Source organism: Streptomyces sp. NPDC048415, from assembly GCF_040651675.1.
Lineage (GTDB): Bacteria > Actinomycetota > Actinomycetes > Streptomycetales > Streptomycetaceae > Streptomyces.
The window spans coordinates 112,106-169,776 of record NZ_JBEZKJ010000007.1 but is presented as its reverse complement, the minus strand read 5'-3'; the positions used below and the strand labels follow the sequence as shown (position 1 = coordinate 169,776).

Sequence of the window (57,671 nt, the reverse complement as noted above, 5' to 3'; positions counted from 1 at the left end):
GCGTCGCCTGGTGTCCGGCCTGGAACAGGTGCTCTACGGGACCAGGAGGGGAGCCGCCGTGCCCGAGCTGGGCACAGGGACCAGCTACAGCTCGGGTACGGCGGCGGTGGACCGCTTGGTCAGCGCCACGAACGGGGCGGGGATGCAGGGGCTGGCCGCGCGTGCCCACCAGTGGCCCGGGCCCGCCCAGGCGCAGCCCGCGCCGATGCCGAGCCTTCCCGCCGCGCAACCCGCGGGGGTGTCGAACTTCCCCGCCCCGCAACCCGGCGGTGTGTCGAACTTCCCCGCCCCGCAGCCCGCGCCGATGCCGATGCCGAGCCTTCCCGCCGCCCAACCCGCGGGTGTGTCGAACTTCCCCGCCCCGCAGCCTGCGGCGGCGCAAGCCACGCAGGCACCGCGCCTGCCGGCCGCGCAGGTCCCGGCGGTGGCGAGCTTTCCGGCCGCGCAGGGGGGACAGGGCGGGCAGGTGCCCGGCCTTCCTGCCCCGCAGCCTGCGGGGGTGCCCGCCTTCCCCGGCGGGCAGCAGGTGGAGGTGTCCCACTTCCCCGGCGCGCAGCCTGCGGGAGTGTCCAGCTTCCCGACCCCGCAGCCCACCGCCTGGCCGGCCCCGGCGCAGGCGCAGCCGCCCGGCGCGATGCCGGCGCCCGCTCCCGCCATGCCCGGTATGGCACCGGCCCCGGCCGCCGGGCTGCAGCCCGCCGCCCAGACCGGCATGCCCGGGATGGCCGGGAGGCAAGGGATGTCCGCCTCGCAGGGCGCGCAGGGAGGGCTGACCGCTGCGCAGGTCCGGGGCCGGACGCAGCCGGAACCGGAGCCGCAGCCCCAGCAGGCGGCCACCGGCTGGCCCGCCGTGGGCGCGATGCTCTACAACCAGGCGGGCTAGGGCCGGTCCGGCGGATCAGGTAGGAGGAAAGCCACGGCACCTGATCAGCGCAGGTGAGCGGGGCCATGGGGCCCCCGCGCGAGCGTGTCCGAGCGTGGGGGAGCGTCCAGCCGCAAGGCGGAGGAGGGATGTCGACGCGATGGGGGTCCCCCGTGCGAGCGAAGCCGAGCGTGCGGGAGGGCGTGCCCGGCCCCGCGTCTCCGGCATGATCCGCCGGACAGGGCCCTAGTACGCGACGGGCCAACCCGTGCTCCAGTTCAGGAGGTTGATCCCGAGCTTCGGCGTCCCGCTGTCGTTGCCGTCGTAGTAGTGGTAGACGATCAGGTCGCCCTCCGTGTCGGCCATGATGGACTCGCCGCCGGGGCCGATGACCGACCCGTGGGACTCCAGCACCGGCGTGCCGCCGTTGTTGAGCAGGGCGACGCCACTCTGGTCGTAGTACGGGCCGGTGACGCTCGTGGCCCGGCCGGCCTTGACCTTGTACGTGGAGCTGGTGCCCTGGCAGCAGACGTCGTACGAGGCGAACAGGTAGTAGTAGCCGCCCCGTTTGACGATGTACGGCGCTTCGACGGCCTTCGTCCCGGTCGGCCGCGAGGCGATCGAGTACCGGGTGGTGTTGCTCGACAGCTGCTTCCCGGTCGACGGGTCGATCTGGATCATCTTGATGCCGGTCCACCAACTGCCGAAGGACAGCCACCACGTGCCGTCGTCGTCCACGAAGAGGTTCGGGTCGATGGCGTTGTAGTCGCTGGAGCTGGTGGAGGTGTAGACGATCCCGTAGTCGCTCCAGGAGCCCGGCAGTCCGGTCGTCGAACCGGCGAGTCCGATGGCCGACGTGTTGGACCCGAAGGTCGAAACGGCGTAGTACATCAGGTACTTGCCACCGTGGTACGAGATGTCGGGGGCCCACGCCTCGGTCGCGTACGTCGACCACCAGCCGGGTTTGGTGGTGAACGCGTCACTGCCGGCCGTGAAGGCGATCCGGTCCGTGGAGGTCTTGTAGCTCAGGCCGCCACCGGTGGCGTACAGCAGATACCGTCCTGCCGAGGTGCGGATCATCGTCGGGTCGTGCACGACGACCGAGCCGGTGACGGTGCCGGGGTTGGGGTAGGCGCTCGCGGTGCCGGGGACGAGCGCGAGCAGGATCGCGGCCGGGACGGCGAGGAGCGCGGTTCTGCGGGAGATGCGGCTCACGCGGACCCTCCTTCGGGGAGAGATGTTCGGTATTTTGAACACTGGCCAGGACTTCGAACGGGACCGTAGAATCGAAGCGCTTGCGCGTCAACGCTTCGCGCACACCCAACCCCCGTCACTTTCCGGTCATTTCGAGCCACTCGCGTCACATTCATGGAACAAGAACGCAATCGCCACGGCCCTGTGCACCGCCTTCCGTCCGGCTTACGATCGACGCGCTTCGTCTACGCGCGTCAAAGGTGTGGACCAGAGCTGGAACAGAGGGTGATGACCGTGCACCGCAGAGCCCGGATTCTGCTGACGATGACGGCCGCGCTCGGCCTTACGGCGGGGGTGAGCGGCTGCGGCGCGGAAACGCAGGCGGACGCGCACACCGTCACCCTGACCGTCGTCGCGACCAACTACGGCGACAGCGTCCACAAGAACTCGCTGGGCTACTGGGACCGGGTCGGACTCGCCTTCCAGACCTCCCACCCGGGCGTCCGTGTAGTCGCGAAGGTCTACCCCGCCGGCACCGTGGACGCGAAGGTCGCCGAGCTGGTGAAGCAGGGCAGGGCGCCCGACGTCGTACAGACCGACAGCTTCGCCGAGTACGCCGCCAAGGGCCTGCTCTACTCGGCGGACGAGCTGCTGTCGATCCCCGTGCAGGGCGCGTTCGTGCCGAGCCTCGCCGAGGCCGGGAAGGTGGAAGGCACCCAGTACGGGCTGCCGTTCACCGCGAGCACCCGGCTGCTCTACTACAACAAGGACCTTTTCCGTCAGGCCGGCCTCGAACCGCCCACCACCTGGCAGGAACTCCTCGTCGCCGCACGGGTGTTGAGGGCGCAGGGCGTGAAGTACCCGATCGCGCTGCCTCTCGGCCCCGAGGAGGCGGAGGCGGAGACGCTGGGCTGGCTGCTGGCCGGAGAGGGCGGCTACACCGACAGCACCGGCGGCTACGACTTCACCTCCGACGCCAATGTGTCGACGCTCAAGTGGCTCAAGTCCCGCCTCGTCGAAGCGGGGCTCACCGGCCCGGTCGCTCCGGCCGAGCTGAACCGCGACGCGGCGCTTGAGGCCTTCCTCAACGGTGAGGCGGGGATGGTCAACGCCCCGCTCTCCCTGATGCGCCAGATCGAGGACTCCTCGCTGAACGTGCCCTACGGCACCGTCCCGCTGCCGAGCCGCACCGGCAAGGAGGTCCCGACCATGGGCACCGCCGACTGGACCATCGCCTTCAAATCGGCCGGACACCGTGAACAGACCGGTCAGTTCCTCGACTTCCTGTACGGCGACAAGTACGTCACCGAGCAGGCCGCCGAATACCAGCTCCTGCCCGTCACCGCGCCTGTGAGCTCGGCCATGCGCGCCGACAAGCAGTACCGCACCCTGTGGAACGGCCTGGACGCACTCGGCAACATGGACCTCTACCCGCTCTCCGAGACAAGCTGGTCACGGGTGTCGGCGGCGATCAGGTCGAAGATCGGCACGGCGGTGGCCCCGGGCGGCGATCCGGGGAGGGTACTGGCCTCGATCGCGCAGACGGGGGGCTGACCGGACACGCACGGGCCGCTCGACCGCTTGACCAGGGCCGGCCACCCCGGCAGCTCGACCTCCGCACACAGGGTCTTGCCGGACGGTACGTCACCGGGCCCCGGCGGCAGTGGCCGGCTGAACATGCGTGGCCCACGGAGCCTTGTCCGGCAAGGAACTTGACGCCTCGTCATTTTGCATGACTGACAGCTGACCAACAGCATCCCCTCCTACGGTGCCGTGTCCATGACAGACACTTCAGAAGCCCCGATCGGGCGCCGCACCGTACTGATCGCCACGGGCGCCACGGCCGCAGCACTGGCCGTGGGCGCCGCAGCACCTGAAGCCCCCGCAGCCGACGCGGCGGATGCCGCCCCCGCCGCCGCGGCGGCCGTCTGCACCCTCACCAAGGAGATGACCGAAGGCCCCTACTACCTCGACGGACAACTCGTCCGCTCCGACGTCACGGAAGGCAAGGCGGGCGCCCCCCTCAAGCTCACGCTCACCGTCGTGGACGACGACACCTGCGCCCCGATCGGCAACGCCCTCGTGGAGATCTGGCACTCCGACGCGCTCGGCGAGTACTCGGGCTTCGTCGGCAACAACGGCCACAACGAGGCGGACGACGGCACGTTCCTGCGCGGCGGCGTCCTCACCGACTCGAGCGGCGTCGCGAACATCACGACGATCTACCCCGGCTGGTACAGAGGCCGCTGTGTGCACATCCACGTGAAGGTGCGCACCGGCGTCACCCTCACCTCCGACGGCTCCTTCACCGGCGGTCAGGAGCTCCACACCGGCCAGCTCTTCTTCAGCGAGACGGTGACGACGGCGATGGCCAAGGTCTCCCCGTACTCCACCAACACGGTCACCCGCACCACCCTCGCCCAGGACTCCGTCTACGACGACGCAGGCGCCGCCTCGGGCCTCCTCACCCTGACGGCCCTGGGCGGCTCGGCCGCGTCCGGCTACTCAGGCACGCTGACCCTGGGCATCGAACAGGGCTGACCCGCACACCTTCCCCCCACGGAAGAAGGGGCGGCCCGGCACGCCCCGGGCCGCCCCGCGCACGACCGATGAGTTCGTCGCGTCCGCCCGGTCTCACTAGTGTCGGCACAGCACCCCACCAGGACGGACGTGATGACCGTGAACCCCGCAGACCCGACTCAGACCCCCGAGGCCGCCTATGCGAAGGTCAACGGCCTGGAGATGTACTACGAGGTGCACGGCAGCGCTCCAGGGCCTCAGCGCCCGCTGGTGCTGCTGCACGGCGGGGTCCAGACCGTCGATCTGGCCTTCGGAGCGATCCTTCCGGCACTGGCCCGTACCCGGCACGTCGTGGCCCCGGAACTGCAGGGCCACGGTCACACCGCCGACATCGACCGCGACATCACCGTTGCGAACCTGGCCTCGGACGTGGTGGCGCTGCTGGACGAACTCGGCATCCCGCAGGCGGACTTCCTCGGCTTCAGCCTGGGCGGTCTGACCGCCCTGGAGGTCGCCGCACGTCACCCCGAGCGCGTCGGCCGCCTCGTACTGGCCTCCACCCAGTTCACCCAGGACGGCTACCACGACGAGGTCCGCACCCCCGACTTCACCTCGCCCCGTCTGCCCAGCCAGGCCGACTTCCAGCAGATGGCCGACGCCTACACGCGCACCGCCCCGCATCCGGAGCACTTCCAGGACTTCCTCACCAGGACCACGGCAGCGGCCCACGCCCCGCTCCCCTGGACCCCCGAGGACCTGCGCGCCCTGACAGCCCCCACCCTCCTCGTCATCGGCGACACGGACTTCGTCCGCGTCGAGCACGCCGCCGAGATGCACCGCCTCATCCCCGACGCGCGCCTGGCCGTCCTGCCCGCCACGACCCACATCGCCCTCATGCAGCGCACACCCTTCCTGCTGCCCATCCTGGAGGAGTTCCTCGGCATCCAGTAGCGGCCGGGTCACGCGCCGGGTGAGGAGGATTCGCCGACGGAGCCGGTCCTCCGGGGACGTGGACACAGCCGTTCCCCGGGCGGCGAGCCCCGTACCCCCGTACCGCCTAATCCCCTGCGCCAAGATCCTCATATACGTGGACAATGGCCGCACCCGCGCCGCTGTTCCGGGAGGACTTCGCATGGTGTTGAGCAGACGTACCTTCAGCGCACTCGCCGGTAGCGCAGCGCTCGGTCTCTCGCTGAGCGGCAGCGGGAACGGTGAAGCGAGCGCCGCCGGACGCGGGCACACCGCTCCCACCGGGCCGGCGCCCGGGCCGTCGGCGGCGGACGGCAAGGCGCACACCGTCGGCTTCGACCGTTACTCCATGCTGATCGACGGCAAGCGCCTCGTGCTCTGGTCCGGCGAGGTCCACCCCTTCCGGCTGCCGAGTCCGTCCCTATGGCGGGACGTCCTGCAGAAGCTGCGCTCGCACGGCTACAACACGATCAGCGTCTATGTGTCGTGGAACTACCACTCCCCCGCTCCCGGCACGTACGACTTCTCTGGCGTCCGCGACCTCGACCTGTTCCTGCGGACCGCCGCCGAGACCGGTCTGTACGTCATCCTGCGGCCCGGCCCGTACATCAACGCCGAGGTCGACGCGGGCGGCTTCCCCGGCTGGCTGACCGTCACCAAGGGCACGGCCCGCACCTCCGACCCCACCTACCTGAAGTACGTGGACGAGTGGCTGACCGCCGTCGACCGGATCGCCGCCCGGCACCTGTACACCAAGGGCAGCGGCACGATCGTCCTGTACCAGCTGGAGAACGAGTACGCGAACAATGTCAGCAGCCCCGTGGGCCGCGACTACATGACCCACTTGTACACGAAGGTCCGCTCGGACGGCATCGACGTACCGCTCTTCCACAACGACAAGGGCAGAAACGGCTATTGGGCGCCGGACACCTTCGACTCGGTCGGCGAGAGGGGGCGTTACCTGTACGCCTTCGACGGCTATCCCTCACCCGACACGGTTCCGCCCGACTGGGGCTACTTCGGCATCGGCGGTACGAAGGGCGGCTCGACCGCGAGCCCCCAGACCCCCGGATTCCTGGCCGAGTTCGGGGGCGGGTGGTTCGATCCGTGGGGCGGGGCGGAGTTCGACGGCAAGGGGTACGCGGAGTCGCGACGGACCCGGGACGCGGCGTACGAGCGGCGCTTCTACCTCACCAACCTCGCCAACGGCATCAAGGTCCACAACGTCTACATGACCTTCGGCGGCACCTCCTGGGGCTGGCTGCCCGCGCCGATCGTCTACACGTCGTACGACTACGGGGCCGCCCTCGACGAGGCCCGGCAGGCCACCGCCAAGCTGATCCCGATGCACCAGATCGGCCAACTGCTCCACTCGGCGCCCGACTTGGCGAAGCTGGACCGCGCCGAGGACGTCACGGTCGGCGACACCGCTGCCGCCCTCGGCGTCAAGGCGTACCACCTCGTCAACCCGGACACGAAGGCGCATGTCTACGTGCTGCGCAATGACAGCCCCAGTGAGATCGTCGCCTCCGTGCCGCTCGCCGGGACGACCCTCCCCGTGCCGCTCCCCGGCCTCGACGCCCGCCTGCTCGCCACCCACATCTGCCTCGGGCGGCGGACGTTGAGGTACTCCACGGCGCAGCCCATGCTGTGGCTCACCGCCGGGCGTCAGGACATCGCCGTGTTCACAGGGCGGCCGGGCGAGTCGACGCGGACCGCGCTGGAGTGCGCGAGCGAGCCGACGGTCACCGTGCTGGAGGGGAGCGTCGAACACGAGTACGCGGATGGGGCGCTGTGCGTACACGCCCAACTGCGCGGGCTCACTCGGGTATTGGTGGAAGGCGGCGGCACCTCGGCGCCCCTCCTGCTGCTGCTCGCCGACGACGAGACCTCCGGACGGCTGTGGCGGCACGACACCCCGTCGGGCCCGGTGCTGGTGCGCGGCCCGGCGCTGGTGCGCACAGCGGCCCTGCGCGGCACGACCGTCCATCTCACCGGGGACACGGTCGAGGCGGCGGATCTGGAGGTCTGGGGGCCGCGCGGGGCGACTGAAGTGGTGTGGAACCAGGGCACGTTGCAGTCGCGCGCCACGAAGTCCGGGAGCCTGCGGGCCGTGCAGCCGCTGCCCGGCGTATCCGGTGTCCAGCTCCCCGCGCTGACCAACTGGCGCCGTTCGGCCGAGAATCCGGAGTCCGCCGCCGACTACGACGACGCGAAGTGGAAGCCCGCCAACAAGAAGACCTCCCACAGCGTCACCCCCGTACCGGCCGGGCAGCCCGTGCTGTTCGCCGACGACTACGGCTTCCACTACGGGGATGTCTGGTACCGGGGGCGCTTCACGGACGGGGGCGGGGCGCAGTCCGTATCGCTGTCGTACATCTCGGGCGCGCAGGGGCTGCTCATGGCGTGGCTGGACGGAAAGCCGCTGGGGACGCACCGGATGCCGGTGCCGGACAAGAAGACGGTCCGGCAGGGGACGTGGGCCGCCACGGCCACCTTCCCCGTCAAGCCGGAGGCCGTCAGGGGCGGCGGCCCGCATGTCCTGTCCGTCCTCGTCCGGCGTATGCAGCACGACGAGGACGGAGCGGCGCGGGACACCCACAAGGTGGCCCGGGGACTGACGGCCGTGACCTTCGAGGGGGCTTCGCCCGCGCTGACTTGGAGTATCCAGGGAGAGGTGTCCCCCGATCCGGTGCGTGGTCCGCTCAACAACGGGGGGCTGTACGGGGAGCGCCACGGCTGGCACCTGCCGGGGTTCTCGGACGGCGACTGGAAGGTCGTGGACTTTCCGCGCGCCGAGCGGCGGCAGGGCGTCACCTGGTACCGCACCGGCTTCCGGCTCGCCGTCGACGCCGGCGTGGACGCCTCGATCGGGCTCACGCTCACCGACGACCCGGCGCGCGCCTACCGCGTCCAGATCTTCCTGAACGGCTGGAACATGGGCCAGTACATCAACGACGTGGGTCCCCAGCACACCTTCGTCCTGCCGAACGGGGTGCTGCGCACACGGGGGCTCAACACACTAGCCCTCGCTGTCCTGTCCGACGGAACCACACCCGCGGGTCCCGGCCAGGTGAAGCTGACGCTGTTGGGCAGCGCCGCCGGAGGAGTACCGGTGACAGCGGTGGACTCCCCCGGCCGCGCTCACACGGGCTAGCTCAGCCGGATCACGTTCCACGACAGCGGCTCCAGGACGGCGCTGAGCGTGCCGTCCTGGAGGGTGGTCCCCTCGACCTGGTGGAGAGTGACGCGCTCCTGGTCGTCGAGGGTGTTGGTGGCGTCCGGGTCCGCGTCGGCGAGCGCGCTGTGCTCGACGACCGTGGTCAACCCCAGTCGGCTCAGCGAGACTTCGAGCGGCAGCGGCTCGGTCTGGCTGCGGTTGACGGCGAAGACGGTGACCGAGCCGTCCTCGGCGCGCACGGCGGTGGCGTGCAGCAGATCCGCCTCGCCGTACTTCTTCGTCTCGTACGTCGGCGACTCCACCCGTACGTCGAGGACCTGACCGCGTCCGTACTGCGCGGCCTGCGCGAACGGGAAGAACGTCGTCTGCCGCCAGGCCGGCCCACCCGGCTCCGTCATGATCGGCGCGATGACGTTGACGAGCTGAGCGAGACAGGCGACGGTCACCCGGTCCGCGTGCCGCAGCAGCGCGATGAGCAGGGAGCCGAAGACGACCGCGTCCGTGACGGAGTAGACGTCCTCGAGCAGGCGCGGGGCCTCCTGCCAGTCCTCGACCGGGTGCGGGTTGGGCCGGCTCTGGTACCAGACGTTCCACTCGTCGAAGGAGAGGTTGATCTTCTTCTTGGACTTCAGACGGGCGCCCACGTGGTCGCAGGTCGCCACCACGTTCTCGATGAAAGACTCGGTGTCGACGGCGGAGGCGAGGAAGGAGTCCCGGTCGCCGTCGGTCTCCTCGTAGTAGGCGTGCAGAGAGATGTAGTCGACGAGGTCGTACGTCTCCTGAAGCACGGTCGCCTCCCACTCGGCGAATGTCTCGATACCCTGACCGGAGGAGCCGCACGCTACGAGTTCGAGGTCCGGCTCGATCTGCCGCATCGCGCGAGCCGTTTCGGCGGCGAGACGGCCGTACTCCTCGGCGGTCTTGTGACCGGTCTGCCAGGGGCCGTCCATCTCGTTGCCCAGGCACCACAGCCGGATGCCGAACGGATCCTTGTCGCCGTGCGCCACCCTGAGGTCAGAACGAGCCGTTCCCGACGGGTGGTTGGCGTACTCCTGGAGTTCCAGGGCCTCGGCCACTCCGCGCGTGCCGAGGTTGATCGCCATCATCGGCTCGGCCTGCGGGCCGATCTTCTTCAGGAAGGCGATGTACTCGCTGAGCCCGAAGCGGTTGGACTCGGTGGAGCGCCAGGCGAGGTCGAGACGGCGGGGCCGCTCCTCCACCGGGCCCACCGAGTCCTCCCACTTGTAGCCGGACACGAAGTTGCCACCGGGGTAGCGGATCGCGGTGACACCGAGCTCGCGGACCAGTTCCAGCACGTCCTCGCGCAGGCCCGCCTCGTCGGCCGAGGGGTGGCCGGGCTCGTAGATGCCGGTGTAGACGCAGCGGCCGAGGTGTTCGACGAAGGATCCGAAGAGACGGGGGTCGACCTCCCCGATGGTGAAGGAGGGGTCAAGGGCGAAGCGGGCGGTGCGCATGATTTCCCTTCGTGGCATGTGCATGAGGTGGTTCTGTTGCGTGGAGTGGTTCTGTTGCGTGGAGTGGTTCTGTTTGCGTGGGCGACTGCGGGTTCCTCGTGGCTGATCGCGCCCACGCGGCGGAGCCGCACATGGGCACAGCCCCGCGCCCCTAACCGGCGCTTGGCCAGCCGTTCTTGTCCCAGCTCAGCGTGTTCAGGCCCAGCTTCGGCGTGCCCGAGTCCTCGGCGTCGTAGTAGTGGTACGCCAGGACGTCTCGCCCCTTGTCCTTGAAGACCGACTCGCCGCCCGGGCCCACGTAGCGGCCGTGTCCGGCCAGGAGCAGGTCGCCGCCGCCCTCCAGCATGGGCGTACCCGTGCTGTCCACGTACGGGCCGGTCACCGAGGTCGAGCGGCCGACCCGGATCTTGTAGGTGGAGTTCACGCCGGCGCAGCAGGCGTCGTAGGAGGCGAAGAGGTAGTAGTAGCGGCCGTGCTTGACGACGTACGGGCCCTCCACCGCGTACGGCGCGTCCGGGCGGGTCGCCAGGTGGTGGACGGTGGCGGCTTCGATGGCCTTGCCGGTCCTCGGGTCGAGTCGGACCATGCGGATGCCGGTCCAGTAGGAGCCGAAGGCCATCCAGAGCTTGCCGTCGGCCCTGGTGATCGCCGGGTCGATGGCGTTCCAGGTGTCGGTCGTCCCGGAGGTGAAGACCTTGCCGTGATCGGTCCAGGTGCCGGGCAGGCCGCTCGGGGAGGTAGCCACTCCGATCGCGGAATGGTTGGTGCCCCAGGACGAGACCGCGTAGTACAGCCAGTAGCGGCCGTCGCGGTAGGAGATGTCGGGTGCCCACGGGTCGCCGGTGGAGTTGTATTCGTACCACCAGCTCGGCGGCGCCGCGAAGGCGTTGCCCGCGTCGTCCCACTGGACGCGGTCCTTGGAGAGGCGGGCGCCGATGACGCCACCCGTCGAATAGGCGACGTATCCGCCGGACTTGAGGTGGATGACCGTGGGGTCGTGGATGATCTGCTGGCCGGTGAGGGGCCCAGGGTCGGGGTAGGTCACGTGGGCCTGGGCGGTGGTCGGCAGCAGGGCGATGACGGCGGCGGCGAGCAGGGTCGCGAGTCTGAGGCGCTTCAACTGTGTGTCTCCTCTCGGGAGTTACTGGCCCGCGAGACCGGTGTGCGCGACACCGGCGACGATCTGGCGCTGGAAGAAGACGAAGACGATGATCAGCGGCAGGCCCGCCATGAGGCCGCCGGCCATGAGCTGGGCCCACTGGATGCCGTAGGAGTTCATGACGGTCGCGATGCCGTTCGGCATGGTCATCAGGTCGGGGTTGTTGGTCACCATGTACGGCCACAGGAAGTTGTTCCAGGACGCGATGAAGGTGAAGATGCCGACCGCGGAGAGCGACGGGCGCGACAGCGGCACGATGATGGTGAAGAAGACCCGCCAGCGGCCCGCGCCGTCGATGAAGGCGGCCTCCTCCAGCTCCCTCGGGATGCCCTGGAAGAACTTGTAGAGGATGTAGACCATGGCGGCGGGCGCGCACTGCGGCAGGATCATGCCCCAGTAGGTGTCGACCATCCCCATCTGCTGGACCGTGGTGAACAGGGGCACGCCGAGGACGGCGGGCGACACCATGAGCCCCGCCATGACGAGGCCCATCAGGGCGCCCTTGAAGCGGAACTCGGTGCGCGCGAAGCCGTAGCCGGCGAGGGCGCTGACCACCAGCACGATGGCCGTGACGCAGACGGAGACGACGAACGAGTTCACGAACCAATTGGTGATGTTGCCGGTCTCGAAGATGGCCTTCCAGGCCTGGACCGTCCACACCTTCGGCAGCCAGTGCGGCGGCACCTCGACGGCCTCGGTCTCCGACTTGAGGGAGGTGAACAGGGCCCAGGCCAGCGGCGCCACCCACACCGCAGAGACGGCGACACCGAGCAGGGTGAGGACGATCTGGCTGGGGGTCCAGGGCTTCCGGGTCTTGACGCGAATCTGCGTGGCGGTCATCGCACGCCCTCCTCACGCTTGCGCAGCAGCCACATCCGGCCGAGGGCGACGGACGCGATGATCACGAAGAAGATGATGGAGATCGCGGAGGCATAGCCCACGCGGTAGCTGGTGAAGCCCTCTTCGAGGGTGTACTGGACGAAGGTGCGCGTCGATTCCTCGGGCCCGGGGCCGAAGTCGTAGATCACGACGGCCTGGTCGAAGACCTGGAGCGAGGCAAGGATCTGCAGGGCGATGACGAGCCCGGTGATGTTGCGCAGCATCGGCAGGGTGATGTGCACCATGCGGTGCCAGGCGTTGGCCCCGTCCAGCTTGGCGGCCTCGTACAGGTGGTCGGGGATGGACTGGAGGGCGGCGAGGTAGAGGAGAAAGCTGAAGCCGACCGTCCACCACAGGGTGCAGATGACCACGGCGAGCATGGCCGTGGACTTCTCGGTGAGCCAGGCCGTGTCGATGCCCAGGACGTAATTCACCATCCCGGTACCGGGGTTGAACAGCCACTGCCACAGGTTTCCCGCAACCGTGGACGGCAGCAGGAACGGGGCGAAGAAGCACAGCCGCCACAGCCACTTGGCGCGCTCGATGTGGTGGGCGAGCATCGCCATCAGGAAGGCGAGGACGGTGATGCAGGGCACGACCAGAAGCGTGAAGTAGGCGCTGTGGCCGAGGGAGTTCCACACCAGCGGGTCGTGGAAGGCCTCGCGGTAGTTGTCCCAGCCGGTGAAGTTGGCGCCGACGCCCGAGACGTTGGCGTCGGTGAAGCTCAGGTACACGCCCCGCAGGACCGGCCAGATCACGAAGAGGGCGAACAGGACGAGGAACGGCGCGATGAACCAGCCGCCGTGCTGGAGCCTGCGCCCCGTGCGGGCCCGGAGGCTGTCCGTGTTCCCGGCGCTGGTGGAACGGATCCGCTTCGAGGCGGGCGCGAGCGTGGCTCCGGCGCTGGTCGTCGTCATGCGGCACCTCCCTGCGTCTGCGCGGCGGTGTGGCCGTCCATCGGGTTCTTCATGGCCAGCAGCTTTTCCAGCACGTTCTTCATGCTGTGGGCGGCGGCGGCCGGCTTCGCGGAGCCGAGGTTGGAGGAGGCGACGACGGGCCCGATGCGGGCGGCGAGCGTGCCGGTGGAGCCCGCGAACCACGCCTTCGGCTCGGTCGCCTGGTGGAACATCGCGGAGACGTACTCGTTCTGCGGGGTGAGCTTCTTGTACGCGGCGGACTCGAGGGTCGGCGTGTACGCGGGGATGTGGCCGCCCGCCGCCCAGGCGAGGGCGTTCTTGACGATGTACGCGGCCAGCCGGTGCGCGCCCTCGTTCGAGGCGCCGCCCCGGCCAGACTGGTGCGGCAGGACGAAGGAGTGCGACTCGGCGTGGGTCGCCTGCTTGCCGAAGACCGGGGGCAGTGGGGTCGCGCCGTACTCGATCTTCGCGCCCGAGTAGACGGGCACGGACCAGTTGCCCTCCCAGACGAAGGGCGAGCCGTTCATGAACTGCTCGGCGTCGGCCGCGCCGGCGATGGCGTACCCGTCGGTGATGTGCCGGCGCAGGAACTCCAGGACCTGGGTGGCCTTGTCCTCGTCGAAGACGACGTCCGTCATCGCGTAGTTGAAGTAGCTCCCGCCGAGCTGGGTGTAGAAGGCGACGAAGAACCACCAGGCGAAGTTCTGGTCGTTGGCGTGGATGCCGACGGTCTGCAGGCCCTTCTTGGTCACCTTCTTGGCGGCCTTCAGGGCGTCGAACCACTCCTTGGTGGAGGTGATCGGGACGATGCGGCCGTCGTCGCCGAGGAGACCGGCCTTCTTCAGGACGTCCTTGCGGTAGAACGACAGCTGGGCGTGGATGTCGAGGGGCAGCGCGTAGAGCTTGCCGTCGATCACGGCGCGCTTCCACAGCGCCGGGTTGAAGTCCTGCTCTCGGATGCCGTACTTGGTGAGCAGGTCCATGTCCCAGGGATCCAGGAGCCGCCCCGGCGCGAAGCCGGTGACACGCCCCAGGTGCATGACGCTGAGGTCGGGCGCACGGCTGCCGGAGGCCGCCATGGCGAGCTTGGTGTAGTACGGATTGCCCCACTGGAGGGTCGAATCCTTCACGTCGATGTCGGGGTTCGCTTTACGGAAGGCGTCCAGCATCGCGATCATGTTGTAGCCGTCGCCGCCGCTGAAGAGGTTCCAGTAGCGGACGCGGGTGCTCGCGCTGGACGCGAGTGCGTCCGCGCCGGTGCCGAGCGCGGCGAAACCGAGGCTGCCGGCGACTGTCAACCCGCCTACTCCAGCCAGGAGTTGCCTGCGATTCAGGCCAGGTCGTCCCATGCCCTGCCCTTACTGTTCGAGATTTCGATAGGTGATCGCAACATCGAACGGGACCGTAAAATCGAAGCGCTTCCGCGTCAATGGGTTGCGCAAAACTTTCGAACGGCGTGCGGGATATCGGACGTCGGAGACGCCGATGTCCCTGCCCGGGCGGTGGGCAGGGACATCGCGGAGCGGCCCTAGCCGGCGAACGCGGGCTGCGGCAGGCCCTTTCCGGCGCCGGGGACGACCAGCACCGAGCCGGAGAGCGGGTGCGGGGCGTCCAGGCCCGTACGGGCTGTCGTGATGTAGAGGTCGGCCAGGTCGGGGCCCCCGAACGCGCAGGCGGTGGGGCGGCGGACGGGAAGCTCGATCACGCGGTCGAGGGCTCCGTCCGGCGTGTAGCGGCGCACCGCTCCGCCGTCCCACAGGGCCACCCAGACGCAGCCGTCGGCGTCGACGGTGAGCCCGTCGGGGAATCCGTCGCCTTCGTCGATGGCAGCCAATTGCCGTCTATTCACCGTCAGTTGACCCCCGCTCACATCGAACACATCGATCCGGCGCGTCGGCGAGTCGATGTAGTACACCAGCCGGCCGTCCGGGCTCCAGCCCGTGCCGTTGCTGACGGCCACATCGTCGAGGAGCGTGTGTACGGTGCCGTCCGGGGCGATCCGGGACAGGGTTCCGCCGCCGGGCGCCTCGTCGTAGCGCATGGTGCCGCACCACAGCGAGCCGTCGGGCGCCACCGCCGCGTCGTTCGCCCGGCGGCCGGGGACGACCTCCCGGTGCAGCCACCGGAAGCCTTCCGGGCCGTAAGTCGCCACGCCGTCAACGAGGTTGACGACCAGACCGCCGCCCGCGCGGGGCTTCGCGGCGCCCACGTGCTGCTCGGTGGCCATGACCGTGCGATGCCCTGAGCCGGGGTCGTAGGTGTGGACCCGGGAGCCGAGGATGTCGACCCAGATGAGCCGCTGTTCGCCCGGGTCCCAGGTCGGCCCCTCGCCGAGGGCAGCCTCCGCGCGGACCGCGACCTCGACGGCCGTCATACGACGCTCCGGTGCCCGAGCCGCTCGGACAGCTCGGCGGCACCCTTGGCGGTGAGCTGCTCCAGTTCGGCGCGGCGCTCGTCGCTCCAGCGGATCATCGGTACGGAGATGGAGAACGCGGCGACGACCCGCCCTGTGCGGTCGCGCACCGGGGCGGCGACACAGCTGACGTCCGGATTGGACTCGCGGCTCTCCACGGCGATGCCGCGCTGCCGGATCTCGGCGAGGGCCTCACGCAGGGCGCCCGGCTCGGTGATGCTGTTGGGCGTCATCGCGACGAGGTCGGCGTCGTCGGGGATGCGGGAGCTCAGCTCCGGCTCGGGGAGCGAGGCGAGCAGCATCTTGCCGACGGAGGTGCAGTGCGCGGGCAGCCTGCGGCCCGCCGCCGACACCATGCGCACGGCGTGCGTGGAGTCGACCTTCGCGATGTAGATGACGTCGGTGCCCTCGAGGATGGCCACGTGCACGGTCTCGTCGCAGGTCTCGGCGACCGAGCGGGCGACCTGCTGGCCCTCGGCGGCGAGGTCCAGCTGCTCGGCGTAGCGGCTGCCGAGCTGGTACGGGCGTACGCCGAGCCGGTAGCGTCCCGGTTGTCCGGGCACCTGCACGATGTACGAGCGGGCGGCGAGCGTGGTGACCAGCTCGTGCACGGTGGTGCGGGGCAGCTGCAGCTTGCGCACGATGTCGGGGGCGGAGAGAGTCCCGTCCCCGTCGAGGAAGAGCTCCATGATGTCCAGAGCTCGGGTCACGGCAGGTACGAGGCGTCCCACAACCGGCCCCCTCCCTATGTTCGAAATTTCAACAGACGATCGGCATGACGAACACAGGCTAGTCATAGTGGGCTACGGCGGGCAATGGGTGGGGGCGGGGTGCGTTCCGGGGCCCCTCAGCGGCGGGCGCGGGGATCGCCCAGTTCGCCCCGCAGCCGTTGCGCCCGCAGCACCAGTTCGAGCTCGAAGCGCCGGTCGGGGTTGTCTATCTCGTCGCCCCACAGTTCGCGGATCTGGCGCAGGCGATAGCGGACCGTCTGGGGATGCACCCCGAGCCGGGCCGCGACCTCGGGTGCGCCACCGCGTGTTTCCAGCCAGGCGAGCAGCGTCTCGGCGAGCCGGCGCCCGTGGGTGGGACCGCAGTGCGCGAGGGGAGCCAGGCACCGCAGGGCGAGGTCGTCGATCAGCTCCTCGGGCTGGAGGAGAACCAGGGCCTCCGTGTGCTCCGTACAGTGCAGGACCTCCCCGGCGGGGAGGAGCCCCCGCTCCATGAGCCGTACGGCGGCCTCGGCCCAGCGCAGTGACTTCGCCGCGTCGGCCAGCGGCACCGGGGGTCCGATGGCACCGGACCAGCCGGTCAGCGCCCGGTGCAGCAGCTCAGGGCGCCCGGCCGCGTCGGGCTCGGGCACGACCATGCGGGGCTGCTCGTACTCCATGTCGAGCAGCACGCTCTGTCCGACGGCCGGCGCGACGGCCTCCCGGGCGGGACGCAGCAGCACGCCGACGGCGACCCGATCGGGCAGCGGCCAGCCGACGCGGGCGGCGCGTTCGACGAGCGCCTCGGCCGGGTCGCCGCGGGGGTGGTGCTCGGCGAGCAGTAACTCCATCAGGCGGCGCTGCAGGCGCAGCCGCTCCCCGGCCTGCCGGGCCGCGGCCTCGGCGTATCCCCGTACGGACTGGTCCACCAGGCCGTCCAGATACTCGTATCCCGCGTCGACCAGCTCGTACATCGCCGGTGGCGGGATATCGACCCGCTGCCCGATCTCCGCGAAGCGGCGCCAGGCGAGCCTGACGCCCAGCCGGTAGATCGCCTGGAGGGCGTCGAGGCTGCGGCCGTGCAGGCCCTCGCCCCGGCCGAACTCCTGGAAGACCTCGGGGTGGACGCGCGGGCGGCCCTCCGCCGTCTCCAGATGCTGCACGAAGACCTCGATGGCGCGGCGGATGCCGACCAGGGCCATCGGCTCGCCGGAGTCGTCGAGGACGAGGGGCAGCTGTGGGTACTCGCGGCGGATCTCACGCAGGATCTCCTCGGCGAGCGCGGGCGCCTCGGCCATGGCGATCGCCGCGAACTGGCGCACCTGGAGACGGGGGACGTCATGCCAGGCCGAGCGCACGATGACGGTTCCCGGGCGAGCCCGCACCTTTGGGGCCGCCTCCGCCGCAACCCTCCGGCTCGGCACGGTCAGCGCTCCTGGTCGGCATGCTCGTAGGTGATCAGCGGGGTGTTCGGCTGGTCGGGGGTCGCGTCGAGCAGCGCGACGATGCCGAGGGCGGCGCCCACGGCGAGCGCGGCGGCGGCCGCCACGGTCAGTGCGGCGGCGAGCAGTCTGGACATCGCAGGGTCAGCCTCTCTGTCGGAGGTCGTCCCCACCCCGGCACACCACGCAGCCGTGGTCATGCGGCTTTGCGGCCCCTGCCCAATCCCGTATGCCGGATCCGTCCGGTGGGGCGGTGCGCCGGTCCCGTCCGGTCACCGGTCCCATCCGGTGCTCCGGTCCCATCCGGTTCACCGATCCCGTTCGGTCACCGGTTCAGGGTCCCGTCCGGTCACCGGTCCCGGTCGCGGCCCGCCGGTCGCGTCCGGCAAGTCCTCAGTCTCGACAATGCATTGACACTCCGTCAAGGGTGCGCCTACGGTTCCCGGCCCATACCGCACGTGCACTTTCCCTCCTGGTGTCGACGCATCCATATCACCCCGTAACATCCGATATCACCCGTGCGTCGAGCCTCCTCACGCCCCTGGAGTGCCCGGATGCGCCGGAAAGTCTCACCCGTCTCCCTGATCCTTCTTGGCCTCGGCACCTTCCTGCTCGTGCTGGCCCCGATGCTCGTCTGGTACGTGGAACCACGTGCCGCCGTGAACCCGATCGACATCGACACCACCGCCGTCTACACCGGCAAGGGCAGCGTCTTCGACGTCGACAAGGTCGAGACCGTCCCCGACCAGAAGATCACCGTGACCCAGGTGGTGCGCGGCGACGTCGCCGACAGTGAGCGCAGCGGAAAGGCCGTCTGGGACGTGACGACGACGGTCGACACGGACAAGTCGCTGCCCGCGGCCGACCCGCACGACGCCCTGGAGTTCATGCCGGGCCGCTGGGTGACCGACCGGAGGACCAATGAACCGGCGCACTGCTGCAAGGAGAGCCCGTACTACGAGGGCGAGGCGTATCTGAAGTTCCCCTTCGACGTGCAGAAACGCGCATACCGCTGGTGGGACAACTCCCTTGGTGCGACGGTGACTTTGCACTACAAGGGTACGAAGAAGATCCGCGGGTACGAGGGGTACCGGTTCACCGGAACCGTCCCCGCCACCCGGACCGGGAGCCGGCTGGTGCCCGGCGCGATCGTCGGTGAGCCGCAGCGCAGCCAGGTGCTCGCCGAGGAGTGGTACGCCAACCATCTGATCGAGCTGGTCGCCGACCAGCGCACCGGCCGGGTGATCTACGCCCAGGTCGGCCCGCGCCGGACGCTGCGTGCCCCGGGCTCCAAGAAGGACGCAGCGGTGCTGCTGGACAGCAAGAAGCTGGCCTTCACCGCCGGAACGCAGCAGGACCAGGTGAAACAGGCGAAGACCGAGAGCGGTCAACTGCGCCTGGTGGGGCAGGCCTTGCCGATCGGTGCCGGTGCGCTGGGTTTCGTCCTCGCCGCGGTGGGGGCCGTTTTGGTGGTACGCGGGCGCCCGGATCCCGATACGTCCGAGTCGTCCCCGCCTTCTCTCACGATGTGATGTGCCGTCAGCTCCACAAAGGGCGGAAATTGTCACCTCGGTGAGTAGCCGCAGGGAACGGCTGGGCGAAAACTGTCCAACCCCACCCGAGCACAGCCCGCCCACATCCCGGTTACAGCCAAGGCCCACGACTCCCACAGTTCAGCAGATTTTCCAGCGCCATCCACCGTAAGAACTCCGGAAGAAACGTCACCCCACCGGACGTGAACGCCGGCGCCTCCCGGTGCCGGCGGTACCGCCACCGACAGATGACAGATCCGCACCTCGCCCCGCCCCCCACACTGAGTTCCGCACCCTGAGACGAGTTGGAGCACCTATGCCCCAGCACGTGCCTTCCCCGCTGCGCACCGCGTTCCCGCGCGCCGCGCAGTACCCCCCGGCGCTGCCCCCACATCCGCGCCGCATCGTCTTCCTCGCCCGCCGCGATCTCGCAAATCCGGCGGCGGGCGGCTCCGAACTCCTGGTCGACCGGCTGGCCGAAGGGCTGACTCAGCTCGGTCACCAAGTCACCCTGCTGTGCGGCGGGCCCGCGGCCTACCGCGACTACCGGGTCGTCTCCGCGGGCGGCGACCTGGGTCACTTTCTGCGCGCCCGCCCCGCGTTCCACCGCCAGGTCGGTGACTGCGATCTGCTGGTCGAGGTGTGCAACGGCATGCCGTATCTGGCGCCGCTGTGGCACCACGGTCCCACGCTCTGCCTGGTCAACCATGTCCACACGGACCTGTGGAAGATGCGGTTCGCAGGGCCGCTTGCGCCCGCCGCCCGGCTCGGCCGAAGACTCGAACACTGGGCGCTGGCCGGGGCGCAGCGCCACAATCTCCTGGTCGCCGTCTCCCCGTCGACGGCACACGCCCTGCACGCGATCGGGGTGGAACGGGACCGCATACGGGTCGTGCACAACGGGGTCGAGGAGCCGGGGCCCCGCGCCGACCGCTCGCCGGAACCACTGTTCGTGGCGATGGGACGGCTGGTCGAGTACAAACGGATCGATCTGCTGCTGCGGCTGTGGGAGCGGGTGCGGCCGGTCACCGGGGGTCGGCTGGTGATCGTCGGAGACGGCCCGGAGCGCGAACGCCTCGAGCAACTCGCCGGGCCCGGCGTGGAGTTCACCGGCCATGTCTCCGAGGCCGAGAAGCACCGGCTGCTGTGCGCGGCGTGGCTGCTGCTGCATCCGTCCGCCGTCGAGGGCTGGGGCCTGGTGGTCACCGAGGCCGCCGCGCGCGAGACGCCGGCCATCGCCTTCGACGTACCCGGCCTGCGCGACTCCGTCGTCGACGGCGAGACCGGCCTGCTGACCCGCGGCGAGTCCTCCTTCGCGGCGGCCTGGTGCACGCTCGCGCTGTCCACCCACCGGCGCGCCCTCATGGGCAAGGCGGCCCGCGACCACGCGGCCCGCTACCGCTGGAACCACACGGTCCGCCAGTTCGGAGCGGTGGCCGCGGAGGCGGTCACCTCCTGGCGGAGGTGACGCCCATGGATCCCGACATACCCCGCCGAACCGCCCCCGCCGGCCTGCCCCCGCTGCGGCCCGACACGAACACCGACGAGCTGCCCGCGAAGCGGGAGCCGGCACCCTCGCGGGTGGCAGCACCCTCGCAGGCGCCGGCACACCCGCGGGAGCCAGCACCCCGGCAGGAGCCAGCACCCTCGCAGGAGCCAGCACACCCGCAGGAGCCAGCACCCTCGCGGGCGCCGGCACACCTGCGGGAGCCGGCACACCCGCGGGAAACAGGACACTCCGCGAGCGGCCGGCAGCCGGACGCGGACGCGGGCGGGCCCGGCGCGAACGGTCGGGAGCCGGACGGGCGCGGCAGCAAGCCCCGCGCGAACGGCACGGAGCCGGCCGCCTACGACAGCGAAACCGACGCGACCAGCAGCAAGCCGGAATCAGGCGGCAGCGAGCGCCGCGCGAGCGGCAGCGAACTGGACACAGGTGGCCGCCCAGCCCACGCGAGCAGCAGCAAGCCCGCCGCCGGTGGGAGCAAGCCCAAGGTGAGCGGCGGCAGACCTGACGCGAACGGCAGCCAACCCCAGGCCGACGACAGCAAGCCCCGCGCGAGCGGCAGCGCACCGGACACAGGCGGCAGCCACACCCAGGCGAACAGCAGCCAACCCGGCGCGAGCGGTGGCGAGCCGGACGCCAGCGACAGCAAGCCCCCCACAGACCGCAGCCAAGCCCGCGCCGACGACACCAAGCCCCGCGCCAGCGGCAGCGAGCCGGACGTCGGCGGCAGCGAGCGCCGCGCGAGCGGCAGCGAGCCGGACGCCAGCGACAGCAAGCCCCCCACAGACCGCAGCCAACCCCACGCCGACGACACCAAGCCCCGCGCCAGCGGCAGCGCACCGGACGTCGGCGACAGCAAGCTCCCCGCAGACCGCAGCCAAGCCCGCGCCGACGACACCAAGCCCCGCGCCAGCGGCAGCGAGCAGGACCTCGGCGGCAACAAGCCCCCCGCAGGCCGCGGCCAAGCCCGCGCCGGTGACGGTGGGGTCGCCCCGGGCGGCGGCGAGGCCGAGTCGGGTGGCGCGGTCACGCCCCGCCCCGTGGGTGCCGTCGGGAAGCCGTGTTGGAAGGATCCCTCCTTCCGGCGCTCGCTCGGTCTCTTTCGGGCCTTTCTGCGGGAGCAGGACGACCCCGAGGCGTGCTACTCGCTGCTCGCGCGGGACGCCGTCGACCAGGTCGAGGCGTACGGCGCGGTGAAGGACCGTACCGTCGTGGACGTCGGCGGTGGCGGCGGGTACTTCACCGAGGAGTTCCGGCGTCGCGGGGCCAACGCGTACCTGTTCGAGCCGGACGTGCGGGAGTTGGGGCCGAAGCCCCCGGAGTCGGCGGTCGTCGCGGACGGGTATCTGCTGCCGCTGGCGGACGGGGTCGCGGACGTCTGTTTCTCCTCCAACGTGCTCGAGCATGTGGCCGACCCGCAGACATTCCTGAGCGAAATGGTGCGCGTGACCCGCCCGGACGGGCTGATCTACGTGTCGTTCACCAACTGGCTGTCCCCCTGGGGCGGCCACGAGTGGGCGCCCTGGCACTACTTCGGGGCCGAGCGCGCGCGGGCCCGCTACCGGCGCCGTACCGGAAAGCCCGCCAAGCACACCCTCGGCGAGAACCTCTTCGCCGTGCACATCGGCACCACCCTGCGGCAGGTGCGCGCCCGCGACGACGTCACGGTCGTCTCGGCGCGCTCCCGCTACTGGCCGTTCCTCGCGGGAGCCGTCGCGAAGGCGCCGGGACTGCGCGAGTTCGCCACCTGGAACCTCCTCCTCATCCTCCGGCGGTGTCCACCATGACGAGCACGGTCCAGGCTCCTCCCCCGGCAGCCGTCCGCCCGGGCGCGACCACCTCCGGCCCCCCGGAGGGCCCGCGATCGAAGCGGTGGCTGCTGGGGTTCTGGGCCGTGGTGTTCGTGCTGTTCCTGGCCGTGCACCCCGGCCGGATGACCTTCGACACCAAGCTCGGTGTCGCGCTCGACCCCTGGCAGTTCCTTGCCGACCTGGGCCAGTTGTGGCACGACCGGGGCGGCTTCGGCGGCATCCAGGACCAGTACGTCGGTTACGCCTGGCCGATGCTGCCGTTCTACGGCCTGTGCAAGCTGGTCCACCTCCCGGTGTGGCTGGCGGAGCGGCTGTGGCTGTCCCTCATCGTGTCCGTCGCCTTCTGGGGCGCGCTGCGACTGGCCGAGCGGCTGCGGACCGGCAGCGGCGCGTCCCGGCTGCTCGCCGCCGTCGCGTACGCGCTGTGGCCGGTCTTCACGATCGTCGTCGGCTCGACCTCGGCCGCCGCTCTCCCCGGCGCCTTCCTCCCGTGGGTGCTGCTGCCACTGACGAGCGAGCGGTACAGCGCGCGCGTGGCCGCCCTGCGGTCGGCCCTCGTGGTGCCCTTCATGGGCGGTGTCAACGCGGCCGCCACCCTGGCCTCGCTGCTCCCCGTCGGCCTGTATCTCCTCTCCCGCCCGCGCGGCCCCCGGCAGCGCAAGCTGATCGCCTGGTGGGTGCCGGGGGTGATCCTGGCGACGGCCTGGTGGTGGATCGCGCTGCTGCTGCTGGGCGCCTACGGCGAGAACTTCCTTCCCTACGTGGAGACGTCACAGACGACGACCGCCACCATGTCCGCCACCGAGTCGCTGCGCGGCGCCGGCAACTGGGTCGCCTATCTGCACTTCGGCGAGGCCTGGCTGCCGGCCGGCTGGACCGTCGCCTCCGCGGTGATCGTGATCGTCTGCTCGGCGCTCGCGGCCGGGCTGGGTCTCGCGGGACTCGCGAGACGTGACATGCCCGAGCGCCGCTGGCTCGTACTGACCGTGCTGTCGGTCGCACTCATCACCCTTGCCGGGTACGGGGGTTCGTTCGGCGCCCCCTTCCACGGTGTGGTCCAGGACTGGCTGAACGGCTGGCTCGTCCCCTTCCGCAACATCTACAAGTTCCAGACGGGCTTCGCGCTCGCCCTCGTCCTGGGCCTCGCCCATCTGGTGGGGGTCGCCTCCCGGACACGCGGCGCCCGCCACGTACGCGGCCGCCGTTTCGCCCCGCTGATCGCGGCGATCCTGGTCGTCCCCGGGCTCGCGTGGCCCTACCTCAACGGGTCGATCCTGCAGCCGGGTTCCTTCCAGGAGCTGCCCAAGTACTGGCACAGCACGGCCGACTGGCTGAAGAAGTACTCGCCCGACTCCCGCGCCCTCGTCGTCCCCGCCACCGCGCACGGCCTCTACACCTGGGGATCCCCCATCGACGAGCCCCTCGACGTACTCGCCGACTCCCGCTGGGCCGAACGGGACTACGTCCCCTTCGGCACCCCCGGCAACCGGCGCGCCATGGACGCGGTCGAGCAGGCACTGATGGCGGGCGGCGAAATCCCCGGCCTCGCCGACTACTTGAGCCGTGCGGGCCTCTACTACGTCGTCGTACGCAATGATCTGGACCCCGACCAGGTCGGTTACGTGCCCACCGCGACCGTGAAGCGGACGCTGGAGCAGTCCGGGTATCAGCGCGTGACCGGGTTCGGGCCGATCATGACCGGCGGGCGGATCGCCAACGACACGCCCCTGCAGGTCGAGGGCCTGTATCCGCGTCAGCGCGCCGTGGAGATCTACGAGCCGACCGACAAGGAGGTGCCGAGGCCGGGGCAGGCCGGCCTGAAGCCGATCACCGACACCGCCGTCGTGTCGGGCGGCCCCGAATCGCTCCTCCCGCTGGCCGCCGACCCGTCGATGCGGGGCCGCGCCACCGTGCTGACCGGCGACAACCATCCCGGGCTCGGCACCTCGGAGGTGCAGGTGGTGGGCGACGGGCTGCGGCGCGCCGACACCCGCTTCGGGCTGGTCAACTCCAACACCTCGTACACCTACACGCGCGACCAGCGCAACGACAGCGACAGCGTGCAGGACCCCGGTGAGAAGCCGCACCAGATCCTGCCGACGAAGGGCGTCCAGCACCAGACGGTCGCACAATTGCGCGGGGCCCACTCGGTGACAGCCTCGTCGACCGGCAACTGGCTGTTCTACCTCCCGCAGTACGACCCCGTGAACGCCTTCGACGGCAACCCCGACACGGCGTGGGCCGAGGGCGCCGCCGGCTCGGCGAACGGGCAGTGGCTGCGGATCCGCTTCGAGGGGTCCGTGGACGTGCCGTCGTCGTTCAAGGTCACCCCGCTGCCGCAGGACGGGGTGCGGTCGGCGCCGACGCGTGTGCGGGTGGAGACGGAGAAGGGCTCCCGCACGAGTTACCTCCAGGCGAACGGCATGAAGCAGTCGATCAAGTCCCCCGCCGGGCCGACGAGTTGGCTGAAGATCACGATCGTCGACTCGACCGCGCCGCACGCCTCTCTCACCGGCGCGGGCTTCTCCGAGATCGACCTCCCGGACGTCCAGGTGACGCGCCTGCTGAAGCTGCCGACGGACGTCTCGGGCACGGACGCCTCCTCCGAGATCGTCTCGCTGCACCGCACCGCCGATCCGACCGGGCTCTCCCCGACGGGCACCGAGGCGGGCCTGCACCGCGCCTTCTCGACGTCGACGGCGGGAACGTACGAGATGAAGGCGAGCGCGGTTGCGATCCCTGGCGAGGATCTCGACAAGCTGCTCTACGAGGTCGCGCCCGAGCAGCAGAGCCGGATCACGGCGACGGCGGACTCCACGGCGAAGCTCGGCGCGGGGCTGTCGGCGCGCAATCTCACCGACGGCGACCTGACCACCGCGTGGATCGCCGGCGGCAACCCGACGATCCACCTGAGCTGGCCGGACAAGCAGCAGGTCTCGTCGATCGTGCTCGCCCCGGCGGGCGGTCTGTCGACCCGCCCGACGAAGATCGACATCAGCTCGCCGGACGGCGCGGCGATCGTCGGGGTCGACGAGAACGGCTGGGCCCGCTTCGATCCCCTCACCACCGACCACCTCGACATCACCGTCACGGAGACCGCCCCGCTGACCGTCCACAACCCGGTCGCCGATGCCGACCTGCAACTGCCGGTCGGCCTGACGGAGGCCTACATCCCGGCGCTCGACCAGTACCGCACCCCGCAGCCGTCCGGCACCCGGCCGTTCTCGCTGCCGTGCGGCAAGGGTCCGGTCGTCTCGGTCGACGGAAAGCTGTACGAGACGAGCGCGAAGGGGACGGTACGGGATCTGGTGGAGCGTCGGCCGGTGGATGTGACGCTCTGTCAACCAGGACGTTCAGACGCCTCCGTGGAGCTGACGGGCGGCTCGCACCGGATCGAGGCGGGCGACGCGGGCCCGCTGACCCTCACGGACGTGACACTGACGCGCGGGACGGTCACGGAGGCTGGAGCGGCCACCGCTGGGCGCGAGCTGAAGATACGTGACTGGCTGGGCGACCGCCGCGAGGTGAGGGTCGGCTCCGGCGCTGCCTCCTACCTGACGACGTACGAGAACTACAACGACGGCTGGAAGGCCACGCTGAACGGCAAGGACCTCACGCCGGTACGGCTCGACGGCTGGCAGCAGGGCTGGCAGATCCCGTCCGGGGCGGGCGGCACGGTCAAGCTGTCCTACGAGCCCTCGACGACGTACGAGGCCGGGCTGATCGGCGGCGGTGTCGCCGTGGCCGCGCTCGCGGGCCTCGTGCTGTGGCGGCGCCGCTCGCCCAACCCCGACGAGCCGCAGCCGGTGCCGCCGCTGCCCGGCCCGTGGCTCGGCCTGGTCGCGCTCACCCTGGTCGGCATCCTGATCGCGGGCTTCTTCGCTCTCCTGGTCCCGGCCCTCGCCCTGCTCGCCCGACGCCGGCACACCCTTCTCGTACCGATCGCCTTCCTCGCCCTCACCGGAACGGGGATCGCGGCCACGACGGGAGCGGGGTCAGCGGTGTCGGCGGACGAGGGGGCGTTCGGGCCCGCCGCCCAACTCCTCGCGTTGATCGGGCTGTTCGCGGCGCTGGTGAGCGTCGGGGAGCCCTCCGGAACGGCCGCGGTCGGCTCCGAGGCGCCTAGGGCGCCGTTGCCGATGTCGGCCCGCCCGGCGTTTGAGGGCGAGCGCGAAGCGCGATACGAGGGTCTGGGGGCGGAGCCTCCAGGGACGACGGGAAGGGAAGGGGCGGAGGGGGCGAAAACCATCTCCGCGCGAGGCCCCGGCGCCGACCAGCCCGTGCCCGACCCCCCAACCGCTCGCATCGCCTTCCGCAAGCCGAGGTTCAGGGCGACACCCCCGGAGGAAACCGGCCCCCAGGACGACGACACGGGGAGGAGCGAGGCCACGTGACCGCTGTGGAGCATCCGGCGCGGGACGGTACGGACGGACCGACGCGGCCGGCCGTACGCGTGCCGTTTCCGGTGGTGGACGAAGTCGCCCGGCACTGTCTCCAGGAGGAGGAACCGGAGACCGTCCACATCGAGGTCCATCTGCCGGGCCGCCTCGACCCCGCCCGGCTGAGGACCGCGTTCACCGAGGCCCTGCGCCGCCACCCCCGCATCCTCATGCGCGAGGCGCCGGGCCCGTGGTACCGGCGCCGCTACGAGTGGGAGCTGACCCCGGGCCCGGATGTGGAGGTCGTGTCCTTCGCGCTCCCGAGCCGCGACGCCCTCAGGGACGCGAGGACCAGGGCCCTGCAGGAGGCCCCGCCGCTGTCCGCCTCCCCACCGATACGCCTGGAGGTGGTCGAGGGCGCGGGCCCGGCGGTGGGCAGCGAGGCGACGGACGCGGTGGGCGAAACGGCACCGGCCAGACGCGCCGGCAGGGACGGCCACCCCTACCCGGCGGCGCTGGGAGGGCCGGGGGCCGCCGAAGCCGACGTAACTGCGGCCACGCACCCAGCGGCGGGCGCCCACCCGATCGCGGGCGCGCACCCCGACTCGCCTGCGGGGGACCCTCCTCCGCTCTCGGCGGCGGCGCATCGCGACCACCAGCGCAGCGGTCCCCCGGCCACCCCGACTTCCACACCCCCGCCCCCCAAAGGCACCGTCCTCTTCCTCACCATCAACCACACCGCGCTGGACGGCCCCGCCTGTCTCCGTATCCTGGCCACCGCGGCCGAGTTGTACGGCGGCAAGGACAACTCGCCCGCGGCGCCCCCGGTGCGTACCCCCGAGGCGGCTCCCGGGCAGGTGGACGCCCCCTCCACCTGGACTCCGCCCGCCAGGGTGGCCCACGGTAGCCCGGAGCCCTCCCCGGGCAACGGGTTGCTCGTCGCCGAGCTCAGGGTGCCGCGCCGCGCCAAGGGCGCTCCGTACACGGTGAACGACCAGCTGATGGCGGCCACAGCACTGATGATCGCCCACTGGAACAGGGAACACGGCGCGCGCCCCCGCCCTCTGCGGATCACGATGCCGGTCGACGACCGCCCCCGGGACGCGGACATGCCGATCGGCAACGGGACACGGCTCGTCGAAGTCACCTTCGCCCCGCAGGAGTTGGATGCGGGAAGGATGGGCGAGCTGCTGCGCCGCACGGCCGACCGCACGCGCGCGCTGAAGTCCCTGGACCGCCCCCAACTCGGTCACGGCGCGGCCCTGTTGACGGCGCCCGTGATACCCGTGGCATGGCGCGCCGCGGTCACCCGAGGCCTGCGCAGGGCGGCCGGCCCCTGGACGTCGACCACGCTGCTCAGCAACATCGGCCGGATCCCGTACCCGCTGGACTTCGGCGAGGAGGCGGGCCGCGCCCACGCGGTGTGGTTCTCCGCCCCCGCCCGCATGCCCCGCGGCCTCACCGTCACCACCGCGTCCACCGCGGGCCGCCTGCACCTGGCCCTGCGCTGGTCGCGCACCCTGCTCAGCCACGGCGACGGCGCCCATCTCCGCGACCTGTTCGAGCACTATCTGCACGCCACGGAGGGGGACCACCTCCCATGACCACAACCGCCCCTGGCCGCGGGGAACTTCGCGACTTCTACGAGGACCCCGCCGTCCCCGTCGCCTCCGGCACCCCGCGCAGCCTGCGCCAGGCCCGCATGCTGGCCGCCGCGCTCGGCCCGGCCACGGCGGGCGCCAAGACCGTCCTGGACATCGGCTGCGGCGACGGCACCGCGGCCGCGACGGCCGCCCCTCTCCTCGCCGGGCACCGCGTGGTCGGCGTCGACTGGTCGCAGGACGCCCTCAGACGGGCGCACGCCCGCATCCCGTACGCGGTCCGCGGCGAACTCACCGGCGGTGGGCTGCCGTTCGCGACGGCTGCGGCCGACGCGGTGCTCTTCAGCGAGGTCCTGGAGCACCTCGTGGACCCGGACAGCGCGCTGGAGGAGATCCGTCGCGTCCTGCGCCCCGGCGGCCACTTGATGCTGTCCACCCCGAACCTCGCCGCCTGGTACAACCGCGCCCTGCTGCTCGCCGGCGTCCAGCCCGTCTTCTCGGAGGTGAGCCTGCGCGCGGTCCACGGCCGCCCGGGCCGCGAGGTCGTGGGCCATCTGCGGCTCTACACGGCCCGCGCACTGCGGGAGTTCGTCGCCGCGTCGGGCTTCGAGGTCGTACGCCTCGCGGGTGCGCCCTTCCACGGCGTACCGCGTCCGCTGCGCCCCCTGGACCGGCTGGCCTGCGCCGCGCCGTCGCTGTCCTCCATCCTGCTCCTGCACGCGCGAAGGACGTAGCCCATGTGGTGGGGAGTGACCGCGGCTCTGCTGGCGAACGTCCTGTACAGCACCGGATTCGTCCTGGAGAAACGCGCGTTGGCGGCCCTGCCCGAGGTCGACATCCGCCGCCCCGCCCGGCTGCTGCGCCTGGTCCTCGGCAGCCCCCTGTGGATCGGCGGCTCACTGGCCCTGGCCTCCGGCTTCGGCGCCCAGCTCGCCGTCTACCGCACGCTTCCGATCGCCGCGGCCCAGGGCATCTTCGTCTCCGGGCTCGTCCTGCTGGTGCTGCTCTCCTCCCGGCTGCTCGGCGAGGAGACCACGGGCCGTGAGCGCTACGCCCTCGGCGCGATCCTCGCCGCCCTGCTGATGGTCGTCCTGTCGCTGCGCCAGGGTTCCGACACCGTCAGCCGCAGCGCCCCCGCGCCGCTGATCCTCACCGTCTGCCTGCCGTCGCTCTCGCTGGGAGTGTGGCTGTACTCGGCCGCCGAACGCCGCTCCCGGCACCGGCACCGCATGCCGACGACGGGTGTCGAATACGGCGTGGCGGTGGGCCTGCTGTACGGGGTGAGCTCGCTCGCCATCAAGGGCGTGTCGAGTTATCTGACCACAAGTGACCTGGGCGGCGCGGTCGTCGCCCTGCTCCGCTCCCCGTACCCCTATCTCCTGCTCTTCACCGGAGCGTTCGGCCTGGTCATGTCGCAGGCGGCGCTGCAACGCTGCCGGGCCTCGCTGATCGTGCCGGTCTGTACGACGGTGACCTGCCTGTTCACGGCGGTGCTCGGCACGCTCGCGTTCGGCGAGGCGCTGCCGCACGAACCGGTACGGCTCGGCCTGCGCCTTGCGGGCACCGCCCTCGCGGTGTCCGTCCTGCTGGCCATGCCCAAGCACGACGAAGCACCTCAACCCCCCATCGGTGCCAAGGAGCTGACACCCCCATGAACCCCGACGACCCGCTGCTGAAGATCCTGGCCTGCCCGCTCGACAAGGGCCCGCTGCATCTGCTCGCACCGGACGAGTCCCTGGCGTCGGAAGAGGCCCTCTACAACCCGCGTCTGCACCGCCGCTACCCCGTCGTCGACGGTATCCCGCAGCTGCTGCCGTCCTCCGGGGAGCAGGTGACCGAGGACGAACACGAGGAACTCCTCAAACGGATGGCACCATGATCAGCGCCCCCACCAAGACCTTGGCCGCCCGTCTCGCCCCCTATCTGCCCACCCGCCTGGTCGCCGCCGCCGCCCGGCTCGTCTACCCGCGCTTCGAACCCGAGCTGGCCCGGCTCTGCGACCTCTGCCCGCCCGGCTGCGGCACGGCGGTGGATGTCGGCGGCTGGTACGGGCCCTGGACGCGCCGCCTGTCCGCCCGCGCCGACCACGTCGTGACCGTCGAACCGGTCCCCCATCTGGCCCGTCTGCTGTCCTCCGCCACCCCGTCCAACGTCCGCGTGATCAGGGCCGCCGCCTCCGACCACCGGGGCACGGCCCGGCTGTGGCTGCCCCCGGACGACGCGGGCGACCGGGGTGTGTCCTCGCTCGTCCGCAGGGACATCCACGCCCGCGCGCTGGAGGTGCCCTGTCTGACCCTCGACAGCCTGGACCTTCGCGACGTCGGCTTCATCAAGATCGATGTGGATGGCAACGAGCTGGCCGTGCTGCGCGGCGCACGGTCCCTGCTGGCCCGCGACCGCCCGGCCCTCTTCATCGAACTGGAGTCCCGTATCCAGCCCATCGCCCCGGTCGTCGAGCACCTCGCCGAGCAGGGCTACACGGGTTGGGTCCTGCCCGGCAAGAGCTGGCTGCCCCTTGCCTCGTTCCCCCTGGAGGCCCACCAGTCCCAGACGTCGTACGTCGTCTCCCAGGGCCTGCTGCGCCGGGTGCTGCCGCCGCACGGGCCCCGCTACGTCAACTCGGTCCTGTTCCTCCCGGACGGCCGCCGCCCGGGCGCCGAGCCCGTACGCGACCATGGACCCCATGCCGGCCAAACGCCCCACCACCCCCTTCACCCCCCTCGACTTCCAGCTGGTCCTGCTGCGCCGCATGGCCGACCACAACCCTGACCTCGTCGAGGACGCCCGCCGTCAACTGGGCGTCTCCATCGCCGACATGCGTGAGGCCAACCGCCGCTGGCAGGGGATGCTGCACGCCCCGCGCTCCCGCGCCGCGGTCTCCCGCTACCGCTCGATCCTCGGCACTCCGGAGTCCGTCACCGCCCGCCAGATCGGCGATCTCGCCTGCGAGGCCCTGCTCTGGCCGGTCCCCCTCTGGCCCGACCTCCGCTTCGAGGTACTCGTCGCCCCAGGCGGCGTCGCCTGGAACGAGTGGCTGGTCCGCGCACCGGGCACGCCCGCCCCGCGCCTGGACACGCTGGACGACCTGCACCCCTGGTCCTGCACGGTCGACGAGGCCGCCCGCGCCTTCGCTCCCGCCCGCCCCCTGGAGGGCACCGCCCCCACCCGCTGGGGCCTGGCCTTCACGGCCCCGGACGCGTCGGGCGTACGCCGCGAGTGCGCGGCGGAGTTCACCTGGGGACTGCTGCAACGGGTGGCCGTCAAAGGGCAGCAGCCTTGACGATCGCCTCCACGACCACGGGCACCGACTCCGGATGCAGCCAGAGAAACAGATTCGGCTCGACCAGTTCCAGCTCCATCACCCGGGGCTCGCCGTCGTCGCCGTCGACGAGGTCGACGCGGGCGTAGAGCAGCTCGGGAGCGTCCGGTACGGCCGCCAACGCGCGTTCGGCGACGGCGAGTTCGGCGGGGCTCGGCTTCCAGGGCTCCAGCCGTGGATGCGGGACCCTGTCCGCGTCGTACGCCGCCCCCGGCTCGAGCACGGCGCCCTTGCGGCTGGCGTGCAGGAAGCGCCCGCCGAAGAACTGAAGGGCGCGCTCGCCGGAGGTGTCGACGCTGGTCAGATAGGGCTGGACCATGGCGGTCAAGCCCGCCTCGTGCAGACGCGCGAGCTGCCGTACGGCCGTCTCCCGCTCGTCGGGCGTGTAGCGGGCGGCGAGCCGCGCGCCCGCGCCCGACGTGGGCTTCACGACGAACTCGTGATCGTCCGGAAGGTCGGCGGCCTCCCCCGGCGCGACATACCGGGTCGGCACGACCGGAACCCCCGCCACCGCGAGATCCCCGACATACCGCTTGTCCGTGTTCCACCGTACGACTGCCGCCGGATTGGCGAGCCGCGTCAGCCGCCCGCACCGCTCGGCCCACCCCACGAACTCCGCCACCCGCCAGCTGTAGTCCCAGGTCGACCGGATCAGCGCGAGATCGAAGGCCCGCCAGTCGACCACCGGATCATCCCAGTGCACGACGACGGCCTCCACCCCGGCCGCCTCAAGGGCCGCCCCCAGCACGGGCAGATCCCGGTCCGCGCTGGGCTCCTCCCCGGGGTCGTAGGTGACGAGCGCGACACGAGCGCGTGCGGCTGTGCGGGCCACGGCGGACTCCATCCTCGTACGACTTCCGCGTACGACTCCTCGTACGACATCTCGTACGACATCTCGGGGCGATCCCGCCGCAGGCTAACAACCGTCCTCGCCATCTGGGCAAGCCCATATTGACCTTCACCATGAGCTGTGTGGTCGCGGACGTCGTGGCGACCGGCACCGGGTTCCGGGTCAGTGGGAGCCGCCGCCTGCCGCCTTCCACTCCTCGTCCGTCAGTGGCGGGCCGGTGAGGCGCGGCTTGAGCGGGCCGGCCGCGGCGGCGAGGAGCACGCTGGGGGCGAGGAGTATGTGGGCGCCGCGTTCGAGGGAGGACACGTCGGTGAAGCGGCGCGCGACACGGCCGTTGCCGGTGGCGGTGTACAGGAGCCGGTCGACGTATGAGGCCAGGATCCTGTCCCGGAGAGTGGGGCCGGTCCGCGTCGCGCCCGAGTAGAAGACGTCCTGGCCGGTGGCGAGGTCCCAGGCCGCGTTGACCGGCCGGGCCACCGCCTTCTGGAGGGCGCGGGCGAGCCGGGGCGTGCCCCAGCCCCGGCGGCGGATCACGTCGCGCAGGGCGACGGCGCTCTGGGCCGCGACCGACATGCCGTGCCCGTAGATCGGGTTGTACGCGGCGAGCGCGTCGCCGATGACGAGGAAGCCGTCGGGCCAGTGCCGTGAACGCTCGTAGTAGTGACGGCGGTTGGCGGTGGTCCGGGTGAACGCCACACCGCTCAGCGGCTCGGCGCCCGCGATGAACTCGCCGATGACGGGATGGCGCAGCTCCTCGAAGGCGAACCGCTCGAAGTCCGCATCCTCGGCGGTGGGTTCACCGCCCCGGGTGCCGGACAGGGTGACCAGCCACCGGCCGTCCTCGATGGGCAGCAGGACGCCCGCCCGGCCGGGCCGCCCGTCGCGCGGGGCGGCCTGCACATTGAGTACGGGGAAGCCGTGCCGCGCGTTCTCGGGAGCCCGGAAGATCCGGCTGGCGTATGCGAGACCGGAGTTGACCTGCCTCTCCTCCGGTTCGGGAAGCCCGAGCGCGGTGAGCCACCGAGGTGCGCGGGAGGCGCGCCCGGTGGCGTCGACGACCAGATCGGCGGGCAGCGTGCGCTCCGCGTCGTCGTGGCCGCGGACGCGAACTCCGGTGACGGCGGCGGCGGTGCCCTCGAGGCCGAGTGCCTCGGCGCGCTCGACGAGCTTGATCCGGTCGTCGTCGAGGACCCGGGCGCGGACGGTCGCGTCGAGGAGGTCACGGCTGCAGAGGATCATGTGGTGCGACTCGTCCCAGCGGCGGAACCAGCCCTGGGGCGACAGCGCGACCATGTCCGTCGGCAACGGCAGCCGGTGCGCCCCCGCCTCGGCGAGCATCCCGGTGACGCCCGGGACGAGTTCCTCGATCGCCCGGGCGCCGCCGGACCACAGCAGGTGGACGTGCTGGGCCTGCGGCAGGTTCCTGCGGCGCTCGGGCCCGTCGGGCAGCACATCGCGCTCGACGACGGTGACGACGTCCGCGAACTCCACCAGTGCGCGGGCCGCGAGCAGGCCGGCGAGGCTGCCGCCGAGGACGACGGCGGATCTCAGGGGGCGGTCGCTCGAGGGGCCCTCGCTCGAGGGGCTGTCGTTCGGGGGGCTGGCAGTCATGGGGCGGGCACGCTCTCTGCTGCGGCGGCCGCGCGCTCGCGGACCGCCCTGATGTCGTCGGTGTGGCGGAGGGCCAGGGACAGGGCCTCGATCCCCTCCAGCAGGCGTTCTATGTCCGGGTCGCGCAGGGCGGCAGTGGCGTCCTGCGAGGACAGGGATCGTCGCTTGGTGTCGATGGCGTCCTGGATCGTCACGGCGTGGGCGAGCTGCCGCGCCCGGCCCGCGTCCCGCCCGAGGCTCACCGCCGCGTCGTACGCCCGTCGGTCCAGATCCTCGTCGATGTACCGGGACAGATGGAGCAGCGCGTCCCGGATGAACGTCTCGCGGCGCGTGAGGCGCAGTTCGGGGGTGGCCCTCAGTTTGAAGGGGACGTGGCCGCCGGTGACGGTGCGGGTCACCAGGTAAAGGGGCCGCAGTCGCCAGTGGCTGAGCCGGGTGCGGGCGCGGCGGTGCAGATACTGGCCGGCGTGCGGCAGGATGAATCCCACCGCGATCAGGATCGCGGAGAGACAGGCGACGGGCGGCGACAGGGCCGTACTCAGCCAGTCCAGGTCGTGCCCGGTCCAGCGGGCGAAGACGGCCGTGAGCTTCGAGCTGTCGTAGATCAGATTCATCGCGTAGCCGACGCCCAGGCACAGCAGCCCGCCGCGCAGCCATACGTCGAGTCCGTCGGTGCGGATCCAGTTCCGGATCAGCCGGTACGTGATCAGACAGGCGACGGTGTGCGCGAGAAGGTAGAGCACGATCTCTTCGCGCATGAAGGCGGTGGTGGCGTAGTACGTGTCGAGGTCCCGCACCCGCTCGACACGCGCGTGGGCGAGCGCGAACAGCACCCACAGCGCGACGATCACGCCCGAGTAGACGCTCACCACCCACCGCGTGGCGCGGCGCGTCGTCCGTGAGCGCTCGGAGATGCCGTTGCGCCAGGCGGTGATCAGCAGCAGGCAGGAACCGCAGAACGCGGTGATGAGGCTGTAGACCAGCGGCGCCGAGATGTTCGGTACGCCGGTGACGCGGTTGGTCCAGGCGATGGTCGGCGGGGCCGCGAAGACAAAGACGGCGCAGGCGAGGACGAGCAGGCCGCCGACGGCCCGGAGCAGCGGATCCTTCCAGAGCTTGATGATGCTGGGCACTTTGATCGCCAGGGCGGCGGTCAGCACCGCCGCCGGTATCCAGAAGGAGATGTAGAGGCCGTCGAAGAAGCGGGAAGGACTCATCGCCGTTCAGTCCTGGGGTCCGCGATAGCCCAGGGCCGCCTGGATGGCCCGGCCCACGGGGTCGGCGGGCCCCGGCGTACGGGGGCGGGTCACCCACGAGCGGAACACGCTGGCGAGATGCAGGCCGAAGTCCTCGGCCTCCGCCTCGTCGGCTTCGTGTGATCCGTTGCGGGCGGCGACGGTGAGGGCGATCTCCTGCCAGTGAGCGGCGTGCCGGTCGGGGGTGCGCCAGTCGGGGCGGTCCGACAGGGCACGCGCGGCGGCCGCCGCGCCGTCGATGTGGTGGTCGCGGTGCCCTTCCTTCATGTGCCACAACTCATGGCCGAGGATGACGAGTTGCTGCACCGTTTCGGCGCGCTCCTCGACGATGACGAGGTCGAAGTCGTGGAACTCCATCCACAGGCCGGTCACTTCTATCTCGTCCGGGAAGCGCTCGAAGCGGAGCTGGACGGGACGCCCGCCGCGGCGTCTGCTCATCTCCTCGCACAGGGCCCCCGCCAACTCCTTCACGTCGACCGGGGTGCCGACCTTCTTGCGCAGGACGCGGCTGAGCTCCACGGCGAGGGCACGCATCTCGGAGCCGGACCTGTGTGGGCGCAGCGCCGCCGCGAGCTTCCTGATGCCGCCGGCCGGCCTCATCGTTCCGCCTCCTCGCCACTCAGCAGGGATTCGAGCATGAACGCGAGCGCCTCCTGCTTGCGCGGGGTGAGCCGCTTGCCGCGCAGGGCGAGGGTGACGACTCCGTGCCGGGTGGTGAACTTCAGCAGCGGGCCGTCCTCCAAGGTGCCCTCGAGTTCCCGGAGGGTGCGCTGGAGTGCTGTGTTCAGGGCGACGGCGGCCGGGTCGGTGAAGAACTTGGTGCCCTGGTCGATGCGGAAGAACTCGGCTAGCCGGGTGAGGTCCGGCACGTTGGGCATCTTGTCGCCGTTGAGGAGGGAGCGGGCCCACTTGTCGCTGATCCCGAGGTGGGCGGCGACCTCCCGGCACACATCGGCGGGCCTGCGCCCGCTCTCGGCGAGATGCGCCTCGTACAGTGCGCGCACACGCCCCCGGATCCGGTCGTCCACCTTGTCCTCGCGCGCCGCCTCGCCGGCGAGCAGGGCCAGGACCTCCCCCTCGGGCAGGGCGGTCCGGCCCGACAGGTCACGCGTGTCGAGGACCGCGGCTCGATCCAGGCTCTTCTCGTCGATCTGCGCGTCGAGGCGTGCGAGTGTCTCGGGAAGAGGCGTCGGGGACTCACTCACCAAAGGTCTCCCGGCAGTTGACTCATCAAGTTCTCGCTGTTGGCCGAGACTACGTGTCCGGATCGGCTCGCGCCATGGTTTCCGAACGATCGTTCCCGCTTCAAGAACGATCGTTGCCGGGCCGTCGACGCTTTCTCGATGGCTTCGGAAAGACCGTGTGCAGGCCGGTGCGGCACGGGGCCAGTCGCTGTGGCGAGGTCTCCCGTGGGAACACCGCACCCACCCGGACGACCACGTCCACCACCCACTGCGGGAGCGTCATCGTGTAGGAACGGTTCTGACTGTCACAGGCAGAAGGTCCTTACTGGCAAGGAGTACACGTGTCCTCCCTCTTTCCGGCCCTGGTGGGCGGCTCGGTCGCGGAGCGGTCCGCGCTGCGCTTCGGTGATCGGTCCCTGACGTACGCGCAGCTCGCCGCCTCGGCGGGTGAGCTGGCCGCGCGGCTCGAGGGGGCGGGGAGGGTCGCCGTGTGGGCGACGCCGACCCTCGAGACGGCCGTCGGCGTGGTCGCCGCGCTGCTCGCCGGGGTGCCGGCCGTGCCGCTCAACCCGAAGTCGGGGGAGGGTGAGCTGGGGCACATCCTGTCCGACAGTTCGCCGTCAGTGGTGCTGGCCGGGACGGGTGACGAACTTCCCGCAGGACTCACGGACTTGGCACGGGTCGACGTCGAGGTGTACGGCTCCGAAGGAGCAGTTGTACCCGCGGAAGCGGATACCACGGCAACCGCTGAGGCCGCTGAGGCCGACCCCTCCGCCCCCGCCCTCATCGTCTACACCTCCGGCACCACCGGCCCGCCCAAGGGCGCCGTCATCCCGCGCCGGGCCATCGCCTCGACGCTGGACGCGCTGGCCGACGCCTGGCGGTGGACGGGCGACGACGTGCTCGTGCACGGGCTGCCGCTGTTCCATGTGCACGGGCTGATCCTGGGCGTTCTGGGCCCGCTGCGGCGCGGCGGATCCGTACGGCATCTGGGGCGGTTCAGCGCGGAGGGCGTGGCGCGGGAGCTGAATCACGGGGCGACGATGCTGTTCGGGGTGCCGACGATGTACCACCGGCTCGCCGAGGCGCTCGGCGAGGACCCGGAGCTGGCGAAGGCGCTCGGCCGGGCGCGGCTGCTCGTGTCGGGTTCCGCCGCGCTGCCCGTGCACGACCACGAGCGGATCACGGCCGCGACCGGACGCACGGTTGTCGAGCGGTACGGCATGACGGAGACCCTCATGAACACCAGTGTCCGGGCGGACGGGGAGCCCCGGCCCGGGACCGTCGGAGTGCCGCTGCCCGGCGTCGACCTGCGGCTCGTCGAGGAGGACGGGACGACGATCGCCGCGTACGACAGCGACGGCACCCCCACCGGCGCGTACGACGGCGAGAGCGTCGGCGAGATCCAGGTGCGCGGGCCGAACCTCTTCACCGAGTATCTGAACCGGCCCGACGCCACCGCCGCCGCATACACCGAGGACGGCTGGTTCCGCACCGGTGACATGGCGGTCCTCGACACGGACGGCTGCGTCCGCATCGTCGGCCGCAAGGCCACCGACCTGATCAAGAGCGGCGGCTACAAGATCGGCGCGGGCGAGATCGAGAACGCGCTCCTCGAGCACCCGGGGGTCCGGGAGGCCGCCGTCACCGGGGAGCCCGACGCGGACCTGGGCGAGCGCATCGTCGCCTGGATCGTGCCCGCCGATCCCCAAACTCCTCCTCTCGTCGATGAGTTGGCCGACCACGTGGCCCGCCGTCTCGCCCCGCACAAACGGCCGCGCGCCGTACGATTCCTGGAGTCCCTGCCGCGCAACGACATGGGCAAGATCCTCAAGCGGGCGCTGAAGCATGACTGAGCGCTTCTCGGCCCGCGAGGCGATCGCCCTGGTCACGGGCGACGGCGGCTTTCTCGAACTCGGCGCTCCAGAAGGCGAGTTCAGGGCCGACGGGCCACTGGCATGGCAGGGTTACGACGACTCGCGGGCCCGCGCCGCCGCCCGCACCGGCGAGGAGGAGTCCGTCGTCTGCGGCACCGCGACCCTGGGCACCACCCCCGCCGTACTGATCGCCTTCGAGTTCGGCTTCCTCGGCGGCTCGCTCGGCGAGCGCACCGGCGATCGCCTGGAGGCGGCGTACGTCCACGCCCGCGAGCACCGGCTGCCCGTCGTCTCACTCGTCGCGACGGGCGGCAGCCGGATGCAGGAGGGCATGCTCGCCCTCACCCAACTCCAGCGGGTGGCCCGGCAGTCGGCGCTCACACGGGAGGCGGGGCTCGCCCAGATCGCGGTGGCGCGGGACCCGACGACGGGCGGCGGCTGGGCGACGCTGGGCGCGGGCGCCGACGTGACGCTCGCCCTGCCGGGCGCCCAGGTGGGCTTCGCGGGCTCCCGGGTCCGCCCGTCCGACGCGGACCCGGCGGCGTACACAGCCGAGGCCCAGCTGGCGGCGGGGTCGGTGGACGCCGTCGTACGACCGGAGGATCTGCGGGAGACGCTCGCGCTGTGGCTGGAGCTGCTCACTGAGCCCTCGGCCGACACCAGGCCCAAAGCCGACGCCAAGCCCGAAGCCGAGACCAAGCCCGGAGCCAAGCCCGAGGCCGAGATCAAGCCCGAAGCCGAGCCCGAGGCCGACGCCAAGCCCGAAACCGAGACCGGAGCCGAGACAGAGCCCCGAGCCGAGCTCGACGCCGAGACCGACCCCGAAGCCGACCCCGAGCCCGGCGCCGAGACCGAAGCCGACGCCCACCCCGAAGCCGAACCCAAGCCCGCCCCCGCCCCTCCGCCCCCCGCCGCCCCAGGACCCCCCGGCCTCCCCGCCACCGGCTGGGACGCGGTCCAACGCGCCCGCGCCCCCGAACGGCCACGCGCCCCCGCCTACTTGGACGCGTACTTCACGCGACGAGTCACGATCAGCGGTGATCGTTGCGGCGGAGGTACCGACGACGGCGTGCTGTGCGGTTTCGGCCGTGCGCGCGACGGGCGGGCTGTCGCGTACGCCGCCCAGTGCGGGACCGCGACCCGACCGGCCGGGTACCGCACCGCCGCCCGGCTGATCCGCCTGGCCGGCCGGCTCGGCCTCCCGGTGCTGACGTTGGTGGACACCCCTGGTGCCGCGAACGACGCGGAGGCGGAGCGGCAGGGGGCGGGTGCCGCCATCGCGGACCTGTTCGCCGCGGTGGCCACCGCCCGTACGCCGGTCACCACGCTGCTGATCGGTGAGGGTGGCTCGGGCGGCGCGCTCGCGCTCGCCGCGCCCGGCAACACCTGGGCCACGCCGGACAGTTACTTCTCGGTCATCGCGCCGGAGCTCGCGGCCGCCATCCTCAAGCGCTCCCCGGAGGAGGCACACAAAACGGCCGATCAGCTCCGTATTCGCCCCCAGGACCTGCTGGAGCTGGGCGTGATCCGGGGCATCGTGGAGAGCGAGAACCCCGGGAAGTGAACAGATGGCGGCGCCGGCTCTCCCCTCCCAAGGTGAGCCGGCGCCGCCCGCACAAGGGGCGGGGTTACCGCACGCCCACCGCCCGGGTGATCTCCTGACTCACCGAACCGCCCCGGTCGTCCCTCGCGGAGGCCCGCAGCGCGATGAACCCGGCATCGCTCGGCACGGTCAACGTCCCGTTCCAGGAGGCCCGTTCACCGGTAAGCGGCACCGCCCTCCACGTCTTCCCGTCGTCGTACGACACCTCCAGCCGCCCTCCTCCAATGGTCCCGGTGTCCGGCGCGCCCTTCACGTACTCGGCGTGGATCGCCACCGGCACCCGGCTGCCCCCGCGCACATCGCCCGCGAGGTCGGTGTCGAGGTCGTAGCCGAGGTTGAGGAGCGGCAGGAAGGTCCACCGGTCGTCCGGGGTGGCCGCCGACCTGACGGTCCACTCGGAGTGACCCTTGGTGGACAGCTCCCAGCGGTCCGCGTCCAGCGTCGTGTCGGTGACGACCTTGTAGCTGTGCTCGTCCGCGGGCGCGTCCCAGACGTACGCGCCGGAACTCTTCCGCCGGTCGACCAGCGAACCGTCCTGGTAGACCTCCGTGAACTGGGTCATCCCGGTGTCGTCGCTCCACACGTCGCCGAAGCCGGTGTGGTCGGGCCCTGAGTCGCCCCAGCCGGGCGTGTTGAACTGGATCTGGTTGCCCGCGCGCTGCTGGCCCCAGCCGAGTCCGGTGCCGAGCCACGGGTGCCAGACAGGCTTGAACCAGTTGAGCGTCGGGTGCGTGCCCCCGCGGTACCGGACCAGTCCGCTGCGTTCCTCCAGCGCGCCCGCCCCGACGTTCACGGACTCCATCCACGACTGTCCGGCGCCGGTGGAGACGTAGTCGGTCCGCTCGGCCGGGTAGTCGATCCGCTCCTGGAACCCGATCCCGATGGGGAAGGAGTCGGCGATCGAGTACCGGAACTCGCCGCCCGAGACCGGCTTCACGGCCTGGAACCTGGTGTCCAGTACGGCGAGTTCATGGCTGTCGGGCTGGTACGTGAGGTCCCCGCGCGGGATGGCGCCCCGATGGCCCTGCGAGAGGTCGTACACGTACGGCGTGTTACGCGTTCCGGTCATGTCGACGCGCCCGGCCGCCCGGAGCCGTGCCGCGTCCGCCGCGTCGACCGTGGCGATCTGCAACGGCCGGTCCGCGTCGTCGTCGGTACCGAACCAGGCGTTGAGGCGTCCGGGCGTGTCGTCGGTCACGAACAGGGCCTTGGCGCCCGCGTCCTGGGCGGCCTGGGCGAGCGCGGCGGGTTCGGTGCCGTCGGTGAGCCGCGCGAGAACGGCCTTGCCGCGCACGCCGGTGAACGGCCCGGTCCCCACGTCGACCAGCGGCAGCCTGCTGGGGCCCTCGATCAGCGTGCCGCCCGGCTGGACGACCGCCTCTGCGATGCCCTTGACCTCCAGCAACGGCTTGCCGAGCCGCCACACCGTCCGGTACTCGAAGCCGCCCTTGGTGACCTTCTCGGTCGGCGCGGCGAAGACACTGTCGTACGTGACCGGCACCTGGACCGCGCCGAACAGATCGGTGCCGCCCGCGCTGCGGTCGTACTCCATGAGCAGCTGCCGCGTCTCGGTCCGCCGGTCGACCTTCGCCCTGATCTCCTTCAACTGGCGTCCGTCCAGGGCGACTTCACGGTCGCGGTCGAGGCTGATCTCGGGCGCCGCGAGGAAGCCGAGGCCGAGCGAGTCCGCTCCGTGGCCGCCGCGCACGTCGAGGAAGGAGGTGAGGCTGTACGTCCCCGGCCTGAGCCGGAGCTTCAGGGTGCCGGAGTCACCGACGGCGGCAGGGTAGGGGTCGACACCCTCCGCGAGCTGCTGCACCACGAGGTCGGCGGCGGTCGGTTCGCCGTCCCGGTCCTTGACGTGCACGGTGAGCGTGTACCGCTCCTCCTCCTTGACCAGCCCGAACGCGGTGTGCGCGACAGGGGTGCCGGCCACGGACGCGACGATCTGCCCGGAGGTGTTGCCCACGGGCGCCTTCGAGCCGTCGCCCGTCACCGTCGTGGACGCGGTGCTGTGCGCGGGCACGGTGAGCGTGGAGTCGGCGAGGGTCGCGACACCGTCGACGGCACCCCGTACATCGAGGGTCAACCCGACAGCCGTATCGGAGGAGTTGGTGTAGGTCACGGTCCTGGTGACGGGCTTGTTGTCCTCGTAGGGCCAGCTGTAGAAGCCGAGGTCCGCGCTGCCCGTCGCGGTGACCTGCGCGTCGATCGCGTCCGGCACGCTCACCCGGCCCGAGCCCAGCACATAGGCGGACGCGTCGAGTTCCTTCGACGTGGACATCAGCGCGTTCTTGAGCTGGGCGCCGGTCCAGGCGGGGTGCTTCTCGGCGAGCAGCGCGGCCACGCCCGCGACGTGCGGGGTCGCCATCGACGTACCGCTCATGGAGGTGTAGTAGCCGCTGCCGTCGACGAGCCCCGAGCGGGCGGCGAGGATGTCGACCCCGGGGGCGCAGAGGTCGGGCTTGAGGGCGTTGTCGCCGTAGCGCGGCCCGGCGCTGGTGAAGTAGGCGGCCTGGTCGGCGGCGTCCACGGCGCCGACGGTCAGCGCGGAGTCGGCGGCGCCGGGCGAGCCGATGGAGGAGGGGGCGCCGGTGTTGCCTGCGGCGATGACGAAGAGGGCGCCGGTCTCCTGGGAGAGCGTGTTGACGGCCTCGGCCATGGGATCGGTGCCGTCGCCGGCCTCGGTGGAGCCGAGGCTCATGGAGATCACCTCGGCGTGCACCTCGCGCGCGGCCCACTCCATGCCGGCGATGATCTGCGACTCGCTGCCCGAGCCCTGGTCGCTGAGCACCTTGCCGACGGCGAGCGTGGCGCCGGGCGCGACACCCCGCTCCTTGCCGTCGGAGGCGGCACCGCTGCCGCCGACGGTCGACGTGACGTGTGTGCCGTGGCCGTTGCGGTCGGCGACTTCCTGCCCGTCGATGAAGCTCTTGGTCTCGGATACCCGCCCGGCGAGATCGGGGTGCGTGATGTCGACGCCCGTGTCGAGGACCGCGACGGTCACGCCCTTGCCCGTGAGCCCGGCCTCCCAGGCCTTCGGTGTGCCGATCTGCGCGTTGCTCTCGGCCATGTCGGCCTTGACACGCCCGTCGAGCCAGACCTTGCCGATCCCTTCCTGGTGGGTCATCGCCCGCCAGAACGTCCGCCCCTTGTCCGCGTCGACGGCCATCCCCCGGATGCTCGGCAGCGCACGCGCCTTCTCGGCCCCGCGCGGGGTCACTGCCCGCGCCGTCCGGTCGTACGTCACGATCAGCGGCAGCTCGTCCGACTGCCGGTCGGTGAGCCCCTGCCGTATCAGCTCACTCACGTCGAACAGCCGCCGGTCGAGGGTGCCCGCCCGCAGATACGGCAGCGCCTCGTCCGGTACGACGGTGACGGCGCCGTTCGCCACCTGCGTGCGCACGGCGCCGGTGGCCCCCTCGGGCCGCTGGACGGTGACCGTTTTCTTGCCGCCGCCGAGGTCGGTGACGGTCACCTTGTCGCCGGTGACAAGGGTGACGGTGCGGGCGGTGGAGGCGGCCCGGGTGGACGCCGGCGTGCCGGCCTGCGTCGTGGCCTGCGCGCGCCCCATGGGCAGCAGGGCGAGCACGAGCCCGGCTGACAGCAGCGCCGCCGCGTGTCTCGCTGGTCCTCTGGTCATGAGTGCCCTCTCGTCGTCGGCGCCAGGCCCTGGTGCTGGGAAGAGTGTCGGGGGGCTTGTGTTGCGGGCGAGTTGACGAGACCTGGCGGGAAGACGCCCTGGCGGCTTCCCGCCAGGACAGGTGGGTACGAGCCGCGGAAACCGGGACAGCCCCAAGTACCGTCAGTGACAATGAGCTTGGTCAGCAGTCACGACGGACGGGGGAGACCGGCGCCATGGACGGACTGGTGGAGTTCAAGACCGAGGACGGGGCACTGATCGTCGTCGAGGGCGTCGAGGACGAGACCGGCTCCCGGCTCGTCTCGCGAGGTGATGACGGAGCCGTCCAGGCCACCCGCACTTTCGAGGGCTCCCTCGAGGGCGTACGGGCCGCCGCGGAGTCCGCGCTGCGGGTGTTCCGCGGCGGAAGCCTGCGTCCCGACTCCGTGGAGATCGAGTTCGGCGTCAAACTCACCGCTGAGGCGGGCGCGTTGATCGCCAAGAGCGCGGTCGAGGGCCATCTGGTGGTCAAGCTCGCGTGGTCGCCCGGACAGTCCGAGGGGTCCGGCTCGGCGGGGACAGCCGGGCGGTCATGAGCAGCGCGTCGTGGCACGCCAGGATCAGCTGCGGACGGGAGATCGGCGCGGGGTTCCTCGTCACCGAGCGGCACGTGCTGACCTGCGCTCACGTGGTGGCGCGCAGCGGCACGGACGAGGTGCGCGTCGCTTTCGCACAGGGCGACGGCCCGGGGCGGGGAGCCGGTCTCGCGCGGACGGACGACGGCGCGATTCCCGCGAAGGTGGTCGTGCACGGCGGCTGGGACGGGCACGACACCGACCCCGGCGACGTCGCCGTACTCGAACTCGACCGCCCCGTGGCGCTGCGGCCCGCGCAGTTCGCGGCGCCGGCGGACGCGTACGGTGACCCGCCGCGCCGACTGCTGGCCTACGGGTTCCCCAAGCGGTTCGACGAGGGGACGCTCGCCGAGTACCGGGCGACGGCGGACCAGTTGATCGCGGACGAGTGGGTCCAGCTGGAGGCGTGGGCCCCGCACGGGCAGCCCCTCGTGTCCGGCTTCAGCGGCGCGGCACTGACCCTCGCGGGCACCGGCCGGGTGGTGGGCATGGTCTCCGCCGCCGCACGCGACCCCGGGATCCGCAACGGACGGATGCTGCCCGCGCATGTCATGGCCCGCTACTGGCCGCGACTCGGCGAGCTGATACCGACCCCCGTGTACGGGCGCGCGGAGAAGGAGCGGTTACGCGAGCTGGTGGCACGGCGCGGGCCGGAGTCCGACGGGCGCCCGGAGTGCAGTCCCGAGCGGCTCTACCGCGATGCCGTGGGCCCGTTCGGGCCGCCGCTGCCGGTCCGGCGGTTCGGGTCGCTGTGGGACGCGGCCTGGTATCTGCTCTCGGAGGTGCCCGACACGGACGCCGTCGCCCGGTTCGCCGCGCGGCTCGCCGACTTCACCGAGGACGCGCCGACCCGGGGTGCCCTGCGGGCCTGGCCGTCCCGTCCCCACGACCGCCACCGGCAGGTTCCGCAGCGCCGGCCCGACGCGGCCTCGCAGCCCTGGTCGCCGATCCTCGTCGAGATCGCCCCCAGCGGCTCGGGCGACCACCACTTCCTGGTCGAGGTGTCCGCGTACAACGGCACGCACCGCCGGGTCGTCGGCTCCCGCGCCCTGCCCGCCGACCGTGTCCGCGGCTACGCCCTGGAACGCATCGACGAGGCCTATCACGAACTGGAGCCGGGAGCACGGGAGCTGATCGCCTTCGTCCTGCCGCGCCGCTGGCTCAACACGGATGTGGCGCACTGGCAGCGCAGCGCCGACGACGACAGCCCGCTCGGCGCCTTCGCGCCGCTCGTCGTGATGGATCTGGAGCGGCGGCGCAGCGGCGGACTCCAGCACAAACTGCTGCAGAAGTGGCAGCGCCTCGACGACCAGCCCACGGCCCGGCTGCACCGCATCGGATGCGGGGCCCTCGGGCAGGATCCGGTGCGGCTGACCATCGGGCTGCGGCGCGGCGCGGACATGGTGGGCTTCGGCTCCCCGCCGCGCGCCTCCGGCACCCGGCGGCTGTTCCAGGCGAGCCTGAACGCGGCGGTGCCGGTGATGTTCTGGCCGCGCACCGGCTGCCGGGGCGAGCACCGGGGCGAGGGGCACGAGGACTGCGCGGGCGCCGCGTTCCTGGACCGCCTCGCCGAACACCTCGCGGGCTTGGCGCCCGCCGAACTTCCCTCGCACATCCATGAGTTGCGCGAGGCGGCATACGCCTCGGACAGTCCCGAACCGCATTGGGCGTACGACCTGGCGCTGCTGTGGGAGGACCCCCGATGTCTGTCCGACCCCGTCGGCTATCTGCACTCGCCGGTCGGCTGAGTAACGCCGGGCGTACGGACGCACGACCGGCACGCATCGTCGAGGAGAGAACATGTCCCTGTGGCCCGTCTACACGGGTGGGAGCGAGCCCCACGACGGCATCGCGAAGCTTCCCGCGCCGCCGCCGTGGCGTGACTTCGACGGCGGCCCCGAGCTGGACACTCCGGCCGAGGACGGCGACGCCTCGGCCGCGTCGCCGGACCGCAGGCACCGCGCCCGCACCTATCGGGCCACGGACCGAGCGGTCCAACTGGTCAACGCCGCACTGTACTTGCGCCGCCCGCTGCTGGTGACCGGGCCGCCCGGCAGCGGCAAGTCGAGTCTGGCGTACGCGGTGGCCCGGGAGTTGAGGCTCGGCCCGGTGCTCCGCTGGAACGTCACCAGCCGGACCATCCTCCATGACGGCCTCTACCAGTACGATCCGCTCTCCCGTCTGTACGCCGCCGGTCGCGCCGCCGCGCGCGAACCCGCCGCGGACGGCGAGCTCCAGGACCATCTGCGGCTCGGGCCGCTCGGCACGGCCCTGCTCCCCTATCGTCGCCCCCGCGCCCTCCTCATCGACGAGATCGACAAGAGTGACCTCGACCTGCCCAACGACCTGCTGAACATCCTGGAGGAGGGCGAGTACGAGATCCCCGAACTGGTCCGCGCCGCACGGCACACACCGGATGCCGAGGTGATGGTCGCGGGCACCGACCACCGCGTCTGCGTGTCCCGCGGCCGGGTCCGCTGCCGGGCCTTCCCCTTCGTCGTCCTGACCAGCAACGGCGAACGCGAGTTCCCGCCCGCCTTTCTGCGTCGCTGTGTCCGCCTCGAACTGCACCAGCCGCGCGACGCCCACCTCGAAAGCATCGTCCGCGCCCACCTCGGGGAGCCCGACGCCTACGCCCGCGAACTGATCTCCCGCTTCCTCTCCCGCGGCACCGGCGGCGAACTCGCCACCGACCAGCTTCTGAACGCCATCTACCTGACGGGCGCCGCGGGCATCGACGCGGCGTCACGGGACGACCTGGCGGAACAGCTGATGCCGTATCTGAGCCGGACGCGGGACGACGATGAGTTCTGAGACCCCCGGCGAGGAAGGCGACCGCGGCGGGGCGGGACCCGCCGTGCTCGCCGAGTTGCTGGGGCGGACATCCGGTGGGCAGCCGCCGACCTCCGTGGAGCTGGCCGAGCTTTTGTGGCTCGCGGGGCAGATGGCGGGACCCGACGAGGCCCTGCCCGCCGGCGAGTCGAGGGCCGGGCGCGATGCCCCCGGGCCACGGCCCCCGGCCGAGGTACCCGCGGCGGCCGGCACTCCACCGGCCACACCTCCCCTCGACCCGCCTGCCGCACCGCGCCTCCCCGACGACCGTGTCCACCTGCGTCTGCCCAGCGCGGGCACTGGCCCCGACGACAGAAGGAGCGGCCCGCACACCACCCTCCTCGCGCCCGCTCCCCCGATGCTGCCGCACCCCCTCGCCATCCAGCGCACCCTGCGCCCGCTCAAGCGCCGGGTCCCCGCGCCAGTCGGGCACGAGCTCGACGAGGAGGCGACCGCCGACCGGATCGCGCGGCTCGGCGGGGCGCCGCGCTGGTGGGTCCCCGTACTGCGCCCCGCCACCGAACGCTGGCTGACCCTGCATCTCGTGTACGACGCCGGGCCGACCATGCCCGTCTGGCGCCCGCTCCTGCGCGAACTGCACGCCGCACTCGCCCAGTCGGGCGTGTTCCGCACGGTGGAACTGCACCAACTGACCAGCGACGGCACGGTGCGACGCCCCGGCTCTCAGGAGTCGTACGGGCACGGGCGCACGGTCACCCTCCTCGTCAGTGACTGCATGGGACCGCAGTGGCGGGGCGGCACGGCGGGCACCCGCTGGTACCGCACGCTGCGCCGCTGGGCGGACCGCATGCCGGTGGCCGTGGTCCAGCCGCTGCCCGAGCGCCTGTGGCGCACCACGGCCCTGCCGGCGACGACCGCGCGGATCACCGCGCCGTGGCCCGCGGCGCCCAACTCCGCCTACACCATCGACTCCTGCGCCACCGGTGGCCTCGCCGACTCCGGTGTGCTGCCGCTGCCGGTCCTGGAGCCGTCCGCGCCCTGGCTGGCGAACTGGTCGTCACTGGTGGCTGCCACCAGCGGTCAGCCCACGGGCTCGGTCGCCCTGTTGGGACCCACTGCGCCGCCCGCCCCTCTCGACGAACAGGGCCGAAGCGACGTCGAACAGCTCTCCCCCGAGGAGCTCGTCCTGCGCTTCCGCTCCCTCGCTTCCCCCGAGGCCTTCCGCCTCGCCGGTCACCTCGCCGTCGGACGGCCGGAGTTGCCGGTGATGCGGCTGGTCCAGGCCGCGATCGAGCAGAACCCGCAGCCCCAGCGTCTCGCGGAGGTCATCCTGAGCGGGCTGCTCAGGAGCACACCGGGCCCACCCGGCTCGTACGCCTTCCGTCCCGGCGTACGCGACCTCCTTCTGCACACCCTGCCGCGTACCGCCCACAGCCGTACGGCCGAACTCGTGGCCCGCATGGGCGCGTTGATCGACGACCGGGCGGGCGTGGCGGCCGGCGACTTCCCCGTGCTGGCCCCGGGCCGCGGGGACGCGACGGCCGGGGGAGAGCCGTTCGCGGCGGTGCGGGTGGAGAGTGTGCGGCGGCTGGGCGGGGCGGCACCGCCACCGCCCGGCGGCCTGGTGCTCGGACGGTACCGGCTGCTGCGGAGGCTGGGGCGGGGGGAGCAGGTGATGAAGGCGCAGGACACGCGGTCCGACCGGACCGTGGCGGTGCACGCGTACTCCTCGCTCGGACCGGAACACCACGCTCAGTTCCTGGACGCCGCGCGCGCCCTCGCCGTAGTCAGGCACCCCCAGGTGCTCGCGGTGCATGACTACGGCATCGAGGGCGACATCCCCTATCTCGTCACGGAGTTCGTGGAGGGGCTCACTGTGGCGGAGCTGACGGCGGAGGGAGAATTCGGGCTGCCCTTCGCACTGCTCGCACCCCTGGCGCAACAGGTCGCGCGGGGCCTCAAGGCCGTGCACGAACGGGGCATCACACACGGCCCGCTGACACCGAACGCTCTGCTGGTACGCCCGGACGGCGAGGTGAAGATCACCCACTTCGCGCTCGGGACGGCGCACGAGCGCGACGAGGCGAAGGACCTCCACGGCTTCGGCCATCTGCTGCGGGAACTGGCCACAGGAGCGCGGCCGGGCGAACTCAGCTGTGTGCCGGCGGAGTTCCGGGCCTTCTTCGACGACGCCCTCACCCCCCTCACCTCCTCGGACCCGGAAGCCCAGCGGCGTGGCAGGGACCTCTTCCTCTCCCCTTCGTTCGCCCAGGTCCTCGAGGCCGCCGCGGCGTCCCGTCACTCCTACCGCCTGCTCGGCCCGGTGCGGATCAGCCAGGGCGACCGCGCCCTGCCGCTCGACTCCCCCCGTGAGGCAGCCCTGCTGTGCATGCTGCTCCTGCGGCGTGGCAGGGCGGTGACGTACGAGGAACTGGTCCAGGGGCTGTGGGGACAGCATCCCCCGCAGCGCGCCCGGCGCCTGCTGTCCACCTGCGCGGCCGCTCTGCGCAGGACCCTGGGCCCCGGGGTCCTGGCCGCCACGGCGGACGGCTACGCCCTGCACGCCGACCCTCGCTGCGTCGACCTGAACCGCTGCGAGGATCTCATCGCCGTAACGAAGTCCCTCCGGGACGGCGGTGACCCGGCGCGGGCTCGCCTCGCCGTCCGGGAGGCCCTCGGCCTGTGGGACGGCCAGCCCGTCGACGGTGTCCCCGGCCCCGCCGCCGAGGCGACCCGCGCACGCCTGCGCGCCCTGCGCCTCACCCTCTGCGTCACCCGGGCCGAACTCGACCTGGAGACCGGCCGCTTCGAGCAGGCGGCGGCCGACCTCGGTGAACTCCTGCGGGCCCACCCCCAGCGGGAGGACTTCCGGCGGCTGCATATCCTCGCCCTCAAGGGCCAGGGCCGTATCGCGGAGGCCCTCGCGTCGTACGAGGCGTACGAGGAGTTCCAGGAGCGGCAGTTCAGCGAGCCGAACGCCACCATGCTGGAGCTCTACCGCGGACTGCGGGCCGCCCCGGAGCGCGACCGCCCCACCATCGTCGTGGAGTACCTGGATCCCGGCGATCCCGACGATCAACCCCACACCCACAGCACTCTCGGCCGCACCTTGGCCTGGCTGCTCTCCCTGAGCGACATGGCCCCCCGCGAGTACGAGCTGCTCGCCCGCGACAACGGCTACCTCCTGATCACCGAGCCGGGCTCCTCCGTGCTGACCGCTCTGAACGCCGTCCTGCGTGAACTTCCGGGAGCGCTGCTGGAGTTGGAGCGGCCTCCGCGGCTGAGCGTGACGTTCTGGCACAGCCCGGCCTTCGCTCCCGCGGACCGCCCTGCCTCGCCGCTCGCCGAGCTGACCGCCGAGGTCGGCGCCTTCCAGGACATCGTGGTCGTCCTCTCCCCCGTCCTGCACGAGGAACTCATGAGCGGCGCCAGCGCCGTCGATCCGGCCCGCTTCCTGCCCTTGCACGGGGAGAGGTCCGGCCCGCCCCTGGCCTGGTACTGCGCCCTGGACCTCCCGGAGCGCGTTCCGGAACCCGATCCCGTCCCACGCGACCTGGTACGGGGCCCGTTCACCACCCGCGACCTCACCCGGCTGCGCCTCCAGGAGCAGGGACGCGTCGCCGTCGTGCACACGGCTCCCGACAACTCGCTGGTCCTGCTCGACCTCGACCGCCCTCTCGGCAAACGCCCGCCGCGGTCCCTCATTTCGTATTTCGAGGTCGACCTCACCACGCACGGGGCCGTGCACGAGCTGCGTCTGCCGCACTCCGGCCGGGGCGCCTTCGCCGCGACGGCCGAGCTGTCCTGGCACGTGGAGGACCCCGTGGCGTTCGTCCTGGGCGAGAGCGCCGACGTGTCCGGGCAGCTCCTCGACCACCTGGTCAGGGAGGCCGGGCGCATCACCCGGCGCTACCCGCTGCAACGCGCGGGAGCCGCCCAGCGCGCGGTGCACGACGGGCTGCGGAGATGGCCGGTGCCGGGGCTGTCGGTGGGCTGTTCGGTACGGCTGCGCCAGGGCGCTGCGCCGTCGCAGGCTCCGCCGCCCGGCCCGGTGGAGCGCCCGGTGCGGCGCGAGTCGGAGGCGAGGGAAAACTCGCCGGCCTCGGTCCTGGACGACGCCGAGTGTGTGCTCCTCGGGTTCCACGGCACCCTGACCCGGCTGTGGGGTGGAGTGGAGCGTGACAGGGCGAACCACGAGCTCTCGGCGCTGCTCGTAGAACTGCGCCGTCCGGACGAGGCCTTGAGCGGCGTCCCCCTGCTGGCCGGGGGCGAGCCCGCGGCCCCCCTGGAGGGGTACGCCAACCCGCACGACCTGCTGCGCGCGCTGGCGGGCCACAGCCTCGCCCCCGAACTGCGCCGGGAACTCGACCGGCTTGAGGCGAGGGCAGTCCCCTCGGCCTCCCCCATCCCTTACGCGGACCCCCTGGTCCGTGCGCTCGCGGCCACCGGCCGGGGTCCTGCCGTCGTCGCGGACACCTCGCCGCGTGTCGTCCTGTCCTATCTGGAGTCCCGGGGACTGACCGACTCGGTGACCGGTGGAGTCCACGGCCGCTCCGACGACCTCACCCTGCTGATGCCGAATCCCGACTGCCTCCATCGCGCCCTGGACGCGCTGGGTGTCGCCGCCCCACAAGCCGTGCTCATCGGTTCCACCATCGCCGAACTGACCGCCGCGAACGCGATCGGCCTTCCCTTCATCGGCCTCGCCCGCCAGGTAGCGGTCGAGAGAAGGCTGACCCGGGCGGGCTGCGAACGGATCGTCACGTCCCTGGAGCCGGTGCTCGACGCGTTCCGTACTGCCTAGGACCACCCGTCCAGCGGCACCCCACCCGGCCCCCCATAAAGGGCGCCCCCCGCGCGGCGCCCGCACGATGCGAGAGAGGACCGCCGCCCGGCGGAGTCCCACGGTCTGCGCTCTCGGGAGGACCTGCCATGACCGCCAGTCTGGATCAGCTGCGCCGCTGTCACTTCGCCGTCGACCTGGGCGCGGCGAGGACCCGTGTGTACGTGAAGGGCGCGGGTCTGGTCGTCGACCAGCCGAGCGTCGCCGCGATCAACACGAAGACGGGCGCGCTGATCGCGGTCGGCGAGTTCGCGGAGAAGATGACGGGCCGTACGCCGGACTACATCCGGGTGGTACGGCCCGTGAGCGGCGGGACGGTCGTCGACATCGAGATGGCCCAGCGGATGCTGCGTCATCTGCTCGGCGACAAGGTGCGCCGCACACTGCGCCGCAAGCCGCGGCTGCGGGCGGCCGCCTGCACCCCGCACGACGCGGACCCGCTGGCGCAGCGCGCCGCCATTGAGACGCTGGTCGGGCTGGGCGCGCGGCGGGTCGAGCTGGTCGACACGCTCATCGCCGCCGCCGTGGGCTGCGGGCTGCCCGTCGAGCGGCCCGAGGCCACCATGGTCATGGTGTGCGGTGCCGCCGCCACCCAGCTCGCCGTGCTGTCGCTGGGATCCATCGTCACCGCCGAACGCATTCCGGTGGGCGGCGAGGCCGTCGACCACGCGATCGTGCAGCATCTGCGGCATCAGCACGAACTGATGCTGCCCTCTCAGGCCGTACGGCCTCTGCAGCTCGCCCTGTCCGGCAACGGGCTCACCCAGCAGGGCCCGGCGTCGACCGAGATCCACGGGCGGGACGTGGCGACCGGCCTCGCCCGTTCGGTGCAGGTCGACACCGCCGCCGTTCGCGATGCCATCCAGACGCCGCTCACCGCCGTACTCGACGGGATCGGCAAGGTGCTGCGGTCCTGCCCGCCCGACCTGGTGGCCGACCTCGCCGACCGCGGGATCATGATGGTCGGCGGCAGCGCGCTGCTGCCCGGGCTCGACCAGATGCTGCGGCACGCGACGGGCATGCCGGTGCACATCGCCGAGCGGCCCGACGTGTGTGCCGTCCAGGGCCTCGGCTACATGCTGGAGGGCAAGATCGAGCCTCTTGTCCTGGACCCGCCGTCGGAGTGACGCTCCGGCACCCGAGGTACCTCGGATGACCGACCGGGTCACGGTCGACGCGACGGCGGCCCTCCCCGACGGCCGTGCCGGCGTCCGCCTGACCGTCTACGACGACGGTGCCGGCCCGGACGGCGGCGACGCGGGCACCACGTTCACTTGGCAGTCACCGCTGTGACCCCCGGGCACCCGCCGAACTGACGTCTTCCGGACAGCGACCCCGGGCACGGCCGGGAAAACGGATTTCACCCTGTCGGCCCGGCTCCGATTGCGAAAAACCGACCGCGGTACTAAGCCTGGAATTGAGGAGGAATCGACCCCCGCGGTTGATCCAACTGCTACTCTCCGCCTCAGCAGCTACCCAACCAACGAAAGTCCTAAAATGAACCTTTCGGTGACGCCGGCGACGCACCGCTCCGCCGCCCCCAGGCCCGTGCGCCGGCCGCACACCCCCCTGTCGGCCATCGACCCGCTGGGGGCTGCCGCCGTAAGGTCCGCCGGACGAGTGACGGACATCCCCGGACGGCGTCCGGTCAAGCCGATCACCTTCGACTCGGCGCTGTAACCGCGCGCACCTTCGCACGGGCGCATCCGGCGGCGCATCGCCCGCCGGTGCGCCCGTGCGCGTGCGCCGGAGCCGTCAACGGCCTTGAAGGATCAAGGAGTTCGCGGTACAAGCAACCCACCGTCGGCATTATCCTTCGCCAAGTGAAGCTTCAGCAGCTCGTTCTCAAGATCCACAGTCGATGCGATCTCGCCTGTGATCACTGTTATGTGTACGAGCATGCCGATCAGAGCTGGAAAGGGCGCCCGACCTTTATTTCCGAAGAAACGCTCGGAAAAGTCGCCCGGCGATTCGCGGACTACGCCGAAGAACAGAAACTCCCCGCTGTTTCCGTGATCCTTCACGGGGGCGAACCCCTTCTCGTGGGTCCCGTCCGTATGAGAAACATCTGTGCGGAACTCACTCGTACCCTCGCTCCGGTCACCGCACTCGATCTCCGTATTCACACGAATGGCGTGCAGCTGAACACCCGCCATCTCGAGGTTTTCAGGGAATTCGACGTCAAGGTCAGCATCTCGCTCGACGGGGACCGTGCCGCCAACGACCGGCACAGGCGCGACCGGCGGCACAGAAGCAGCTACGACCGGGTGCTGCGCGCGATCAACCTGCTGCGCACCCCCGAGTACCGGCATCTCTACAGCGGCCTGCTCTGCACCGTGGATGTGGCCAACGATCCCGTCGCGGTGCACGACGCCCTCGCGGCCCTTCAACCGCCCCGCGTCGACTATCTGCTGCCGCACTCCACCTGGGACAGCCCACCGCCCAGACCGCCCGACTCGCCCACCGCGTACGCCGACTGGCTGCTGACGATCTTCGACCGATGGAACCGGCAGGGCCGCACCGTCGCCGTGCGGACCTTCGAGTCGGTCCTCAGCACCCTGCGGGGCGGGCCGAGCCTCACGGAGGCGATGGGGCTCGCGCCGAGCGATCTCGCGGTCGTGGAGACCGACGGCAGCTTCGAGCAGGCGGACTCGCTGAAGACGGCGTACGACGGAGCCCCGGCGACCGGCTACGACGTCTTCCGGCACAGCTTCGCCGAATTCGCTCAGCACCCCGGTGTGCGCGCACGGCAGCTGGGCCTCGCGGGGGTCAGCGCGACCTGCCGCCGCTGCCCGGTGATCGAATCGTGCGGTGGGGGGCTCTACGCGCACCGGTACGGCAGCGGGCGCGGCTTCGACAACCCGTCGGTCTTCTGCGCCGATCTGCGCGCCTTCGTCGACGGCGTCGCGCAGCGCACCACCGAGTACGCCCTCAGCCCTGCCGTCCACGATCCGGACGAACTTCGTTACGCGCAGGGTGAGTTGGTCCGGCATCTCATCCCCGTCGCGGCGGCCAGGCACGCAGCCGGGCCCGGCTGGGAGGACGTGTGGCGGGCCTTCCTCGACCTCGACGGCACACCGGAGATCACGCCGCACCTCGACGAGGTCCTCGCCCACCCCTATCTGTACACCGCGCTGAAGCACTGCCTGCACGACCGGCTCAGCACCCCCGCGCCGCTCGCCTCGGCGGTCATCGCCGCCGCCGTCCGCGCCCGCGCCGACCTCAAGCTCACCTGGGACCACCCCACCTCCGACCTGTATCTCCCCACCCTCGGAACCCTCACCCTCCCCGAGTCCGGCCGCGTCGAGGCCGCGGTGACCGCCGGGCGGCTGCGGGCCCGCACCCACACGGGTGAGGAGCGTGTCCCCGACGACGGTCCCGCCGTATGGCGCCCGCTGCCCACCACGACGCTCACCGACGGCGCCGTCTTGTTCCTCGACGACGCCGATCCCCTGCGCGACTGCTACCCCGTACCCGTCGCCCCGCCCCTCGGCCCCGACGATCTGGCCACCTTCGCCCAACGACTCGGTGTGGCATACGAGTTGATGGAGGAACGTGAGCCCGGCTGGCGCAAGGACGTGAACGCGTTGCTCATCACGACGGTCACCCCGCTCGTGGCGGGTGCGGGAGTGCGGCTCGGTGCGCACGGGCTGGGCGCGGTCGGCGTAGCCGTCGACTTCGCGCCGGCGGAGTTCGTACGGGAACTGCCGCGCACCGGGCGCCTGGCCCGGCTCACCGCTCTGCGGGAGACGGCCGATCTGAACGTGCCGGGCAACAGGGCGGGGCGGCTGATCGACGAGGCCAGCCGGGAGATGGGCAACGCCTCCTGCTTCACCGCCGACACCGGCGCCCGGGCCGCCGCGCTGGAACGGGCGGGTCGCGCCCTGGAGCGGCTGGCCGTGCTGCCCGAGCGGGAACTCACCGAGACCGGCGTGGTGTTGGTGGAGGAGTTGCGCGCCGAGTGGGCCGGCCGGCGTGGCTGATCTCAGCCAACTGGCCGACTTTCTTGCCGGGTTGGGGGTCCGGCGCGGCGGTGTCGTCATGGTCCACGCCTCCCTCCGTGGCACCGGGCTGCGCGCCACGAACGTACGGGACGCGCTGCTGGAGGTGCTCGGCCCCGACGGGACGCTCGTCGTGCCCACCTTCACGCCGGAGAACTCGTTCACCTCGCGGGCGTACAAGGAGCTCACCGAAGGCATGTCCGCGCCCGAGGAGGCGGCGTTCCGGGCGTCGCGGCCTCCGTTCGATCCCGAGCGGACACCCTGCCCGACGATGGGCGCGCTCGCCGAGTGCGTGCGGACCACCCGGGGTGCCGTCCGCAGCGGGCATCCGCACACCTCGCTGACCGGGCTCGGACCCCGGGCCGGTGAACTGCTGGGCGGGCACGATCCGCACTGCCATCTCGGCGAGCGCTCCCCGCTGGCCAAGCTGTACGCGGCCGACGCCCAAGTCCTGCTGCTGCGCGTGGGGTTCGAGGTGTGCAGCGCCTTCCATCTCGCCGAGTACCGGCTCAGGCCGGCGCCTGCGAGACGGACGTACCACTGTGTGGTGGGCACGACGGGCCGCTGGACGGCGTACGAGGATCTCACCCTGTACGACGGGGACTTCGGGGCGATCGGGGCCCTGCTGCCGCGTGATCTCGTGACGGAACGGGAAATGGCGGGGAAAGCGGTGCGGCTCTTCGGGATGCGGGAGGCCGTCGACCTGGCTGGTGTCCAGATGTGCCGGGCGGGTGTCCGGATGTCTGGATATCGCCATGGATTGACGTGAAAGAGGCGACCCGTGCGGGCCCGCGGTCGGGAAGATTGTGGGTTCCGGCCAGGTGAACATCCCGTAGGGGCTCATCCACAGGCAGGGGGGCGCGTGGACATACCTGAACGGGCATCGGACAACCGGCCGTATTTCTTCCTGAGTTACGCCCACACGCCCGCCTGGGGGCCGGGCGGCGGCGATCCGGATCACTGGGTGCAGGTGCTCTTCACGGATCTGTGCGACCACATCATGGCGCTCACGGACCTTCCGGCGGGCGCGCCCGCGGGTTTCATGGACCGGGAGATGCGCTCGGGGGACGGATGGCCGGAAAAACTCAGCGAGAATCTGGCGACCTGCCGGGTGTTCGTGCCGCTGTTCTCGCCGCGCTACTTCACGAGTGAGAGTTGCGGCCGGGAATGGTTCGCGTTCCACGAACGCATTCTGCGGGCGCGGGCCACCGGTTCCGGTTCCGTACCCGCCATCGTCCCCGCCCTGTGGACGCATATCGACTACGCCCAACTCCCCGATTCCGTACGGCACATCCATGTCGACCACGCGGCGTTCGGCGACCGGTACGCGGCCAACGGGATCTACGGTCTGATCAAGCTGAACCGGCTGCACGACGAGTACGAGGAGACCGTCCTTGGCCTGGCCCAGCGGATCGTGCAGATCGCGCACGAGTCACCGCTGCCATCCAGCAGGCCCCGGCCCTACGAGAGCACGCCGAGCGCGTTCAAACCGCGCGGCGAGGGCCCTCGGCGCATCCATCTGACCGTGGCCG

General features: G+C 71.5%; 42 protein-coding genes and 1 pseudogene (2 of these 43 running past the window's edge). 27 read left to right on the top strand and 16 right to left on the bottom strand.

All coding sequences use genetic code 11. The features are described 5' to 3' along the window. A protein-coding gene (locus AB0D27_RS08330; RefSeq protein WP_362503839.1) for an aminotransferase class I/II-fold pyridoxal phosphate-dependent enzyme crosses the window boundary here: on the top strand, window positions 1–883 show its 3' portion. Its footprint begins 1,067 nt before the window's first position; the window shows 883 of its 1,950 coding nt (coding positions 1,068–1,950); its start codon lies beyond the left edge, outside the window; it ends in the stop codon at window positions 881–883. Window positions 884–1,108: 225 nt separating this feature from the next. On the opposite strand, the gene AB0D27_RS08325 is transcribed toward AB0D27_RS08330, so the two are convergent. Next, window positions 1,109–2,077 (bottom strand): arabinan endo-1,5-alpha-L-arabinosidase, encoded by a 969-nt coding sequence (locus AB0D27_RS08325; protein ID WP_362503836.1) that lies wholly within the window; start codon window positions 2,075–2,077, stop codon window positions 1,109–1,111. A gap of 273 nt (window positions 2,078–2,350) precedes the next feature. Here AB0D27_RS08325 and AB0D27_RS08320 point away from each other — a divergent pair, with 273 nt between their 5' ends. From AB0D27_RS08320 to AB0D27_RS08305, 4 genes are all read left to right on the top strand, one after another. Beyond that, window positions 2,351–3,610: an extracellular solute-binding protein gene (locus tag AB0D27_RS08320; protein ID WP_362503833.1), complete on the top strand. Its 1,260-nt coding sequence runs from the start codon at window positions 2,351–2,353 to the stop codon at window positions 3,608–3,610. Window positions 3,611–3,835: 225 nt separating this feature from the next. Further along, window positions 3,836–4,597 (top strand): intradiol ring-cleavage dioxygenase, encoded by a 762-nt coding sequence (locus AB0D27_RS08315; protein WP_362503830.1) that lies wholly within the window; start codon window positions 3,836–3,838, stop codon window positions 4,595–4,597. Between the two features lie 132 nt (window positions 4,598–4,729). Next, the gene (locus AB0D27_RS08310; RefSeq protein WP_362503827.1) at window positions 4,730–5,527 is read left to right on the top strand and encodes an alpha/beta hydrolase; all 798 of its coding nucleotides are present in this window, start codon (window positions 4,730–4,732) and stop codon (window positions 5,525–5,527) included. A gap of 181 nt (window positions 5,528–5,708) precedes the next feature. Next, on the top strand, window positions 5,709–8,702 hold the full coding sequence (locus tag AB0D27_RS08305; RefSeq protein WP_362503824.1) for a beta-galactosidase: 2,994 nt from the start codon (window positions 5,709–5,711) through the stop codon (window positions 8,700–8,702). Here the strand turns inward: AB0D27_RS08305 and AB0D27_RS08300 are convergent. From AB0D27_RS08300 to AB0D27_RS08260, 9 genes are all read right to left on the bottom strand, one after another. Further along, window positions 8,699–10,201, bottom strand: coding sequence for an alpha-N-arabinofuranosidase (locus AB0D27_RS08300; protein WP_362503821.1), 1,503 nt, complete (start codon window positions 10,199–10,201; stop codon window positions 8,699–8,701). The genes AB0D27_RS08305 and AB0D27_RS08300 overlap by 4 nt on opposite strands. Window positions 10,202–10,352: 151 nt before the next feature. Then, on the bottom strand, window positions 10,353–11,321 hold the full coding sequence (locus tag AB0D27_RS08295; protein WP_362503818.1) for an arabinan endo-1,5-alpha-L-arabinosidase: 969 nt from the start codon (window positions 11,319–11,321) through the stop codon (window positions 10,353–10,355). Window positions 11,322–11,342: 21 nt separating this feature from the next. Beyond that, window positions 11,343–12,200 (bottom strand): carbohydrate ABC transporter permease, encoded by an 858-nt coding sequence (locus tag AB0D27_RS08290; RefSeq protein ID WP_362503815.1) that lies wholly within the window; start codon window positions 12,198–12,200, stop codon window positions 11,343–11,345. Beyond that, window positions 12,197–13,156, bottom strand: coding sequence for a sugar ABC transporter permease (locus AB0D27_RS08285; protein ID WP_362503812.1), 960 nt, complete (start codon window positions 13,154–13,156; stop codon window positions 12,197–12,199). The genes AB0D27_RS08290 and AB0D27_RS08285 overlap by 4 nt, the downstream gene beginning before the upstream one ends. Beyond that, window positions 13,153–14,505, bottom strand: coding sequence for an extracellular solute-binding protein (locus AB0D27_RS08280; RefSeq protein ID WP_362503809.1), 1,353 nt, complete (start codon window positions 14,503–14,505; stop codon window positions 13,153–13,155). Before AB0D27_RS08280 ends, AB0D27_RS08285 begins: the two co-directional genes overlap by 4 nt. Window positions 14,506–14,684: 179 nt before the next feature. Then, window positions 14,685–15,530 carry an SMP-30/gluconolactonase/LRE family protein gene (locus AB0D27_RS08275; protein ID WP_362503806.1) on the bottom strand — a complete coding sequence of 282 codons (846 nt, stop codon included), beginning with the start codon at window positions 15,528–15,530 and terminating at the stop codon, window positions 14,685–14,687. After that, window positions 15,527–16,300: an IclR family transcriptional regulator gene (locus AB0D27_RS08270; RefSeq protein WP_362503803.1), complete on the bottom strand. Its 774-nt coding sequence runs from the start codon at window positions 16,298–16,300 to the stop codon at window positions 15,527–15,529. Before AB0D27_RS08270 ends, AB0D27_RS08275 begins: the two co-directional genes overlap by 4 nt. A 116-nt stretch (window positions 16,301–16,416) precedes the next feature. Further along, on the bottom strand, window positions 16,417–17,661 hold the full coding sequence (locus AB0D27_RS08265) for a helix-turn-helix domain-containing protein (protein ID WP_362503893.1): 1,245 nt from the start codon (window positions 17,659–17,661) through the stop codon (window positions 16,417–16,419). A gap of 41 nt (window positions 17,662–17,702) precedes the next feature. Continuing rightward, entirely contained in the window at window positions 17,703–17,855 is a 153-nt protein-coding gene (locus AB0D27_RS08260; protein ID WP_362503800.1) for a hypothetical protein, read from the bottom strand. Window positions 17,856–18,272: 417 nt separating this feature from the next. Between AB0D27_RS08260 and AB0D27_RS08255 the strand changes: the two genes are divergently transcribed. The 10 genes from AB0D27_RS08255 to AB0D27_RS08210 all read left to right on the top strand — a co-directional run bounded on the left by AB0D27_RS08255 (window position 18,273) and on the right by AB0D27_RS08210 (window position 31,825). Then, window positions 18,273–19,250, top strand: coding sequence for a DUF3068 domain-containing protein (locus AB0D27_RS08255; protein WP_362503797.1), 978 nt, complete (start codon window positions 18,273–18,275; stop codon window positions 19,248–19,250). 316 nt (window positions 19,251–19,566) lie between these two features. Then, window positions 19,567–20,718: a glycosyltransferase family 4 protein gene (locus tag AB0D27_RS08250; protein WP_362503795.1), complete on the top strand. Its 1,152-nt coding sequence runs from the start codon at window positions 19,567–19,569 to the stop codon at window positions 20,716–20,718. Between the two features lie 1,076 nt (window positions 20,719–21,794). After that, a complete protein-coding gene (locus AB0D27_RS08245; RefSeq protein ID WP_362503890.1) occupies window positions 21,795–22,541 on the top strand; it encodes a class I SAM-dependent methyltransferase in 747 nt (248 codons plus the stop codon). Continuing rightward, the gene (locus AB0D27_RS08240) at window positions 22,538–26,959 is read left to right on the top strand and encodes an alpha-(1->3)-arabinofuranosyltransferase family protein (RefSeq protein WP_362503792.1); all 4,422 of its coding nucleotides are present in this window, start codon (window positions 22,538–22,540) and stop codon (window positions 26,957–26,959) included. Before AB0D27_RS08245 ends, AB0D27_RS08240 begins: the two co-directional genes overlap by 4 nt. Then, the gene (locus AB0D27_RS08235; protein WP_362503789.1) at window positions 26,956–28,548 is read left to right on the top strand and encodes a condensation protein; all 1,593 of its coding nucleotides are present in this window, start codon (window positions 26,956–26,958) and stop codon (window positions 28,546–28,548) included. Before AB0D27_RS08240 ends, AB0D27_RS08235 begins: the two co-directional genes overlap by 4 nt. Then, window positions 28,545–29,279: a methyltransferase domain-containing protein gene (locus tag AB0D27_RS08230; RefSeq protein ID WP_362503787.1), complete on the top strand. Its 735-nt coding sequence runs from the start codon at window positions 28,545–28,547 to the stop codon at window positions 29,277–29,279. Before AB0D27_RS08235 ends, AB0D27_RS08230 begins: the two co-directional genes overlap by 4 nt. A gap of 15 nt (window positions 29,280–29,294) precedes the next feature. Beyond that, complete coding sequence (locus tag AB0D27_RS08225) at window positions 29,295–30,200, top strand: hypothetical protein (RefSeq protein WP_362503887.1); 906 nt, start codon at window positions 29,295–29,297, stop codon at window positions 30,198–30,200. After that, complete coding sequence (locus AB0D27_RS08220; RefSeq protein ID WP_362503784.1) at window positions 30,197–30,424, top strand: Trm112 family protein; 228 nt, start codon at window positions 30,197–30,199, stop codon at window positions 30,422–30,424. Before AB0D27_RS08225 ends, AB0D27_RS08220 begins: the two co-directional genes overlap by 4 nt. Next, window positions 30,421–31,314, top strand: a complete 894-nt coding sequence (locus AB0D27_RS08215; protein WP_362503781.1) for an FkbM family methyltransferase — start codon at window positions 30,421–30,423, stop codon at window positions 31,312–31,314. The genes AB0D27_RS08220 and AB0D27_RS08215 overlap by 4 nt, the downstream gene beginning before the upstream one ends. Then, window positions 31,220–31,825 (top strand): hypothetical protein, encoded by a 606-nt coding sequence (locus AB0D27_RS08210; RefSeq protein ID WP_362503778.1) that lies wholly within the window; start codon window positions 31,220–31,222, stop codon window positions 31,823–31,825. Before AB0D27_RS08215 ends, AB0D27_RS08210 begins: the two co-directional genes overlap by 95 nt. On the opposite strand, the gene AB0D27_RS08205 is transcribed toward AB0D27_RS08210, so the two are convergent. The 5 genes from AB0D27_RS08205 to AB0D27_RS08185 form a co-directional block, all read right to left on the bottom strand. Beyond that, window positions 31,806–32,708, bottom strand: coding sequence for a hypothetical protein (locus AB0D27_RS08205; RefSeq protein WP_362503775.1), 903 nt, complete (start codon window positions 32,706–32,708; stop codon window positions 31,806–31,808). The two genes, AB0D27_RS08210 and AB0D27_RS08205, sit on opposite strands and share 20 nt — an antisense overlap. Window positions 32,709–32,876: 168 nt before the next feature. Continuing rightward, window positions 32,877–34,325 (bottom strand): pyridine nucleotide-disulfide oxidoreductase, encoded by a 1,449-nt coding sequence (locus AB0D27_RS08200; protein ID WP_362503773.1) that lies wholly within the window; start codon window positions 34,323–34,325, stop codon window positions 32,877–32,879. After that, window positions 34,322–35,542, bottom strand: coding sequence for an MAB_1171c family putative transporter (locus AB0D27_RS08195; RefSeq protein WP_362503770.1), 1,221 nt, complete (start codon window positions 35,540–35,542; stop codon window positions 34,322–34,324). Before AB0D27_RS08195 ends, AB0D27_RS08200 begins: the two co-directional genes overlap by 4 nt. A 6-nt stretch (window positions 35,543–35,548) precedes the next feature. Next, on the bottom strand, window positions 35,549–36,181 hold the full coding sequence (locus tag AB0D27_RS08190; RefSeq protein WP_362503768.1) for a toxin-antitoxin system, toxin component: 633 nt from the start codon (window positions 36,179–36,181) through the stop codon (window positions 35,549–35,551). Further along, window positions 36,178–36,786, bottom strand: coding sequence for a transcriptional regulator (locus AB0D27_RS08185; RefSeq protein WP_362503765.1), 609 nt, complete (start codon window positions 36,784–36,786; stop codon window positions 36,178–36,180). Before AB0D27_RS08185 ends, AB0D27_RS08190 begins: the two co-directional genes overlap by 4 nt. Window positions 36,787–37,106: 320 nt before the next feature. Here AB0D27_RS08185 and AB0D27_RS08180 point away from each other — a divergent pair, with 320 nt between their 5' ends. Continuing rightward, entirely contained in the window at window positions 37,107–38,621 is a 1,515-nt protein-coding gene (locus AB0D27_RS08180) for an acyl-CoA synthetase (RefSeq protein ID WP_362503762.1), read from the top strand. Next, complete coding sequence (locus AB0D27_RS08175; protein ID WP_362503760.1) at window positions 38,614–40,206, top strand: carboxyl transferase domain-containing protein; 1,593 nt, start codon at window positions 38,614–38,616, stop codon at window positions 40,204–40,206. The genes AB0D27_RS08180 and AB0D27_RS08175 overlap by 8 nt, the downstream gene beginning before the upstream one ends. Before the next feature lie 64 nt (window positions 40,207–40,270). Here the strand turns inward: AB0D27_RS08175 and AB0D27_RS08170 are convergent, their stop codons facing one another. Continuing rightward, entirely contained in the window at window positions 40,271–43,888 is a 3,618-nt protein-coding gene (locus tag AB0D27_RS08170; RefSeq protein WP_362503758.1) for a S8 family serine peptidase, read from the bottom strand. A gap of 215 nt (window positions 43,889–44,103) precedes the next feature. On the opposite strand from AB0D27_RS08170, the gene AB0D27_RS08165 reads away from it, so the two are divergent. The 10 genes and pseudogenes from AB0D27_RS08165 to AB0D27_RS08120 form a co-directional block, all read left to right on the top strand. Next, window positions 44,104–44,463: a CU044_2847 family protein gene (locus AB0D27_RS08165; protein WP_362503756.1), complete on the top strand. Its 360-nt coding sequence runs from the start codon at window positions 44,104–44,106 to the stop codon at window positions 44,461–44,463. After that, a complete protein-coding gene (locus tag AB0D27_RS08160) occupies window positions 44,460–46,250 on the top strand; it encodes a trypsin-like peptidase domain-containing protein (protein WP_362503754.1) in 1,791 nt (596 codons plus the stop codon). Before AB0D27_RS08165 ends, AB0D27_RS08160 begins: the two co-directional genes overlap by 4 nt. A 52-nt stretch (window positions 46,251–46,302) precedes the next feature. Then, window positions 46,303–47,316 (top strand): MoxR family ATPase, encoded by a 1,014-nt coding sequence (locus tag AB0D27_RS08155; RefSeq protein WP_362503751.1) that lies wholly within the window; start codon window positions 46,303–46,305, stop codon window positions 47,314–47,316. Continuing rightward, window positions 47,306–52,099, top strand: coding sequence for an SAV_2336 N-terminal domain-related protein (locus AB0D27_RS08150; protein ID WP_362503749.1), 4,794 nt, complete (start codon window positions 47,306–47,308; stop codon window positions 52,097–52,099). The genes AB0D27_RS08155 and AB0D27_RS08150 overlap by 11 nt, the downstream gene beginning before the upstream one ends. A 128-nt stretch (window positions 52,100–52,227) precedes the next feature. Further along, window positions 52,228–53,265 carry a rod shape-determining protein gene (locus AB0D27_RS08145; RefSeq protein ID WP_362503746.1) on the top strand — a complete coding sequence of 346 codons (1,038 nt, stop codon included), beginning with the start codon at window positions 52,228–52,230 and terminating at the stop codon, window positions 53,263–53,265. Between the two features lie 37 nt (window positions 53,266–53,302). Next, a pseudogene (locus AB0D27_RS08140) lies at window positions 53,303–53,431 on the top strand (histidine kinase); the annotation flags it as partial. 204 nt (window positions 53,432–53,635) lie between these two features. Then, the gene (locus tag AB0D27_RS08135) at window positions 53,636–53,818 is read left to right on the top strand and encodes a hypothetical protein (RefSeq protein WP_362503743.1); all 183 of its coding nucleotides are present in this window, start codon (window positions 53,636–53,638) and stop codon (window positions 53,816–53,818) included. A 143-nt stretch (window positions 53,819–53,961) separates the two neighbouring features. Further along, window positions 53,962–56,121, top strand: a complete 2,160-nt coding sequence (gene fxsB, locus AB0D27_RS08130; RefSeq protein ID WP_362503740.1) for a radical SAM/SPASM protein FxsB, inactivated metallohydrolase extension form — start codon at window positions 53,962–53,964, stop codon at window positions 56,119–56,121. Then, window positions 56,114–56,908: an AAC(3) family N-acetyltransferase gene (locus AB0D27_RS08125; protein WP_362503738.1), complete on the top strand. Its 795-nt coding sequence runs from the start codon at window positions 56,114–56,116 to the stop codon at window positions 56,906–56,908. The genes fxsB and AB0D27_RS08125 overlap by 8 nt, the downstream gene beginning before the upstream one ends. Before the next feature lie 93 nt (window positions 56,909–57,001). After that, a protein-coding gene (locus AB0D27_RS08120) for a TIR-like protein FxsC (protein ID WP_362503735.1) crosses the window boundary here: on the top strand, window positions 57,002–57,671 show its 5' portion. Its footprint extends 644 nt past the window's final position; the window shows 670 of its 1,314 coding nt (coding positions 1–670); the start codon lies at window positions 57,002–57,004; its stop codon lies beyond the right edge, outside the window.

Bases quoted from the DNA above. Each gene is read 5' to 3' on its own strand.
- AB0D27_RS08315 (WP_362503830.1), top strand. From the start codon at position 3,836: ATGACAGACACTTCAGAAGCCCCGATCGGGCGCCGCACCGTACTGATC.
- AB0D27_RS08310 (WP_362503827.1), top strand. From the start codon at position 4,730: ATGACCGTGAACCCCGCAGACCCGACTCAGACCCCCGAGGCCGCCTAT.
- AB0D27_RS08305 (WP_362503824.1), top strand. From the start codon at position 5,709: ATGGTGTTGAGCAGACGTACCTTCAGCGCACTCGCCGGTAGCGCAGCG.
- AB0D27_RS08300 (WP_362503821.1), bottom strand. From the start codon at position 10,201: ATGCGCACCGCCCGCTTCGCCCTTGACCCCTCCTTCACCATCGGGGAG.
- AB0D27_RS08290 (WP_362503815.1), bottom strand. From the start codon at position 12,200: ATGACCGCCACGCAGATTCGCGTCAAGACCCGGAAGCCCTGGACCCCC.
- AB0D27_RS08285 (WP_362503812.1), bottom strand. From the start codon at position 13,156: ATGACGACGACCAGCGCCGGAGCCACGCTCGCGCCCGCCTCGAAGCGG.
- AB0D27_RS08280 (WP_362503809.1), bottom strand. From the start codon at position 14,505: ATGGGACGACCTGGCCTGAATCGCAGGCAACTCCTGGCTGGAGTAGGC.
- AB0D27_RS08275 (WP_362503806.1), bottom strand. From the start codon at position 15,530: ATGACGGCCGTCGAGGTCGCGGTCCGCGCGGAGGCTGCCCTCGGCGAG.
- AB0D27_RS08260 (WP_362503800.1), bottom strand. From the start codon at position 17,855: ATGTCCAGACTGCTCGCCGCCGCACTGACCGTGGCGGCCGCCGCCGCG.
- AB0D27_RS08255 (WP_362503797.1), top strand. From the start codon at position 18,273: ATGCGCCGGAAAGTCTCACCCGTCTCCCTGATCCTTCTTGGCCTCGGC.
- AB0D27_RS08250 (WP_362503795.1), top strand. From the start codon at position 19,567: ATGCCCCAGCACGTGCCTTCCCCGCTGCGCACCGCGTTCCCGCGCGCC.
- AB0D27_RS08240 (WP_362503792.1), top strand. From the start codon at position 22,538: ATGACGAGCACGGTCCAGGCTCCTCCCCCGGCAGCCGTCCGCCCGGGC.
- AB0D27_RS08230 (WP_362503787.1), top strand. From the start codon at position 28,545: ATGACCACAACCGCCCCTGGCCGCGGGGAACTTCGCGACTTCTACGAG.
- AB0D27_RS08220 (WP_362503784.1), top strand. From the start codon at position 30,197: ATGAACCCCGACGACCCGCTGCTGAAGATCCTGGCCTGCCCGCTCGAC.
- AB0D27_RS08215 (WP_362503781.1), top strand. From the start codon at position 30,421: ATGATCAGCGCCCCCACCAAGACCTTGGCCGCCCGTCTCGCCCCCTAT.
- AB0D27_RS08210 (WP_362503778.1), top strand. From the start codon at position 31,220: ATGGACCCCATGCCGGCCAAACGCCCCACCACCCCCTTCACCCCCCTC.
- AB0D27_RS08205 (WP_362503775.1), bottom strand. From the start codon at position 32,708: ATGGAGTCCGCCGTGGCCCGCACAGCCGCACGCGCTCGTGTCGCGCTC.
- AB0D27_RS08200 (WP_362503773.1), bottom strand. From the start codon at position 34,325: ATGACTGCCAGCCCCCCGAACGACAGCCCCTCGAGCGAGGGCCCCTCG.
- AB0D27_RS08195 (WP_362503770.1), bottom strand. From the start codon at position 35,542: ATGAGTCCTTCCCGCTTCTTCGACGGCCTCTACATCTCCTTCTGGATA.
- AB0D27_RS08190 (WP_362503768.1), bottom strand. From the start codon at position 36,181: ATGAGGCCGGCCGGCGGCATCAGGAAGCTCGCGGCGGCGCTGCGCCCA.
- AB0D27_RS08175 (WP_362503760.1), top strand. From the start codon at position 38,614: ATGACTGAGCGCTTCTCGGCCCGCGAGGCGATCGCCCTGGTCACGGGC.
- AB0D27_RS08170 (WP_362503758.1), bottom strand. From the start codon at position 43,888: ATGACCAGAGGACCAGCGAGACACGCGGCGGCGCTGCTGTCAGCCGGG.
- AB0D27_RS08165 (WP_362503756.1), top strand. From the start codon at position 44,104: ATGGACGGACTGGTGGAGTTCAAGACCGAGGACGGGGCACTGATCGTC.
- AB0D27_RS08160 (WP_362503754.1), top strand. From the start codon at position 44,460: ATGAGCAGCGCGTCGTGGCACGCCAGGATCAGCTGCGGACGGGAGATC.
- AB0D27_RS08155 (WP_362503751.1), top strand. From the start codon at position 46,303: ATGTCCCTGTGGCCCGTCTACACGGGTGGGAGCGAGCCCCACGACGGC.
- AB0D27_RS08150 (WP_362503749.1), top strand. From the start codon at position 47,306: ATGAGTTCTGAGACCCCCGGCGAGGAAGGCGACCGCGGCGGGGCGGGA.
- AB0D27_RS08145 (WP_362503746.1), top strand. From the start codon at position 52,228: ATGACCGCCAGTCTGGATCAGCTGCGCCGCTGTCACTTCGCCGTCGAC.
- AB0D27_RS08135 (WP_362503743.1), top strand. From the start codon at position 53,636: ATGAACCTTTCGGTGACGCCGGCGACGCACCGCTCCGCCGCCCCCAGG.